The organism is Ancylobacter sp. (genome assembly GCF_965249975.1).
GTDB lineage: Bacteria > Pseudomonadota > Alphaproteobacteria > Rhizobiales > Xanthobacteraceae > Ancylobacter.
This window is the reverse complement of sequence record NZ_CBDFNE010000009.1, coordinates 1-56065: the sequence shown is the minus strand read 5'-3', so window position 1 is coordinate 56065 and position 56065 is coordinate 1. Positions and strand designations below refer to the sequence as shown.

Here is a 56065-nt window from a genome sequence, read left to right as displayed (position 1 = left end):
CGTGCCATGAGCGCTCTCGGCTTTCTCCCCATTCCCTTCGCATCGGCCCTGTTCCTCGTGGGCTTCGCCATATCCATGATGATCGCCTTCAACGTGCTGGGCGAGCGCGGCGGCAAGTCCTGACGCGTCGGGCCCTCTTTCAGCGGGCAGGGGTGTGGCGCCGCGCGGGAATAGGTGAACTGTCACCCGCTCCGCTCTATGATTGGTGAGCCGCTGCGGCGGCTGCGCTGGTGAAAGGGCCCGTCATGCTGAATCTGTCCCGCCTGTCCGAGCTCTCCCGCCGCCTCTTGGCGCCGCTGCTGCTGGTGATGCTGGCCACCGGCCTCGCCGGCTGCGGCGTGAACAACATTCCCACCAATGAGGAAAAGGCGAAGGCAGCGTGGAGCGACGTGCTGAACCAGTATCAGCGCCGCGCTGAGCTGATCCCCAACCTCGTCGAGACGGTGAAGGGCTACGCTCAGCACGAGAGCGAGGTACTGACTCAGGTGACGCAGGCGCGGGCGCAGGCGACCTCGATCAAGGTGGACGCTTCCACCATTACCGATCCCGAACAGTTCAAGCAGTTTCAGCAGGCGCAGGCGCAGCTTTCCGGTGCGCTCGGCCGGCTGATCGCGGTGTCCGAAGCCTATCCCGATCTGAAGGCCAATCAGAACTTCCTCGCCCTGCAGGCGCAGATCGAAGGCACGGAGAACCGCATCGCCGTGGCACGGCGCGATTATATCGAGGCGGTGCGCGTCTATAATACCGAGCTGCGCACCTTCCCCGGCGTGCTGTGGGCGAGCACGCTCTATCGCAGCAGCAAGCCGATGGAGACCTTCACCATCTCGGAAGAGCAGATGAAGGCGCCTCAGGTGAAGTTCAACTGACCATGTGGGTCCTCTTGCCGCGACCTCTGCGCCGTGCCGCCGCGCTTTGGCTGCTGGTGGGGCTGGCTTTCGCCGGCCTCGCACTCGGTACGGGCAGGGCGCGGGCAGAACTGACCTTTCCCGCGCTGTCCGGCCGCGTCGTCGATGCCGCGCAGGTGCTGACCGTCGACGCCCGTGCGGCGCTGGAGGCGAAGCTCGCCGCGCAGGAGGCACGCAGCACCGACCAGTTCGTCGTCGCCACCGTGCCCTCGCTTGAGGGCACATCGGTCGAGGACTACGCCAACCGTTTATTCCGGTTCTGGAAGCTCGGCCAGGCCGACAAGAACAACGGCGTGCTGCTGCTGGTCGCGCCCAATGAGCGGCGGGTGCGCATCGAGACGGGCTACGGGCTGGAAGGCGTGCTGCCCGACGCGGTGGCGAGCACCATCATCCAGACCGCGATTCTCCCCGAATTCCGCCAGGGCAATTTCGCGGGCGGCATCGAAAAGGGAGCGGACGCGGTGATCGAGGTGCTCAATCTCGACCCTGAAGAGGCGAAGGCACGGGCACGCACCGCCGCCGAGCCGGAGATGAGCGCGGAGGACTGGGCGCATCTCGTCTTCATCGTGCTGATGGTCGCCTTCTGGGCCTATGTGTTCTACCGCCAGGCCAAATCCGGCCATCTGCGCACGCGCGGGCGGCGCGGCGCGGGCGCTCTCACTGGCGGCGCCGCCGGCTGGGACTGGTCGCGCCGCAGCGGCGGTGGCGGCTGGTCCGGTGGCAGCGGTGGCGGTGGTTTTTCGGGTGGCGGAGGCTCCTCCGGCGGCGGCGGCGCCTCGGGGAGCTGGTGATGGCGGGCGGTTTGAGCGAGCCGGAACATGCGCGGGTTGCCGCTGCCATCGCCGCTGCAGAGGCGGGGACGGCGGGCGAGATTCGCGTCGTCGTGCTCACCCGGCCACTGGTGAGCCACGGCTTTTACGGGTTGATGTGGGCGGCGCTGCTGGCGCTGGTGCTGCCTTGGCCGCTGGCGCTGTTCACCGCGCTCGACACGCCGATGTTGCTGTCGCTGCAGGCCTGCGCCTTCATCCTCGCCGGCGCGGCGCTGATTTTCACCCCGCTCGGCGCTTTCACCGTACCGCGCTTCGCCCGCGAGGAAGCGGGCCGGGCGGCAGCCATCGACCATTTTCTTACACTCGGCGTGCATCAGACGCGCGGGCGAACCGGGGTGCTGATTCTGGTGGCGCCCGCCGACCATCTGGTCGAGGTCGTCGCTGACGAGGCGATCCACGGCCAGGTGGGGCATGACGCCTGGGAGGGCGTTTGCGCCGCCGTGCTGTCGGGTGCCCGCGAGGGCCGGCTCGGTGACGGGCTGGCCGACGGCGTTGCGGTGGCCGGGCGCATCCTCGCCCTTCATGTGCCATCAGTCCCCGGCGACGCCAATGAACTGCCGGACCGCATGATCGTGCTTTGAGAGCGGCACGTTGAGGCGGCTCAGTCCTGCGCCGCGCCGATCGTGTCCGCCATATGCGCGCCGCGCAGGCCGAGCGGCAAAGGCGGGCCGGTGGTGGTGTCGCGCGCGGTCTGGTGTTCGATCTCGGCGTTGAGCTCCGCGCCCAGCAGCAGTACCGACATAGAAAGCCAGATCCACACCATGAACCCGATCACCGCCCCGAGCGACCCGTAGGTCTGCTCATAGGAGGCGTAGCGGCTCACATACCAGGAGAAGCCGGCCGAGGTGGCGAGCCACAGCACGGCGGCGACGGCGCTGCCAATACTTACCCATCTCCATTGCGGCCGCTCGCGCGAGGGGCCGAAGCGGTAGACGATGGTGATGAGCAGCGCGACGATCACTGCCAGGGCCGGCCAGCGCAGCAGCGCGATCAGCCGCTCCGTTCCCTGGGGAAGATGCAGCACGTTGAGCAGCAGCGGTAGTACGACCACCGTCGCCAGGGCGATCACGACGAACAGCACGGCGCCGACGGTAAAGGTGAGCGTGATCAGCGTCAGGCGGAGGAAAGAGCGCCGCTCTTCCTCCTCATAGACGAGGTTCAGCGCTTCGATCATCGCCTTGGTCGCCGCATTCGCGCTCCACAGCGCCACGCCGAGGCTGAACAGGAAGCGCCAGCCGAGGCTCGCCGTCTCCGTTGCGGTCAGCCTCAGTATCTGGTCGCGCATCACCTCGATGGCGCCGGACGGCAGCACCCAAGCGGCCGCTTCGAGCTGGCCTTGAATGGTCGCCGGATTCAGGAATAGCCCATAGAGCGAGATGATGGCGGCAAGCGCGGGGAAGGTGGCGAGAAGCGCGTAAAAGGTGACGCTGGCCGCAAGGCTCAGCACCCGGTTGGTGAAAAAGGCCTTGCCCGTGCGCAGCACGATGTCGCGCCAGCCCCTCGCCGGAATCTCAGTGGGGCGGGTGGCGGCCCGCCCGCGCCCGGCTTCCGCCCAGGAAGCGGATGAAACGGTGTCGGAGCCCGCGCGTCCGCCTGGACGAAAAGCCATTGCGACGATGGCGCCAATCGCCGCGCCGCTAAGGGCCGCGCTCCACAGCGCGCGTTTGTCCCGGGTGTGCACGCCGCTCATCCCTCCCTGTCCTGCCGGTGGTGACTCGTGGTCACCGTATCCGCGTATGGATCGGGGAGAGAACGCGACGGGGGGGATGCCGTTCCCCGGCTCAGCTTGAAGCGAGATCGCCCCGGCCGATGCCGACATAGGTGAAGCCGCGGCGGATGAGGTCTTCGGGCGGGTAGATATTGCGCAGATCGACCACGATGGGGCTGCGCAGCTGCGCTTTCAGCCGGTCGAGATCGAGCGCGCGGAAGGCGTCCCATTCGGTGACGATGACGAGGGCGTCGGCGCCCTCGGCGCATTCATAGGCGCCGGTGGCGTAATGGATGCCCTCGGGCAGGACCTTGCGCGCCTCCTCCATGCCGGCCGGGTCATAGGCGCGGATCTTCACCCCCCGGTCGATGAGCGACTGCACGATGTTGATCGCCGGGCTGTCGCGCATGTCGTCGGTGTTCGGCTTGAAGGTGAGGCCGAGCACGGCGACGGTGGCGCCGCGCGGCGGCACGCTGAGCGCTTCCAGCACCCGGCGGCCCATGGCCGCCTTGCGGGTCTCGTTCAGCGTGGTGACGGTTTCGATGAGGCGCAGCGGCGTGCCGGCTTCCTGCGCCGTACGAGCGAGCGCCAGCGTGTCCTTCGGGAAGCAGGAGCCGCCATAGCCGGGGCCGGCATGCAGGAATTTCGACCCGATCCGGCGGTCGAGCCCGATGCCGCGCGCCACTTCCTGCACGTCGCCACCGACCTTTTCGCACAGATCCGCCATCTCGTTGATGAAGGTGATCTTCATCGCGAGGAAGGCATTGCTGGCGTATTTGATCAGTTCGGCATTGGCCCGCTCGGTGAAGAGCAGCGGCGCCGCGTTCAACGACAGCGGGCGGTAGAGCGCGGCCATCACTTCCCGCGCCCGCGAATCATCCGTGCCGACGACGATGCGGTCCGGCCGCTTGAAGTCCTCGATCGCCGCGCCTTCGCGCAGGAATTCCGGGTTGGAGACGACGGCGATATCCGCTTCCGGCACCTCCTCGCGGATGATCGCCTCAAGATCGGCGCCGGTGCCGACCGGCACGGTCGATTTGGTGACGACTACGGTGAAGCCCTTGGCCGCCCGGGCGATCTCGCGGGCGGCGGCGTGGACATAGGACAGGTCGGCATGCCCGTCGCCACGGCGCGAGGGTGTGCCCACGGCGATGAACACGACTTCGGCGTCGGCCACGGCGGCGGCAAGATCGGTGGTGAAGTGCAGCCGGCCGCCGGCCACGTTGCGGGCGACGAGGTCGTCGAGGCCGGGCTCGAAGATCGGCATGATGCCGGCTTTCAGCCGCTCGATCTTGGACGTGTCATTGTCGACGCAGGTGACGTCGTGGCCGAAGTCGGAGAAGCAGGTGCCAGAGACCAGGCCGACATAACCTGTGCCGATCATCGCGACGCGCATATGTGTTCTCAATCCGTTTGACGGTGGAGGCTCCTGCCGCCCGTCGCAAGTCTTTCATTCCTTTAGCCAATCGCGCCAGGCATTTCGAGGGTTGCGGCGGCGGTCGGTTTCGGGGGCGGGAGAATGCCAGTCTTGTGCGTCGTCCGAACGACAGAGGCGTGGCGTTGTCCGTGGCTCAGCCCGACCCGTCTCGCCGCGCTCGGCGCGCGGCGATGTGGCCACCGGCATCATCCGTCAGACGTGATGTTCGGTCCCATTTGCGCCGGCGGGGCGAGCGGCTAGTAATGGCGTCCGGCCGCTGCCCAGCGGCTTGCCAGCATGAGTGACGCGCCATGACCGCCACGTCTCCCGCCACCGTCCCTTCCGCCGACGCCCGCCGCGCGGTGCGCAGCCGGCAGCTCACTGCCGGGCTGGTGGTCGCCGCCATCGGCGCCGGAGCGCTGGGCGGGGCGTGGTATTTTCAGCTCGTGGTCGGGCTGGCGCCGTGCCCGCTCTGCCTCGAACAGCGCATTCCCTATTATATCGGCGTTCCGGTGGCGCTCATCGGCGCGCTGTGCGGGGGGCTCGGCAAGGAGGGGCTGGCGCGGGTGGCGCTGGCGCTTGCCGGCATGCTGATGGCGCTCGGCGCGTTTCTCGCCGTCTACCATGCCGGCGTGGAATGGGGCCTGTGGGCCGGCCCGGAAACCTGTTCGGGCGCTGGCCCGGCCGTGGGGGGCGGCAACCTGCTCGGCCAGTTGCAGACAGCGCGGGTGGTGCGCTGCGACGAGGCGCCCTGGCGGCTGCTGGGCCTTTCCCTCGCCGGCTACAACGCCTTCATCGCGGCGTCGCTGCTGGTGGTGGCGATGTGGGGCGCGACGGCCAAGGCGTGAGCCGTCGCGGCTCACGGGTCCAGTTCGGTGTCCCAGTAAAGATAGTCCATCCAGCTGTCGTGCAGGTAGTTCGGCGGAAAGTGGCGGCCGTTCTGGTGCAGGTCGAACACGCTGGGCTGATAGGGCTTCTGGCGCGGCACCATATGGGCGGCCTCCGGCATCAGACTGCCCTTGCGCAGATTGCAGGGCGAGCAGGCGGCGACGACGTTCTCCCAGGTGGTCTGGCCGCCGCGCGAGCGCGGGATGACGTGATCGAAGGTCAGGTCTTCGCGGGAATCGCAGTACTGGCAGGTGAAGCGGTCGCGCAGGAAGACGTTGAAGCGGGTGAAGGCCGGCTGGCGCGAGGGGCGGATGAAGGTCTTGAGCGAGACGACGCTCGGCAGCCGCATCTGGAAGGTCGCGCTGGAGACCTGCCGCTCGTAATATTCGACGATGTTCACTCGGTCGAGAAACACCGCCTTGATGGCGTCCTGCCACGCCCAGACCGAAAGGGGGTAATAGCTCAGAGGCCGGTAATCGGCATTGAGCACGAGGGCAGGCCAGGCACCCGGAGACAAAGTCGCCGTCAACGCTCGCTCCCTGTCAGGAACGTCCGCACGGTCGCTCGAGTCGGCGCCGCGTGACGCACGGCAATAGTCTATAGGGAGCGTGTCAGTCTTGTGAAGCGCCGGCCCGCAATTGGCCGCGTTTGGCCAGCTTCAGGCCAGGACCTCGGTCAGGAAAGTGCCGGCGAGAGAGAGCCCGGTGCCGTCAATGCCGTGGGCGAGGCCATTGGACAGGTGCGCGCGCACCACGACGCCCTGCTGCTGCAGGCTTTCCACCGCGCGCGGCAGCGCCATGGGCGGAATCACCTGGTCGAGGTCGCCATGGATGAGCAGCACGGGAGGGCGGGCGGTGATCTCCTCCGCGAAGGCGGCCGTCGCGCCCTCGGGCGGCAGGACATGAATGCCGGAGAAGCCGACAATGCCGGCGGGCGCGACCTTGCGGCGCAGGCCCACATGCAGCGCCATCATCGTGCCCTGGCTGAAGCCGACCAGCGCGAGGCGTGAGCCGGGCAGGTTCAGCCGCGCCAGCTCGGCGTCGAGAAAGCTGTCGAGCGCCCTCTGCGCACTCTGCACCCCGACCCAGCGCTCGCGATCATTGCGTTCGGTGTAGCCGAACCATTGCCGGCCGACCGGGGCGATGGCCAGCGGTTCCGGGGCATGGGGCGAGATGAAGGCGGTGTTCGGGAGAAGCGGCGCCCAATAGTCGCCGAGGTCGATCAGGTCACGCCCGTCGGCGCCATAACCGTGCAGCAGCACGACCAGCGAGGTGGCGGGGCCGCCGGAGCGGGGCGAAAGGCGGGGACCATCAAGCATCAATTGGTCTCGGCGTCGCCGGCAGTGCTGGAAGCCACGCGCGGCGCGCTGCTGTGGTTCAGCAGCGTGTCGATATTGGCACGCTCCTTCTCGAAGCTGGCGAGAATGCGCCCGTCCAGCGCCCGACCGCGCGGCAGGCGGATGCGCATCGGATCGACGAAACGGCCGTTCACCAGCACTTCGTAATGCAGGTGCGCGCCGGTGGAGAGGCCGGTGGAGCCGATATAGCCGATGAGCTGCCCCTGGCGCACCCGCACCCCTTCGCGGATGCCCTTGGCGAAGCCGGACTGGTGCGAATAGGTCGTGACATAGCCATTGGCGTGCTGGATCTCGATGCGGCGGCCATAGCCGGAGGTCCACGCCGCCTTCTTGATCACGCCATTGCCGGCGGCGTAGATCGGCGTGCCGGTGCGGTCGGACCAATCGACGCCCGAATGCAGGCGGCTATAGCCCAGAATCGGATGGCGGCGCATGCCGAAGCCCGAGCGCAGCTGGCCGCCGGAGAGCGGCTTGCGGACCAGGAACTTCTTCGCGCTCTTGCCCGCGTCGTCATAGAAATCGACCAGCCCGTCATCGGGGGTCTGGTAGCGGTAATAGCGCCGCTCCTCGCCGCCGACGGTGAGGCCCGCATAAAGCACGCCGCCGGCGCCGCCCGCCTCGTCGGGCTCATAGAGCACTTCGAGCGAATCGCCGGCGCGCACGCGGCGCTGGAAATCCACGTCGAAGGAATAGACGCGGATCATGCTCTCGATCACCGGGCGCGGCACCTCGTGGCGCAGTGCCGTCTCCCAGATGCTGTCATAAAGGGTGATGCGCCCGCCGCCGCTGTCCTCGTCGCCATCGTCCGGGCCGAGATCGGCGAGCTGGGTGTCGCTCGCTTCCTGAACGGGGAGGAAAGTGCCGCTGTCGGACAGCGCCACCGTGCCTTGATGACCGCTCTCGCCGAACACCGCCACGCGCAGTGGCATCGCCCCCTCGGTGGCGTTGTCGAGCAGCACCTTGAGCCGCAGGCCCGGGGCCAGCTTGCCCGAAAGCTCACGCGTGCCGAAGGCCCGCGCCGCGCCATTGGCAGCGACATCCGGCACGCCGAGGTCGATGAGGATGGAGGCGACGGTGTCGCCCGGCTTCGCCACCACCGTGCGCTCGGACCAGTCATTGCCGCCTGAGGCATCCTCGGCCGATTTGTCGACCGCCGACATGTTCTCGGGCTGATGCAGCGCGTTCAGCGGATCGGCGGCGCCGGACGGTGCATAGGCCATCATGCCGACGCTCGGGAAGGCCGGTGCGCGAGCGTCGGCCGTGGGCAAGCTGAATTCGGCAGTTTCGCGCACTTTCATCAGCACGTCTTCCATCGGCAGCTCGGCGGCGAAGCGTGTGCTGGGCGGAAGCGCGGCGATGTCGCGCAGAACGATGGTGAGGTCGCCGGTGGGTTCGGCCTGCACCGCATCGGCGTCGTCATTGGTCGATTCGGCGATCAGCTTGGCCGGGTTGAAGCGCGGCACGTCGACCGAGGCGGAGGTGACACTCTGGGCCAGGTTGGTCGCCACCTTGGTGACGGCGCGTACCTTGATGACCTCGCGGTCGCCATCCTTGACGGTGGTGGACAGGCGCAGCGTCTGCTTGGCGCTGAAGCTCTCGGAGAGGATGGACATGCGGTCGCCCTTGCGGGCGACGTTGGAGGGGCGCTCGCCCGCCGCCAGCGTGCCGCGCAGCGCCGAGCGCACCGTCTCCGGCGACTGGGCGAAGCGGTATTCGCCATCGAGCGCGGCATAGACCGCGCCGCCCATCAGCGCCGCACCGCAAATGCCGGTGAGCAGCGTCGCCATCAGCCAGCGGATGGAGATGCGGCGGCGGTTGATCGGCTCTTCGGCATCGCCATCGACGCCGAGCGGGGGCTCGTCGCCGAGATCGAACGCCGCGAGGTTCCCACGCCTCGCGCCTGCCAGTCCGCGCCTCGTCTCCAACAGGCTTCCCCGCCTTCCCTCGTGGCGCGCCGCGCGGTCGAGGACCGGGGTGCGCTCGCATGTTTCCAACGGCGCCCGGCGGCGCTCGTGCAGTCGGCCCGGCACCCCGCTGGGCGCTGGCTCTGTGATCCGGCCCGGCAAGCGGTCGCTTGCGCAAGGACGCGCCGAGAGGTTTTAAAATACCCCTGCGACCGATGGAGGGACGATGCCGCCCATGATCGCGCCCGTCAACCCGGCCCGTCATCGATTCGACGCGGACGCCGAGCGGCGAAGTCCCGATGTAAAGCGGGGCCTCGCGGCAAAAGGATGGCGGGGGGGGGGGGGGGGGGCTACTGGGCGCTGGCGGCCCGGGCGCGCAGCGGGGAGGGTGGCGGCAGCGGCACCTGCGCGAGGCGGGTCGCGGTGGCCGGTGTAGCTGCCTGCCCCGCGCCGGCCTGAACGAATCCACCCTGCCCGAAACCTGCCTGCAAAGGCAGCGGTGCGCCGGGCGCAAGCGGCCTGTGGAGCGCCGGCTTGGCCTCCGCTGCGGCAAAGGCGGTGGCGGCGGACGTGCCGGTGTCACGCGTTTCGGCTTCCGGCACGATGCCCTCCCAGGCGTTGGCGAGCGTCGTCGGCTCACGCAGGCTCGGCCGGGCAGGGGTCGCCGTGCGCGCGGGCGCTGCGGTGCGGATGTTGGAGGTGGCGGCCACGGGCGCTGCGGTGGCGGGCGCGACTGTCGCGATTTCCACTGCCGGGGTGCCGCCGAAACGCTTGAAGAAGCTCCAGATCTCTTCCGGTGCGTCGAGCCCGCTGCGCCGCGGCCCGAGCAGCACGGAGGCGAGCGCGTCCACCGCATCGGTCGACTGCGCGGGCGGCTGGTGGCCGCCGGCGATCTCGTAATAAGCGACGGCGGCGCCGGGCGCGCAATTGTTCCAGCGGGTGATGCGGGCCTGCGGGGTCCTGGAGATGTCCGGCGCGTCGCAGCCGTCGAGCCGGGCGAACAGGGCGGCGGTTGCGTCCGCCGACATCAGCCGGGCGCCGGGGGTGGGGCGGCCGAACATCGGCACGATGGGATCATAAGTGCCGTTCATCAGCAGGATCGGCACCGGCTTCGACGGACGGCAGCTCTCGGTATAGCCGACCGGCACCGTCATCATCATCGTCGCATAGGCCTGGAAGCGGTCGGCATAGTTGCAGGCGACATAGGCGGTGAGGAAGCCGCCATTGGAGAAGCCCATGAGGTAGGCGCGCGAGGGATCGGCGATGCCTTCCGCCACCAACGTGTCCAGCACGTCGAGCACGAAGCGGCCATCGTCGCGCTTGTGCAACAGCGGAATGAAGCCGGCGATCGAACTGCGGCCGTCATTCCACAGGAGGTTCATGCCCTTGGGGTAAGCGACAATGAAGCCCTCGCGGTCGGCGATAGCGTCGAGATCGAGGTAGCGCTGCATCATTCCGGCCGGCTGCAGCGCGCCGTGCAGCGCGATCACCAGCGGCAGCGGGCCGGGACCGGCGTTTGCCGGACGGTGCAGGATGAACTCGCGGGAGAGGCCGCCGGAGACCAGACTGCGTACCGAATCCCTCGGCGCGTCGTCAGCCTGGGCCTCGGCCGGGGAGCAAGCGAACCCGCCAAGGGCGAGGAACATCGCCAGGGCTGCGCCCAGCAGGCATCTGGGTTTCGCAAAAAGCATGGACGGCGCGACCTCGGATCGGCGGGTTCCGCAATACCCCTACAGACGGCGGATTTCCGTCAATTAAAAGGCAAAGATGGTTAACAGCCCGTCAGCGGCAGCTTTCGTGGAGCTTTCCTCCGCGCGCCGTGTTGGCGAAAAGGGGGGTGCGCGAGCCGGCGCGGTTGCGCTAGGGTGCGCGCGCTGCAGCGCAACCTGAAAGAGGGTGCGCGGACGAACGATAGGATTTGCCTTTGGAATGATTGCGAACTGCAATCGTTTCCGCTACGCACACTTCATCTTCCTGAGTGATCTGGGACACCGACATGGCAGGAGCGGCCGAGCGGCCCCTTTCCCCACATCTGCAAATCTACCGCCCGATGCTGACGATGATGATGTCCATCGTGCATCGCATCACCGGTATCGCGTTGTATTTCGGTACGGCGCTGCTGGTGATCTGGCTGCTGGCCGCCGCCAGTTCCGGCCAGGCCTTCAGCACCGTTAACGGGCTTTACGGCAGCTGGCTGGGGCTGCTGGTGCTGGTGGGGTACAGCTGGGCGCTGATCCATCATGCGCTGGGCGGCATCCGCCACTTTGTCTGGGATACGGGCGCGGGCTTCGGCCCCGGGCCGCGCGAATTGTTCGCCAAGCTCACCATCGGCGGCTCGGTCGCGCTGACCGTCATCATGTGGGTGGTCATCTGGCTGGTGAAGGGCTGATCATGAGCGTTTCCCCGGGTTCTTCCATGCGCACGCCGCGCCGGCGGGTCGCCGGCCTCGGCTCGGCGCGCTCCGGCACTGGCCATTTCTGGCTGCAGCGCCTTACCGCGATCGGCAATCTTCTGCTGATCCTGATCGCCCTGCCCATCGTAATAGTGGCAGCAGGTCAGGAGCAGGCGCAGGTGGTGGCCATCATCGGCCATCCGCTGGTCGCCATCGTGCTTCTGCTGCTGCTGTTCTCGATCTGCTTCCACATGCGCATCGGCATGCAGGTGGTGATCGAGGACTATGTCCACACGGAGGGGCTGAAGGTGCTCGCGCTGATCGCCAACACCTTCTTCACCATCGCGGTCGGCAGCGCCGGTGCGTTTGCCGTCCTCAAGATCAGTTTCGGAGGCTGAGACCATGGCCGGGACTTCTTCCGCCAATGGCGCCGCCAACGGGGCGTCGCCGCTCGGTGCGGCTTATCCCATCACTGACCATACCTATGACGTGGTGGTGGTGGGCGCTGGCGGCGCGGGGCTGCGCGCCGTCGTCGGCTGTTCCGAGGCGGGGCTGCGCACCGCCTGCGTCACCAAGGTGTTCCCGACGCGCTCGCACACGGTGGCGGCGCAGGGCGGCATCGCCGCCTCGCTCGGCAATATGGGCGCCGATGACTGGCGCTATCACATGTACGACACCGTGAAGGGGGCGGACTGGCTGGGCGACCAGGACGCCATCGAATATCTCGTGCGTCATGCCCCCGCCGCCGTCTATGAGCTGGAACACTGGGGCGTCCCGTTCTCGCGTACCGAGGAAGGCCGCATCTACCAGCGCCCCTTCGGCGGCATGACGGTGGACTATGGCAAGAGCCCGGCGCAGCGCACCTGCGCCGCCGCCGACCGCACCGGCCACGCCATCCTGCACACGCTGTACGGCGCCGCGCTGAAGCACTCGGCCGAGTTCTTCATCGAGTATTTCGCCCTCGACCTGATCATGGATGAGGATGGCCGGTGCCGCGGCCTCATCGCGCTGAAGATGGACGACGGCACGATCCACCGCTTCCGCGCCCAGACGGTGATCCTCGCCACCGGCGGCTATGGCCGAGCCTATTTCTCCGCCACCTCAGCCCACACCTGCACCGGCGACGGCAATGCCATGGTGCTCCGCGCCGGGCTACCGCTGCAGGACATGGAGTTCGTGCAGTTCCACCCGACCGGCATTTACGGCTCGGGTTGCCTGATCACCGAGGGCGCGCGCGGCGAGGGCGGCTACCTCACCAATGCCGAGGGTGAGCGCTTCATGGAGCGCTACGCCCCCTCGGCCAAGGACCTCGCCTCGCGCGACGTGGTCTCCCGTTCCATGACGATGGAAATCCGCGAGGGGCGCGGCGTCGGCAAGAACAAGGACCACATCTACCTGCACCTCGACCATCTCGACCCGGCGATCCTGCATGAGCGCCTGCCGGGCATTTCCGAGAGCGCGAAGATCTTCGCCGGCGTGGACGTGACCAAGGAACCGATCCCGGTCCTGCCGACCGTGCATTACAACATGGGCGGCATTCCCACGAACTTCCACGGCGAGGTCGTCACCAAGAAGCACGGCAACCCCGATCATGTCGTGCCCGGGCTGATGGCGGTGGGCGAATGCGCCTGCGTCTCCATCCATGGCGCCAACCGGCTCGGCTCCAACTCGCTGACCGATCTCGTGGTGTTCGGCCGCGCGGCGGCGCTGCGCTGCGCCGAACTGCTGACGCCGGGCGACAAGCAGCGTGAGCTGCCTCCCGGCTCCGCCGACCTCGCTCTGGCCCGCCTCGACCATTTCCGCAACGCCCAGGGCGGCACGCCGACCGCTGAACTGCGTCTGTCCATGCAGAAGGTGATGCAGAACAATTGCGCGGTCTACCGCACCGGTGAGGTGCTGGAGGAAGGGCGCAAGCTGATCGCTGGCGTGTTCGCCGGCTCGAGCGACATCCGCGTCACCGACCGCTCGCTGATCTGGAATTCCGATCTCATCGAGACTCTGGAATATGACAATCTGATCGCGCAGGCGAGCGTGACCATGGAAAGCGCCGCCGCCCGCACCGAGAGCCGCGGCGCCCATGCGCGCGAGGATTATCCCGAGCGCGACGACGCCCATTGGATGAAGCACACGCTGGCCTTCATGGATTTCGAGACGCAGTCCGTGCGGCTCGACGACCGGCCGGTGCACACCTACACGCTGTCGAACGACATCCAGTACATCGAGCCGCGCAAGCGGGTGTATTGAGCCGGAGAACGATCGCTCGCCATGGTCCAGCTCACGCTTCCCAAGAACTCGCAGCTTGTCGAAGGCAAGGTGTGGCCGAAGCCGCCCGGCGCCAACCGGCTGACGGAGTACAAGATCTACCGCTGGAACCCGGATGACGGGAAGAATCCAAGCGTCGATACCTATTATGTCGACCGCGACGATTGCGGGCCGATGGTGCTCGACGGGCTGATCTGGATCAAGAACAAGGTCGACCCGACGCTCACCTTCCGCCGCTCCTGCCGCGAGGGCATTTGCGGCTCCTGCTCGATGAATATCGACGGCACCAACACGCTCGCCTGCCTGAAGAGCATGGACGACGTGGACGCCTCGGCGGTCAAGATCTACCCGCTGCCGCACATGCCCGTGGTGAAGGACCTGGTGCCGGACCTCACCCAGTTCTACGCCCAGCACGCCTCGGTCGAGCCCTGGCTGCACACCGAGACTCCGGCGCCGGAAAAGGAATGGCGTCAGGGGCGCGGCGACCGCGAGAAGCTGGACGGGCTGTATGAGTGCATTCTCTGCGCCTGCTGCTCCACTTCCTGCCCGAGCTATTGGTGGAATGGCGACCGCTATCTCGGCCCCGCCGCGCTGCTGCAGGCCTATCGCTGGCTCATCGATTCGCGCGACGAGGCCACCGGCGACCGGCTGGACGACCTCGAAGACCCGTTTCGGCTCTATCGCTGCCACACCATCATGAACTGCGCCAAGGCCTGCCCGAAGGGGCTGAACCCGGCCAAGGCTATCGCCGAAATCAAGAAGATGATGGTGGCGCGCCAGTTCTGAGCTTAACGCCGGGCGGCGGAGCTTCTATCCTCGGCTTCCGGCGCGCCGCTGCGCCGCTGCGCCGGGGGAAGATGACCATGGATGTCTCGACGCTGCTCGCCTTCGCGGCGGCCTTCTTCGTCTTCGCCGGGAGTCCTGGCCCGGACAACATGACCATTGTCGCGCGGACGCTCGCGCATGGCGCGCCCTCTGGGCTTGCCTATGGGGCCGGCACGGTCGCCGGGGTGCTCATTTTTCTCGGTCTCGCTGCCTGCGGCCTCTCTCTGCTGGCGCAGGAAATGGGCTGGCTGATGACGGCGCTGCGCTATGCCGGCGCCGTGTGGCTGGTGTGGATGGGCGTACGGCTATGGACCGCCCCGCCGGTGGTACCGGATTTAGCGCCCATGGCGGCGCGGCGCGGGTTGCTACCGGACTTTGCCACCGGCGTCGCGCTCAATCTCGGCAATCCGAAGATGCCGTTATTCTATGTCGCGCTGCTGCCGAACGTCGTGGGGCCGTCCCTGACGCTTAGCCAACTCGCCAGCCTGTCCGTTGTCATCCTGGCCGTCGAACTCGTGGTGGTTGGCGGCCATGTGCTGCTGGCGGGTCGTGCACGCCGGCTCTTGCGGACGCCCAAGGTGGTGCGCCGCGTCAACCGCACCGCCGGCGGCGTGATGGTGGGTGCGGGCGTCGCGGTGGTGGCGGTCCGCTGACACCGTGTCCCGTCCCGTCTTCCGCTTTGCGCCGAGCCCGAACGGGCAATTGCATCTCGGCCATGCGCGCTCCGCGCTGATCAATGACGCGCTGTCGCGGGCCAGCGGGGGCCGGCTGCTGCTGCGGATCGAGGATATCGACGCCACCCGCTGCCGGCCGGAATTCGAAACCGGCATTTACGAAGACTTCGCCTGGCTCGGGCTGGACTGGGAGCAACCGGTGCGCCGGCAATCCCAACATTTTGCCGACTATCGGTCCGCACTGGCCCGGCTGGAGACGCTGGACCTGATCTATCCCAGCTTCGAGACCCGTGGCGATATCCGGCGTGCGGTAGCGGAGCGGTCGGGCTGGCCGAGCGACCCGGATGGGGCCCCGCTGTTCCCGTTCTCCCGCGCGGCGATGAGTGCGGCGGAGCGCGCACGGCGCGTGGCGGCGGGCGAGCCCTATGCGCTCCGCCTCGACATGGCGCGGGCGGTGGAGACGGCGGTGGCGGTGGCCGGGCCGCTTGGCTGGCAGGAAGTGGAGGCGGCCGGCGGCACGACCCGCCTCGTCGCCGCCGATCCGCTGGCCTGGGGCGACGTCATCCTCGCCCGCAAGGAGGTGCCCACCTCCTATCACCTGGCCGTGGTGGTGGACGATGCGCTGCAGGGCGTGACCCATGTGGTGCGCGGCGCGGACCTCAAGGCGGCAACCTCGGTGCATCGGCTGCTGCAGGTGCTGCTGGGCCTGCCCGCGCCGCTCTACACCCATCATGCGCTGCTGCTCGACGCGGAAGGGCGCAAGCTCTCCAAATCCATCGGCTCGCAGAGCCTGGCCGCGCTGCGGGCGGGGGGAATGTCGCCCGCCGAGGTGCGCCGCACGGCGCTGGAAGGTCTACGGTAGCGCGGTAATTTTTCCGCATGCTTCGCTCGCACGCGAACGAACGGGGTTGAGTTCCCCGGCATAATCGGGAAGCTTTGGCCGCCCGGCGCCGCGACATGGTGGTTGCGGGGGGGGCACAGCGACGCGCGGCCTGCGGGGGCCGCCGTGGGGGACAAGATGACGGGTTCAACCGTGCGTTCGGTCACGTATGACCTTCTGCGTGACCTTGGGCTGACGACCTTCTTCGGCAATCCGGGCTCGACCGAGGAGACCTTCCTCAAGGATTTCCCGGCCGATTTCACCTATCACCTCGCCTTGCAGGAGGCCTCCGCCATCGCCATCGCCGATGGCTATGCGCAGGCGACCGGCAAGCCGGCGATCGTCAATGTCCACACCGCCGCCGGGCTCGGCAATGCGATGGGCAACCTCATCACCGCCGCCCTCAACAAGACGCCGCTCATCGTCACCGCCGGCCAGCAGACGCGCGAAATGCTGCTGATGGAGCCGTGGCTGACCAATGTCGACGCGACGCAGCTGCCGCGCCCCTGGGTGAAGTGGGCCTATGAGCCGGCGCGGCCGGAAGACGTGCCCGCCGCCTTCATGCGCGCCTACGCCACCGCGATGCAGGCGCCGGCCGGGCCGGTGTTTCTCTCGCTGCCGCTCGATGACTGGGACAAGCCGCTGGAAGGCCGCGCGGTGGTGCGCACGGTGAGCCACCGCATCGCGCCCGACCCGGACCGGCTGAAGGAACTCGCCGACATCCTCTCCGGCGCCACCAACCCGGCGCTGATCTTCGGCGCCGCCATCGACCGCGGCGAGGGCTGGGCGGACGCGATCGCGCTGGCCGAGAAGCTCGACGCCACCGTGTTCGCGGCACCGGCGAGCGAGCGCTGCCCCTTCCCGGAGGATCACCCGCTCTATGCCGGCGGGCTGCCCTTCGCCATCGGCCCGCTCAGCGCGAAGCTGAAGGGGCACGATGTCGCCATCGTCATCGGCGCGCCGGTGTTCCGCTATTACCCCTATGTCGCCGGCGACTATTTGCCCGAGGGTCTGCGGCTGCTGCACATCAGCGACGACCCGGCGGAGACGTCGCGGGCGCCGGTCGGCGACAGCCTTGTGGGCGATGCGGTGCTGGCGACGCGCGGGCTGGCCGAGCTGGTGAGCGCGCGTGCGGCCACCGGCGCCGCCCGCGAGAAGCTGGTGCACCGCATGGCGCCGCATCCGGCGACGGAGTCTCCGGCGTCCGGGGGCGATGTACCCACTGCCGCCGAGGTATTCGCGGCGCTGGCCGAAGTGCGGCTGCCGCACACGGTGCTGGTGGAGGAATCGCCTTCCAACCTCGCCGACCTGCACACGCACTGGCCGATCACCGAGCCGGCGACCTTCTTCACTTTCGCCAGCGGCGGGCTCGGCTGGAACCTGCCGGCCTCGGTCGGCATCGCGCTGGGCGAGCGCGACACCGGGCGGAACCGGCCAGTGATGCTGATCGTCGGCGACGGCTCGTTCCAATATTCGCTGCAGGCGCTGTGGACGGCGGCGCAGAGCAAGCTGCCGCTGGTGATCCTGGCGCTGCGCAATGGTGAATATGGCATCCTCAAATCCTTCGCCGTGCTGGAGGAGACGCCCGGCGTGCCGGGGCTGGACATTCCCGGCCTCGACCTCGTCAGCCTCGCCAAGGGCTTTGGCTGCGCCGCCGAGCGGATCAGCGATCTCAGCCTTCTGAAGGAGCGGGTGGCGGCGGCCTTCACCGCCAAGGGACCGACCGTGTTCGAGGTGCCGATCAACCCGTCCATCCCGCCGCTGATTTGACCGGCGAGCAAGGTGGCGGACGGGCGTCCTTGCCCGGTGGCCCGGATCGGGGCTACCGAGGGGGACGCCCTCTGCCGAGATGACCGATGATTCCCTGGACCGTGCTCGCAACCGCCCAAGTGCCCGATGGCGGCGAGCTGCGCCTCAAGCGGCGGGGCGATGAATTCTCCATCATGGCCGGGGCCACCGAGCTGATGAACAGCCGCCTCAGTGGCTCGGAGCAGGCGCTGGCCACGCTTGTCTGCGGTCGCCTCGGGGCGCGTCGGGGGTTGTCGCTACTGATCGGCGGGCTCGGCATGGGCTTCACCCTGCGCGCCGCGCTGGGGGAGGTGGGCCCTGACGCCGAGGTCATCGTGGCGGAACTGGTGCCGGCGGTGATCGACTGGGCGCGGGGGCCGATGGCGCCGCTGTTTGGCGACAGCCTGACCGACCCCCGCGTCACCTTGGCGGAGGGGGACGTGGCCCGGCTCATCGGAGACGGGCGCGCGCGCTATGACGGCATTCTGCTCGATGTCGACAATGGGCCGGGCGGGCTGACGCGGGCGGCCAATGACGGGCTCTACAGCCCCGCAGGCCTCGGCGCGGCATGGGCGGCGCTGCGGCCGGGCGGGGTGCTGGCGGTGTGGTCCTCGGCGCCGGACAGCGGCTTCACCGCTCGCCTGCGCCGGGCCGGCTTCGCGGTGGAGGAGGCGCGGGTGCGCGCTCATGGCAAAAGCGGTGCGCGCCATGTCATCTGGCTGGCGGAGAAGCCGGCCAAGCGTGCGCCCCCCGTGGCGGCCCGTCCGCCGCGCCGCTCCTGACGCCGGCGCGCGGAGGCCATTATGGAGACCTCGCTCTATCTGCCGATCAAGCGCTTTCTCGAACAGCGCGGCTTCACCGTGAAAGGGGAGATCGGCGGCTGCGATCTGGTGGCGCTGTCCGATGACGAGACGCCGGTGGTGGTGATCGGCGAACTGAAGCTCAGCTTCAATCTGGAGCTGGTCCTTCAGGCGGTCGATCGTGCCGGCGCCAGCGACGAGGTGTGGCTGGCGGCGCGGGCCTCCGCGCGCGGCAAGGGTCGCGAGAGCGATGCGCGCTTCCGCAATCTCTGCCGCCGGCTCGGCTTCGGCATGCTTGCCGTGCTGCCCGATGGCGAGGTGACGATCCTCGTTGCCCCGGACGCGCCCATGCCGCGCAAGGACCCGCGCCGCCGCTCGCGTCTGGTCGCCGAGCACCGGCGTCGGCAGGGGGATCCGGCGGTCGGTGGCGGCTCGCGCGTGCCGGTGATGACCGCCTATCGCCAGCAGGCGCTGGCCTGCGCGGCCGCGCTCGCAGCGGGACCGGCGCGCCCGCGCGACCTGCGCCCGCACGCGCCGGATGCCGGCAAGATCCTGCTTTCCAATGTCTATGGCTGGTTCGCTCGTGCCGAGCGCGGCGTCTACGCCCTCACCCCGGCCGGGCATGAGGCGCTGGCACGCTGGCCGCAGCCGCCCCGGGAGGAGGGGGCCGGCTGACGCCGCGTCAAACCCCTGTCACCGCGGCGGGATAGCAACGCGCATCGCCCGAGCCGACAGGAGAGCTCCGTGACCTTCTTCCACGCCTTGCGCGCAACGCTGCGCCCTGCTGCCCGACCGCTTGTCCCGGTGCTGTTCGCGCTCGCGCTGGCCGCGCCGGCGGCGGCCGAGAACGGAAGCGCTGCGATAAGCGATATCGAGATCGGCCCGCGTCCGTTCTATCTCGTCGGCGAAATGAAGGATGGGGCGCTGAAGGACCAGCTGGCGCAGTGCAAGGGCCCGTTCACGGCGAAGAATTTCTCCATCTCCCATCGCGGCGCTCCGCTGCAGTTTCCCGAGCACACGCGCGAAGGCTATCTCGCCGCCGCGCGCATGGGCGCCGGCGTGATCGAGTGCGATGTCGCCTTCACCAAGGACCGCGAATTGGTGTGCCGCCATTCCCAGTGCGACCTGCACACCACGACGGACATCCTGGCCCGGCCCGAACTCGCGGCGAAATGCTCGGAAGGCTTCCAGCCCGCCGACCCCGCCACCGGGCGCAAGGCCAGCGCCAAATGCTGTACCAGCGACCTGACGCTGGCCGAGTTCAAATCGCTGCGGCCGAAGATGGACGGCTTCAATCCGCGAGGCGTCACGCCCCAGGAATATATGGACGGCACGCCGAGCTGGCGCACCGATCTCTATGTGAACCGGGCGACGCTGGTGTCTCACAAGGAGTATATCGCGCTGGTGAAGTCGCTCGGCCTGAAGTTCACCCCAGAGCTGAAGACCCCGGAAGCCGCCATGCCCTTCGAGGGTGACTACACTCAGGAGCACTACGCCCAGCAGATGATCGATGAGTACAAGGCGGCCGGCGTCGACCCGCGCGATGTCTACGCGCAGTCGTTCCGCCTCGACGACGTGCTCTACTGGCTGAAGGCCGAGCCGGCCTTCGGCGCGCAGGCGGTCTATCTCGACGGGCGCGACGAGGAGAGCAAGGGTTTCGACAATATGAAGCCCGAGACCTGGCATCCCTCCATGCAGGAACTGGCGGACAAGGGCGTGAAGATCCTCGCCCCGCCGCTGTGGATGCTGGTGACCCATAAGGACGGCCGGATCGTGCCCTCCGTCTATGCCGAGGAAGCGAAGAAGGCCGGGCTCGGCCTCATCAGCTGGTCGCTGGAGCGTTCCGGCCCGCTCAATACCGGGGGTGGCTATTACTACCAGTCGGTCAAGCCGGTGATCGACCGCGATGGCGACATGCTGACGCTGCTCGACGTGCTGGCCCGCGACATCGGCGTGATCGGCGTGTTCTCCGACTGGCCGGCAACCACCACCTTCTATGCCAACTGCATGAAGCTCAACTGAGGGCGGGCCTCTCAGCTGACACCGAGGATCAGGAACCAGAGCGTTACGGTGAACAGGCTCACCGCCGTCGACAGCGAGACCGCGCTGGCGGAGGCGGCGACGCCGGTTCCGTAACGCTGGGCCAGCAGATAGGCGTTGATGCCGCAGGGCATGGCGGCGAACACGACCGCCACATCCGCCCAGACGGGCGGCATCGGCAGCACGCGGGTCAGCGCATAGACGATGGCTGGGTGCACACCGAGCTTGAGCACGGTGATGAGCACGGCCGGACCGACATCGCCCCGCACGGGATAGCGGTGGAGAGCGAGGCCGAGCGAGACCAGCGCGCAGGGTACGGCGGAGGCGGCGAGCAGATCGAGCGTCTGCTTCAGAACGCCGCCCGGCATATAGCCCGTGAGCTTGGCGATGCCGCCGGCATAGATGCCGAGCAGGATCGGGTTGAGCGCCAGCATGCGGCCAAGCTGGCGCATCGTCTTCAGCGACAGGCCGGCCGCCGCGCCTTCGGCCAGCACGGTGGCCAGTACCATCATGATCGGCAGATGGATGGCGATGAGCAGGAAGAGCGGCACCGCGCCCTCCGGCCCGAAAGCCTGGAGGATGAGCGGCACGCCGACGAATACGGTGTTCGCCTGCCCCGAGGTGAAGCCCTGGATCACCGATTCGAGGTGGCCCCGCCCGAACAGCCGACGTGCCGCCAGCATGCCGAGGGCAAAGACGGTGAAGGCGCCGGTGAAGTAGGCGATCCAGTAGCCCCAGGGCTGACCCTCCGCCGGAAGCTGCGCCTCGGCCAGGGTCTTGAAGATGAGAACCGGCACCGCCAGCCCGAACACATATTCGGACAGGCCCTCGGCGGCGCGCTCGCGCAGATGCCCGGAGACGGAAGCGATGAAGCCGAGCCCGATGAGGCCGAAGACCGGCGCCACGACAAGGGCGATGGCGCCGAGCTGGGCCAGCATCGCTTAGGCCGCGATCTCGCCGGAGGCGCTGGAGACGAGGTGGGAGGTGCGCACCGGCACCATCACATCAATGCGCGCCCACAGCCGCTCGGCGAGCTCCGGCCCGGCGACGAAGGCGATTTCCGCCCGCAGCGTGCCAAGGCGAGCAGGGTCGATCCGGCCATCTTCCGGACCGTCCAGCCGGATGCGGGTGGGCTGCACATCGTGGATGGCGAAAGGCTCCAGCAGGCGGAGCATGAGATTGGGATGAGCGTCCGCCTCGACGACGAGGCGGTGACGGCACAGAGCGGCAGGCATGGGTACGTCCGATGATGACGAGAATTCGGGAGGGCGTGCGTTCAGAAAACCCGGCCGAACCTGTCGGCCGGGCGGCGAATTCGCCGTCCCGCGCAAAACCGCGCTGTCTCGATCGAAGCGATCATCATGGCAGGGAAACTAGGCGCCGCGCGCGCCGCCGTCAATGGCGGGCGCCCTTCCCCGTCTGCGCTCAGGGCGTCGGGGCCGGCACCGCGCCCTCAAGGAGTTGATAGCCCACCGGATCGTCCGGGCACAGGCCGCCGCCGCATTCGAGCACAGTGGAGACGCCATTGCCCAGCGCCAGCAGGGCGATGAGCGCGAAGGCGAAAAGCCCCAGCCCACCGAGTTTGTAGAGGCGCGGGGCCGGCTCGAATTGCCGGTCGAACAGCAGCAGCAGCGCGCATCCGGCAATGATGACGATGAACAGCAGCAGCGCCCAGCTGTAGAAATGCAGGCCGAGAAACGGCGCGCCGAAGGTGCCGGTGCCGGGCACGATGTGCAGCAGCACCTGCCGGGCGGCGACCGCGCCGCCGGCCATGGCGGAGAGAATGGCGAGAGCATAATGGCTCGGGCGCGGGCCGAACTTCAGGTTCAGCGCCAGGCCCACGCCGACGCCGACAAAGCCGGCGCGCTGCAAAATGCAGAGCGGGCAGGGCAGTTCACCGCCGACGAACTGGTCGTAGAACGCGACCAGCAGCACCGCGCCGACGGCGATGAGGCCGAGCGCGTTGAGCAGTCGCGACAGGTCCGGGGTCAGTACGGGGGCTTTCTCGTGAGTCATAGCCGCGTCCTCACAGCACGATGTCGAGCGCGGAGGTGACGTGCAGCTTGAACAGCGTCAGCAGCACCACGATCGACACCAGCCCCGCCGCGAGTGCGAGAGCTCGCTGGCCGGTGGCAGCGAAGCCGAGGGCGACGCAGAACCCAAAAAAGGGAAGGCTCATCATCAGGCTGCACTCCTCGCGCTGGCGCGGCTACCATCGACACACAAGAGCAGGATTATACCGCAAAGTCATGACGCAGCGCGGCAGCCTGCTCCTAGACAAAGCTCTGCGGGTCGATGTCGATATCCACGCGCAAACTGCCGGTGGCGCGTGGCGCGCCCGCCATCCAGGCGCGGACATAGGCAGAGAGGTCGAAGCCGCGTTCACAGCGGGCGAGCAGCCGGTAGCGATGACGGCCGCGAATCAGCGCCAGCGGCGCTTCGGCGGGCCCCAGCACCCGCACCTTGTCGGTGAAGGGCGAACAGGCGGCGAGCGCGCGTGCATGGGCCTGCGCCGCATGCGCGTCCGTACCGGAGACGATCAACGCGCAGAAGCGGGCGAAGGGCGGAAGATGCGCCTCCTCGCGGATGGCGATCTCGCGGTCATAGAAGGCGTCGCGATCTCCGGCCACGAGTGCCTGCATGACGGGGTGCTCGGGCATATAGGTTTGCAGGAACGCCCGCCCTTCCAGCTCGTGGCGGCCGGCGCGGCCGGCGACCTGGTGCAGAAGCTGGAATGTACGCTCGGCCGCGCGGGGATCACCGTGCCCGAGGCCGACATCGGCATCGATGACGCCGACCATGGCGAGGCCGGGGAAGTTGTGCCCCTTGGCGACGAGCTGGGTGCCGATGATGATGTCGACCTCGCCGTCCTCGATCGCCTTCAATTCGGCACGCAGCCGCTCCACCCCGCCGGCGAGATCGCTGGAGAGCACCTGCAGCCGGGCTTCCGGGAACAGCTTGGCCGCTTCCTCATGCAGCCGCTCGACGCCCGGCCCGCAGGGAATGAGCGCATTAGGCTCGTGGCAGTGCGGGCATTCATTGGGCACCGGCATGGCATAGCCGCACTGGTGACACTCCAGCCGGCGGCGGAAGCGGTGCTCGACCAGCCAGGACGAGCAGGAGGGGCATTTGATGCGGTGGCCGCAGGCGCGGCACAAAGTGAGCGGGGCATAGCCACGCCGGTTGAGGAACAGCAGCGCCTGCCCGCCGGCCTCAATGGTGCTCTGCATCTCTCGGGCCAGGCGTGGCGCGATCCACTGGCCGCGTGGTGGCCCCTCGCGGCGCAGGTCGATCGGCTCGAGTCGGGGCACTTTTGTGCCGGCAAAGCGTTCCGGCAGGGCGAGCCTCGCATAGCGCCCGCGCCGTGCGTTCACCTCGGTCTCGATCGAGGGCGTGGCAGAGACGAGAGCGATGGTCGCCGCCTCCAGCCGCGCCCGCACCACGGCCATGTCGCGGGCATGGTAGTGGACGCCATCCTCCTGCTTGTAGGCGCTGTCGTGCTCTTCGTCGACCAGGATCAGGCCGACGTCGCGGAAGGGCAAAAACAGCGCCGAGCGGGCACCGGCCACGACGGAGACCTCGCCGGACGCCACGCCGCGAAACACCCGTCCGCGTCGCTTCGACGACACGGCCGAATGCCACTCGGCCGGGCGCACGCCGAAGCGGCGGGCGAAGCGGTCGAGAAAGGCCTGGGTGAGGGCGATTTCGGGCATCAGGATCAGCGTCTGCCGCCCTTGCCGGATCGCCTGCGCCACCGCCTCGAAATAAGTCTCGGTCTTGCCTGATCCGGTGACGCCGTCGATGAGGAAGGGCTGGAAACTCCCGGATTTGACCGAGTCCACAAGCCGCGCGGCGGCCTCGGCCTGGGCCGGCAGCAGATCCGGAGCGGCATGGTCCGGGTCCGGCGTCTCGGCCGCCGGCTCGGGCGGCAGGACGACGGTTTCGAGCACGCCGTCATCTATCAGGCCGTCCACCACGGAGGGCGAGACGCCGGCTTCTTTCGCTGCCTCGCTTTTCGCGCGCACGAAGCCATCCGCCAGTGCCGCCACCACCTTCTCGCGCGCCGCCGTGCGCCGGGCTGGGCGGTGATCGGTCAGGCGCACGCCGACGCGCTCGCGGCCGATGCCAGCGCTTTCATCATGGCGCAGGGCGAGGCGCAGCACCATGCCGGGCGGGGTGACGGTGTAGTCGGCGATCCATTGTATGAACGCGATCATCCGCGCGTTCAGCGGCTCCACCTCGCAGCGGCGCTGGATCGGCTTGAGCTTGGCGGGGTCGACTGGGGTGTCCTTTTCCGGGCTCGGCCAGACGCAGCCCAGCATGTTCCGCGTTCCGAGCGGCACCACCACGATATCGCCGGGCGCCACCTCCATCCCGTCCGGCACGCGGTAGGAATAGGCGGCGCCGAGTGCGAGCGGCAGCAGCACATCCACCACACGCACCGGCGCGGGGAAGAGGGAAGGGGAATCGGCGGCGTCGGGGCTCGGCATAGGGACTTCATAGCGCCATCCCAGCCGGAGGCGTAGCCGCAGTGTCGGAAGACATCCCGCAACGCCGCGAGTGAGTATCGGCGGTCGGCAGTTCGGGATGACGAATCTTAACCGCCGGCGGATAATAGGAACGCCTGTACGGAGGGCGGCATGGCAAGCACGGACGCACAGAAGGCGGCACGCGCCGAGCGCGCTCTGCTGGCGGGAGCGGCGCCGGATGTGGCGGAGGCGCTGACAGGCTGGCTTGGGCGCCTCGGCCATGAGCGTCGGCTCTCCCCCAAAACCCGCGAGGCCTATGCCCGCGATGTCGCGGCCTTTCTCGGCCTGCTGGCGCGACAGATCGGGCACGGCCCAACACTCGGCGACCTTGACGTCCTGGAGCCGCGCCACGTGCGCGCGGTGATCGCCGCTCGTCGTGCGGAGGGTATCGAGCCCCGCACGCAGATGCGCTTTCTCGCCGCTGCCCGGTCTTTTGCCCGACATCTGGAGCGCGAGGGGCTTGGCAAGGTCGGTGCGCTCACGGCCGTGCGAGGGCCGCGCGTGCCACGCACCCTGCCGCGCCCGCTCGCGCCGAGCGACGCGCGCGCGCTGGCCGACCCCGCCACGCGGGCGGGAGACGTGCGCGAACCCTGGATTCTCGCCCGCGACGCGGCGGTGCTCGCGCTGCTCTACGGCTCGGGTCTTCGTATCTCTGAAGCGCTGGGAATGATGCGCCGGGACATGCCGGAGCCGGGGCGCGGCGACCAGATCGTCGTCCACGGCAAGGGCGGCAAGACGCGTATGGTGCCGGTGCTGCGGCCGGTGATCGAGGCGGTCGACGCCTATGCTCGCGCGTGCCCGTATGAGCTTGAACCGACCGCGCCGCTGTTTCGCGGCGCCAAGGGCGGCCCGCTCTCGCCACGCATCGTGCAATTGGCAGTGGAGCGCATGCGCGGTGCCCTTGGCCTGCCCGACAGCGCCACGCCGCACGCGCTGCGCCATTCCTTCGCGACCCATCTGCTGGGGCGCGGCGGTGATCTGCGCTCGATCCAGGAACTTCTCGGCCACGCCTCGCTTTCCACGACGCAGATCTATGCTGCTGTCGATACCGAGACGCTGATGGCGGCATGGAAAGCGGCGCATCCGCGCGCCACCGCCAAATGAGGGGCCCATGACGCCAATCCAGCCAATGATCGAGCATATGTCGATCGGGGTCAGCGACTATGCGAGCTCGCTCGCCTTTTATGATGCGGTGCTGGCGCCGCTCGGCTTCGTCCGGGTGTCGTCGCATGAGGAAGCTGAGGGGGAATCCGCCTGCTGGGGGCCGGAAGGTGAACTGCCCTCGCCCGAGGGCACGCCCGGCGCCGCGCCGTTCTGGATCCAGCACCGCGCCGACGCCATTACCCCGCCGCCGGGCTTCCACCTCTGCTTCATAGCGCCCACCCGCCGCGCTGTAGAAGCGTTCCACGCTGCCGGGCTGGCTGCGGGTGGACGCGATGCTGGCGAGCCGGGCCTGCGGCCGCATTACGGCGAAGGCTATTTCGCCGCCTTCCTGTTCGATCCGGACGGATGGAAGATCGAGGCCGTGACCTACACGGATGCGTGAGCCGGCTCGTTAAATCACCGAGGGCGGTGTTTGGAAACCGGGGCGGGGCTTTTCACGCTGGGCAAGCTGGGGGACACTTCGGGCCATTGGACCCCGACAGCAGAGGAGACATTCCATGAAGCGTCTCGTGACCGCTCTGTGTGCGCTTGCCCTCACCACGGCCGCGACTGGTGCCGCTTTCGCCGATTGCCCGGCGCATGCGGCCAAGCCGGCGCAGACCGAGGTGAAGGGTTCCTAACCCACCCTCTTCTCCACCTGGACGAAAACGGCCCGGAAGGTGACTTCCGGGCCGATTTTTTTACGCTCTGAGTGGCGAGCCGCGCGCCTCACATGTGAATGGCGCGCTTTTCTACCGCCATGGCCGCTTCCTTCACCGCCTCGGACCGGGTGGGGTGGGCGTGGCAGGTGCGGGCGAGGTCTTCCGACGAGCCGCCGAACTCCATCAGCACGGCGCATTCATGGATCAGCTCGCCGGCTTCCGAGCCGATGATATGCGCGCCGAGCACGCGGTCGGTGGCGGCGTCGGCGAGGATCTTCACGAAGCCGTCCGTCTCGTCATTGGCCTTGGCGCGGCCATTGGCGAGGAAGGGGAACTTGCCGACGGTGTAGGCGATGCCGGCCTGCTTCAGCTCCTCCTCGGTCTTGCCGACGGAGGCGACCTCGGGGAAGGTGTACACCACCGCCGGGATCACGTCGTAATTCACATGGCCGGCCTGCCCGGCGAGCAGCTCCGCCAGCGCCACGCCCTCGTCTTCGGCCTTGTGCGCCAGCATTGGGCCGGCAATGGCGTCGCCAATGGCGAAGATGCCGGGGACATTGGTGCGGTAATAATGGTCGGTGACCACGCGCCCGCGGCCGTCCTTCTCGACGCCGAGCGCCTCCAGCCCCAAGCCTTCCGTATAGGGCACGCGGCCGATGGCGACGAGCACCACATCGGCCTCCAGAGTCTGCTCATCGCCGCCGGCGGCGGGCGCGATCGCGACCTTGAGCGTGTCCCCGGAGCTGTCGACGCCGGTGACCTTGGCGCCCAGCTTGAACGCCACGCCCTGCTTTTCCAGGATGCGCTGGAACGACTTGGCGACCTCATTGTCCATGCCGGGCAGGATGCGGTCGAGATATTCGACCACGGTGACCTGTGCGCCGAGGCGCCGCCACACACTGCCGAGCTCCAGCCCGATCACGCCGGCGCCGACGACGAGTAGCTTGCCCGGCACTTTCTCCAGCGCGATGGCTCCGGTGGAGGAGACGATGCGGGTCTCGTCGATGGCGATGCCGGGGAGCTTAGCCACATCCGAGCCGGTGGCGATGACGATGGCCTTGGTCTCCAGCGTCTGCTGCGAACCGTCCGCCATGGCAACCTCGACCTTGCCCGCCGCCGGAATGCTGGCCGTGCCGTGGAAGGTGTCGATCTTGTTCTTCTTCATCAGGAAGGCGACACCCTTGGTGTTGCCTTCCACCGCCTGGTCCTTGAAGCCGAGCAGCGCTTGGTGATCGAGCTCCGGCGTGCCGACTTTGATACCCATCTTGGCGAAATGGTGCCCGGCCTCCTCGAAGCGGTGCGAGGCGTGCAGCAGCGCCTTGGAGGGAATGCAGCCAATGTTCAGGCAGGTGCCGCCGAAGGTGGCGCGCTTCTCGACCACCGCGACCTTGAGCCCGAGCTGGGCGGCGCGGATGGCGCAGACATAGCCGCCGGGGCCTGTGCCGATGACGACAAGATCGTAGGACATATTGCTACCCGTTGAGGGGAGCGGCCGGACCGGGCCGGCCGCTCGGAAGGAGAAGGCGACGACCGATCACAGATCCAGCACGAGGCGGGTCGGGTCTTCGAGGGCTTCCTTGACGCGCACGAGGAAGGTCACCGCGCCCTTGCCGTCGACGATGCGGTGATCGTAGCTGAGCGCCAGATACATCATCGGCCGGGCGACGATCTGGCCCTTCACCACCACGGGGCGCTCTTCGATGCGGTGCATGCCGAGAATGCCCGACTGCGGCGCGTTGAGGATCGGCGTCGACATCAGCGAGCCGTAAATGCCGCCATTGGTGATGGTGAAGGTGCCGCCCTGCATGTCCTCGATGCCGAGCTTGCCGTCGCGTGCCTTGCGGCCGAGGCCGGCAATGGCCTTCTCGATGCCAGCCACGGAAAGCTGGTCGGCGTCGCGCACCACGGGAACTACAAGACCCTTGTCGGTGCCGACGGCGATGCCGATGTGGTAGTAATTCTTGTAAACGAGGTCGGTGCCGTCGATCTCGGCATTGACCTCGGGCACGTCCTTCAGCGCCTGGATCACCGCCTTGGTGAAGAAGCCCATGAAGCCCAGCTTCACGCCGTGCTTCTTCTCGAACACGTCCTTGTACTGGGCGCGCAGGTTCATCACCGCCGACATGTCGACATCGTTGAAGGTGGTGAGCATCGCCGCCGTGTCCTGCGCGTCCTTCAGACGGCGGGCGATGGTCTGGCGCAGCTTGGTCATCTTCACGCGCTCTTCGCGCGCGGCGTCGTCCGGCGCAGAGGGCGCGCGCGGGGCGGCGGGGGCGCGGGCGGCGGCGGGCGCCGGCGCGGCGGCCAGAGCCGCGAGCATGTCGCCCTTGGTCACGCGCGCATCCTTGCCGGTGCCGGCGAGCATGGCCGGGTTCAGCCCGCTTTCCGCCGCCAGCTTGGCGACGGCCGGGCCGTTGGTACCGGCCGTCGCGGCAGCCGGGGCCTGAGCTTCAGCCTTGGGCGCTTCCACCTTGGGCGCCTCGGCCTTGGGGGCTTCAGCCTTGACGGGCGCCGCGGCGGGCGCTGCCTTGGCCGCGCCCGAGCCCTCGCCGATGGAGCCGAGCAGCGCGCCGACACCGACGGTCTCGCCGTCCTTGGCGATGATCTCCGAGAGTACGCCGGCCGAGGGCGCAGGCACCTCGATCGTGACCTTGTCGGTCTCCAGCTCGACGATCGGCTCGTCGGCGGCGACGGTGTCGCCGGCCTTCTTGAACCACTTGCCGATCGTTGCCTCGGTGACCGATTCGCCCAACGTCGGAACGCGGATCTCGGTGGCCATGCTCGTTCTTCCTCACCGTTTGCCGGCTACGGGGCCGGCACTCCCTCGGGTCTTGCGAATGCGGGTCGTGGGTCGGTTCAGCCCAGAGCGTCCTGCAGGAACGCCTTGAGCTGTGCCAGATGCTTGGACATCAGCCCCGTCGCCGTGGCGGCGGAGGCTGGGCGGCCGGTGTAGCGCGGCCGCGACGAGGCAGAGCCGGCCTGTTCCAGCACCCATTCCAGATAAGGCTGCACAAAGGCCCAGGCGCCCTGGTTCTTCGGCTCCTCCTGGCACCAGACGATTTCGGCCTGCTTGAAGCGGCCGATCTCCTGCGCCAGCGTCTTGAGCGGGAAGGGGAAGAGTTGCTCGACGCGCAGCAGGTAGATGTCGTCGATCCCCCGGCGCTCGCGCTCCTCATAGAGGTCATAATAGACCTTGCCCGAGCACAGCACGACGCGGCGGATCTCGCTGTCGGCCTTCAGCTTCACCGCTTCCGCCGGCAGGGCGGCGGCGAAGTTGCGGTCGGCATCGTCCCACAGCACGCGGTGGAAGGTGGTCTGCGGACCCAGTTCAGCCAGGGTCGAGACGGCGCGCTTGTGGCGCAGTAGGCTCTTCGGCGTCATCAGGATCAGCGGCTTGCGGAAGTCGCGCTTGAGCTGCCGGCGCAGGGCGTGGAAATAATTCGCTGGCGTCGTCAGGTTGGCGACCTGCATGTTGTCCTCGGCGCACATCTGCAGATAGCGCTCCAGGCGGGCGGAGGAATGCTCCGGCCCCTGACCCTCATAGCCATGCGGCAGCAGGCAGACGAGGCCGGACATGCGCAGCCACTTGCGCTCGCCAGACGACAGGAACTGATCGAAGATCACCTGCGCGCCATTGGCGAAGTCGCCGAACTGGGCTTCCCACATGGTGAGAGCATTGGGCTCGGACAGCGAGTAGCCATATTCGAAGCCGAGCACCGCCTCTTCCGAGAGCATCGAGTTGATGACCTCGTAATGGGCCTGGCCCTCCCGCACATGGTTGAACGGGGTATGGCGCTCCTCGGTTTCCTGGTCGATCAGCACCGAATGGCGCTGCGAGAAGGTGCCGCGTTCGCAATCCTGGCCGGAGAGGCGCACCGGGTGCCCTTCGAGCTGGAGCGAGGTGAAGGCGAGCGCCTCCGCCGTCGACCAGTCGATGCCAGCGCCGTCGTCGAGGATCGCCTTGCGGCGGGCATCGAGGAAACGTTGGATGGTGCGGTGGACGTGGAAGCCCTCCGGCACCGTGGTGATCCGGTCGCCGATCATGCGCAGTTCGTCGAGGGCGACGCCGGTGACGCCGCGGCGCGGGTCGTCCTCGGCGGCAGCGGCCTTGAGGCCGGCCCAGCGGCCGTCGAGCCAGTCCGCCTTGTTCGGCTTATAGGCCTGGCCGGCTTCATACTCGATATCGAGCTTCGAGCGCCATTCCGCGCGCATGGCGTCGATCTCGCCCGGCGCGATGACGCCTTCGGCCTCCAGCTTGCGCGAATACAGCTCCAGCGTGGTCGGGTGCTGCTTGATGAGCTTGTACATCAGCGGCTGGGTGAAGGCCGGCTCGTCGCCCTCGTTGTGGCCGAAGCGGCGGTAGCAGAACATGTCCACGACCACCGGCTTGCGGAAGCGCTGGCGGAATTCGGTGGCGATCTTCGCGGCGAAGGTCACGGCTTCGGGATCGTCGCCATTCACATGGAAGATCGGCGCCTCGATGGTCTTCGCGACATCGGACGGGTAGGGCGAGGAGCGCGAGAACCGCGGATAGGTGGTGAAGCCGATCTGGTTGTTGATGATGAAGTGGATCGAGCCGCCGGTGCGGTGTCCCTTCAGTCCCGACAGGCCGAGGCATTCGGCCACCACGCCCTGACCGGCGAAGGCGGCGTCGCCATGCAGCAGCAGCGGCATCACCTGAGTGCGCTCGGCGTCGCGCAGCAGGTCCTGCTTGGCGCGCGCCTTGCCCAGCACCACGGGGTCGACGATTTCGAGATGCGACGGGTTGGCGGTGAGCGACAGGTGCACCTGATTGCCGTCGAACTCGCGGTCCGACGACGCACCAAGATGGTACTTGACGTCGCCCGAACCTTCGACCTCGTCCGGCGCCCAGGAGCCGCCCTTGAACTCGTGGAACAGCGCGCGGTGGGGCTTGCCCATCACCTGCGTCAGCACGTTGAGACGGCCGCGATGGGCCATGCCGAGCACGATCTCCTTCACGCCGAGATTGCCGCCGCGCTTGATGATCTGCTCCAGCGCCGGGATCAGGCTCTCGGCGCCGTCGAGGCCGAAGCGCTTGGTGCCGGTGTAGCGGACATCGAGGAACTTCTCGAAGCCCTCGGCCTCCACCAGCTTGTTGAGGATGGCGCGCTTGCCCTCGCGGGTGAAGGTGATTTCCTTGTCCGGGCCCTCGATGCGCTCCTGGATCCACGCCTTCTCCTCGGGGGAGGAGATGTGCATGAACTCGACGCCGAGCGTCGCGCAGTAGGTCCGCTGGAGAATGGCGACCATCTGGCGGACGGTGGCGAATTCCATGCCCAGCACGTGGTCGATGAAGATCGGCCGGTCGAGATCGGCCTCGCGGAAGCCGTAGGAGGCGGGGTCGAGCTCGGGCGCGGCGCGCACCGGCTCAAGACCCAGCGGATCAAGCTTGGCGTGAAGATGACCGCGCATGCGATAGGCGCGGATCATCATCAGCGCCTTGACGGAGTCGCGGGTGGCCTGCTGCACGTCGGCAGAGGACAGCTCGACACCGGCCTTCTGCGCCTTCTCGGCCGCCTTGGCTTCGACCTTGCGGCCGATCGCCTTCTCCACCTCGATCCACTGACCGTCCATCGCCGAGACGAGTTCGCCATTGGCGTGAATTGGCCAGCCCTCCTTCTTCCAGGAGGCGCCGCGGGCGCTCTTCTCGACATCGGCCGGAGCGTCCTTCAGCCCGGCGAAGAAGGCCTGCCATTCGGCATCCACCGAATTGGGGTCGGCTTCGAAGCGGGCATAGAGGTCCTCGATCCAGGCCGCATTGGCTCCGTAGAGGAAGGAGGTATTGAGGAAGGTCTCGTTCACGTCCGCGCGCGACATCGTCGGCTCCTGGGGGGACCGCGTCGGGTCCGTTGGCAGTACTTTCGTGCCGTAGATCGCCTGCGGGCGTTGCCCGGGGCTGACTGCGGCGCCCTGCGGGGCGGGGCGAAAGTCGTAGGCTCTATATAGCCCTCGTATTCACTTCGGGAATGCCGCAGGAATGCGGCACGGGAATGCGAAAACGCGGACCATCATTCACAAGCAATAACGGCACCGGCACTTGACGCGCCAGCGGCGGGGGCTTCCCGCCGCCTCGAAACGGCCAGATCGCCGTTCACGTCCTCGCGACGGGACTGTCCGTCCCGCCGCAGGCCGCTGGAAAAGTTCACGCGCCGAGGCCGGGCGCGATCTTCTGGCATTCGGCGACGAGTTCCTTCACCGAGGCGATCGACTTGTCGAGCATGGCGCGCTCGTGTGCGTCGAGTTCGATCTCCACGACCAGCTCCACGCCGTTGGCGCCGATGATGACCGGAACGCCGAGATAGAGGTCATCAATCCCGTACTGGCCGGTGAGATAGGCGGCGCAGGGCAGGAGACGCTTCTTGTCACGCAGATAGGAGGTCGCCATCTCGATCGCCGAGGCGGCGGGCGCATAGAAGGCCGAACCGGTCTTCAGCAGATTGACGATCTCGCCGCCGCCCTTGCGGGTGCGGTCGACGATGGCGTCCACCTTGTCCTGGCTGGTCCAGCCCATCTTGACGAGGTCCGGCAGCGGGATGCCGGCGACGCCGGAATAGCGGACCAGCGGCACCATGTCGTCGCCATGGCCGCCAAGCACGAAGGCGGTGACGTCTTCCACCGACACGTTGAACTCGTCGGCGAGGAAATAGCGGAAGCGGGCGGAATCGAGCACGCCGGCCATGCCAACCACCTTGTGGGTGGGAAGGCCAGAGGCCTTCTGCAGCGCCCACACCATGGCGTCGAGCGGGTTGGTGACGCAGATGACGAAGGCGTCCGGCGCGAATTTGGCGATGCCGGCGCCGACCTGCTGCATGACCTTGAGGTTGATGTCGAGAAGGTCGGAGCGGCTCATGCCCGGCTTGCGCGGCACGCCGGCGGTGACGATCACCACATCCGCGCCCTCGATCGCCTCATAGCCATTGGTGCCCACGAGCGTGGCGTCGAAGCCGAGGACCGGGGACGCTTCTGCGATGTCGAGGCTCTTGCCCTGCGGAATACCTTCCGCCACGTCGAACATGACGACGTCGCCGAGTTCCTTGAGGCCTGCAAGAAGGGCGAGAGTACCGCCGATCTGGCCGGCCCCGATCAGTGCAATCTTTGCTCGAGCCATGAGATTTCCTGACTTTCCGAGGGAAGGGTGCGGCGCTACGCCGCGCGGGTTCCGATAGACCTTATCGCCGTGGGGTTCAAGCGAGGATGGCCATCGGGGTAAATACGACGGGTTAAGACTTTCGGACCAAGTAGCTGGTATACGAAATACCTATCGAGGATGAGTCGGCAGAGGGTCTAATGTCGCCGGCTGGCGAGATCTTCCATGAGCTCAATCTGGATTGCCTGAATCTCCGCCAGCCGCTCCCATTGCCGGGTGAGCATGTGGTCGATCTTCTCGTGCAGATGGCGGATTTCCAGCTCGGCCTTCAGATTGATGCGGTAGTCGTTCTCCGAGCGTCGCCGGTCCTTCTCCTCCTGTCGTTTCTGGCTCATCATGATGACGGGCGCTTGAAGGGCAGCGACGCAGGACAGCACAAGGTTCAGGAGAATGAACGGGTAGGGATCGAACATCCCCATCAGCCCGGCGACGTTCAGCGCCATCCAGAAGCAGATGAACCCCAGGAACGCGATGATGAAGGTCCAACTGCCGCCGAAGGAGGCGATCGCGTCGGCCGCGCGCTCGCCGAAGGTGCGTCCGCTTTCGATCTCCTCCTCAATGTTCTCGGTCAGGATGTCGTTGGCGGCCAGGCTGGCGATGACATCGTGGTCCAACTGGCTTAGGTCGCCGCGCTCCGCCATCAGCGTGTCGGCGATATAGGCGGCGCGCTCCTTCGCCAGCGCCTTGCGGGAGATGTAGGCATCAGGGGCGATGTCGGGGTGCAGCGCACGAATGTGGTCGGCGAGGCCCGGCCGCAGCATGTCGAGGCGCAGGCCGTCGCGTGCGGAAATCACATTGCCGGTGAGGGCGCAGGTGTGGTGCGCCGTTTCGTGGGATGTCTTGGGTCGGCGGCTCATGGGCGAGCGTCCGGATCAGGGCAGGGGTGTGCGGCGTAACCCGCAGAGGTTCAGTGCCGTTGGCGTATCAGGTTTCGACCAGGCCGGTGGTGTTGCCGCTCGCCTGCGAGTCACCACGGCCGTGCGGCCGAGCAATGTAGTCCTCAGAGCGCATCTCGTGCAGGCGCGAAACCGTGCGTGCCCACTCAAAGGCTTCCGCCCCCTCGGTACCGAGATAGAGCTGTTCCGGCTCGGCCTCTGCGGAGGCGACGACCTTCACGCCTTTCTCGTAGAATTCGTCGATGAGTGTGATGAAGCGCTTGGCCTCGTTGCGCCGGTCCTGGTCGAGGCGCGGAATGTGGTCGATAACGATGGTGTGATAGGTGCGCGCGAGCCGCAGGTAATCGGACGCGCCGAGCGGGACGCCGCACAGGTTCTCGAATGAAAACCGCGCCGCGCCGCCGCCCGCCCGCGGGACGGTAAGCGTGCGTCCACCCGAGGCCAGGCTGGCGGGAGCGCCGCCGTCGACGCCCGCCACGCGGTGCCAGACCTTGTCCATCTCGCGGTCGACCTCCGCCATGGTCTCGTGTGCGGCCGGCACATACCAGGTGCGTACGCCGCCGAGCTTTTCCATGCGGTAGTCGGTGGGCGATTCGATGCGCACCACTTCCATGTGCTCTTCAATCATGGCGATGAAGGGAAGGAACAGCGCGCGGTTGAGGCCGCCTTCATAGAGGTCGTGCGGGGCGACATTGGAGGTGGCGACGATCACCACGCCAAGGTCGAACAGCTTCTCGAACAACCGGCCGAGGATCATCGCATCGGCAATGTCGGTGACGTGGAACTCGTCAAAGCAGAGCAGCCATGCTTCTTCGTAAAGCGCGGCGGCGACGATGGCGATGGGGTCGCCATCCTTGATGCGGCCCGCCTTCATGTCGGTGCGCACCTGAAAGATGCGTGCATGCACATCGGCCATGAATTCGTGAAAATGCGCGCGGCGCTTACGCTTGCGGACCGCGACGCTCTCATAGAACAGGTCGACGAGCATTGTCTTGCCGCGGCCGACCGCGCCGTGGATGTAGAGGCCGCGCACGCGGGGGATGCTGTCCTCGCGTCGCGCGAACAGCCAGCCGAGCGCTGAGGATTTGCGCGCGAGACGGCGCGAGGCGATGCGCTGCTCCAGCGCCGCGAGTGCGCCCACCACCCGTGCCTGGCCGGCATCTGGAGAGATGTCGCCGGCCGCCATGCGGGCGACATATCGCGCAGCGAGCACGGATCCACCCGCCTCCGCCGCCACCGTTTCCGCCATATCGGGCACCCCGCGATGTTGCGGCGCACGCTTAGCCTCCCGGGACCGTTGCGGCAAGGGTCCCGCTGCGGCAGTGTGAGGCGAGCCAGGTTTAAGCGCCGCTTCCCCGCCTCATGCGCATGGCTGATCTGCGGGAACCAGATGGCGCGTCACAGCATTAACATCATCGCGCCTTGACGCGGTCCCTCTCCCACCGTCACACTCGCGGCTATGTGAAGAGAGCGAGGCCGAGATGGCGCGAGCGATGGGCGATCATGGGATGGCGGCGGCCCTTTGCCTCGCTCTCACGGCATTGTGTGCGGCCACCCCGGCCAAGGCCGGTCCGATCGAGAGCAAGAGCGCGGCGTCCGCCAGCCTGCCATCTTCCGCTATCATCATCGACAAGGACGACCGCCTCTCACGTGACGACTATGCCCGCAGCTTAGGCCTGACGCCGGCCGCCATGGCCTCGCGCTTCGGCGCCACCGGTCTGGTGCGCTGCGGTTCGGCGGTGGGAACTGGCCAACTCGTCGGGGCCAATAATGTGCTGGTGACCGCGGCGCATGTCCTGTTCGCACCCGGCGGCGAACCGCGCGGGCGGGGCGGGGCCTGCACCTTCGAGATCAACACGGCCGGCGGGCGCCAGAAGATCGAGGTCGATGTCGACAAGGTGGTGTGCGGCGCGCGTCAGCCCTACACCCAGCCGGCGGTGAAAGACTGGGCGGTTGTGCCGCTCGCCGCGCCGGCCAAGGGCGTGAAGCCCTATATGCCGGCTACGATGCCGGTGCCGGGCGATATCGTGCTGGCGGCGGCGGCGCGCAGTGGCGGCGTCGAGAGTTATTCGCTGCAGAACTGTCAGGCGCGAAAGGTGACCGCGACCGCACCCGGTGGCCTGCGCGAAGTGGCCATCGACTGCGACGCCGAGGGCGGGGTGTCCGGTGCGGCGATCCTTTCGCCCGAGGGCGCTTTCCTAGGTGTCTATGTCGGCTTTCGCTCGGCCCATCCGGGCAAGGTCGGACCCTTCTCGATGAGCCACTATAATTTCGGCCTGTCGGTCGAAGGCGGCCTGCGCGAGGCAATCGTCGACGTTGCGACGCGGGCGCAGAACCTCAGCGCGAGCCGCTAGCGCTCTGATCTCATCCGGACCTTGGGGTGCGGGTGCTTACCGATGGTCTCGCTGTCGCTTGGGGTGTAGATTGATCGTCTGCTCGCGACGGTCGCCTGCAATGGCGGCCTCGCTCGCGTCGCATGCAAGCCATGCAGATGCAGGAGTTCTCTCTTTGTGCAGCGCGCATATTTGTGTTGCGCCGCAATAAAGAACGCGGCGCCGCCGAGGCCAAGCCGATGACACTGCCCGTAAACGCTCCTTCTTCCGACCCCGCCGCCGAGCCTATGGCTACGCGCGCGACGGCGTCTCATGGCGCTGAGCGCGTGGCCGGCCATATCCGCAAGCTGGTCCCGGCGGAACGCGAGTTGATCCTGGCGCATCTGCTGCGCCTCGACCCGCTGAGCCGTTTCATGCGCTTCGGCGGCGTGGTGTCGGATGGCGCGCTGGCGCGCCATGCCACCCGCGTGGTGTCCGGCGATGCGAGCGCGGTGGGCTATTTCATTGATGGTGAGTTGCGGGCGCTCGCTGAGCTGCATCCGCTCGGCCGGCGCGCAGGCAAGCCGGCGGCTGCGGAGGCCGCGTTCAGCGTGGAGCGGCCGTGGCAGGGCAAGGGCATCGGTTCGGCGCTGATGCGCCATCTGGTTCTGCTGGCGCAGAATCGCGGCATCGAGGAATTGCAGGTGGTGTTCCTCCCCAATAATGGGCCGATGCGGAATCTCGCGGTCCACCATGCCGCCGATCTCCAACTCGATGACGAGGAGATGGTGGGACGCATGCGTGCCCCGCGCGCCACTTTCTTCTCTCGGACCCGCGAGTTCATCGGCGACATCTTCGCCGTATTGTTCTCCGCCGCCGACCTGCAGGAGCGGATGTTGCCGCCGCATCTCCGCGGCAATTGAGGGCGGGTGTGGGCGCCGCCGTTGCAACGCTCGCGTAGCGGCAGCTGCGCGGCCTTGACTTGGCCTTGATCGGGACTGAGACAAGTCGGCCACTGGCTCCAATCGTCCTGGCCCTATGTTTTCCAGCTTTTCTCCCGTCCTCGCTTCTGCCACCGTGCGCCGCATCGCCGCTCCGCGAGCTGGCATGATTGTCCCGCCCGTCGTGCCGCTGTTGGCGCGGCTGATGCTGGGCGCGCTTGTCGCTCTCGTCGTCTTGGTCGGCGCTGGCGCCGTCTTTGCGCAGATCCCGCCCGAACAGCAGCAGGTGCAGGAAAAGCTGGAAGGCCAGCGCGCCATTGTCGACGGCGTGGAAGCGGCGCTTGGGCGTGACGGGCTGCGCTCCATCGATCTCGACGATCTCCGCGCCCGGCTCGACCCGGTGCGGGCGGACCTTGCCACCGGCGTCGCCACGCTCGACCCGCTGCTGGCCAATCTGAACCACCGCGTGAAGGAGATTGGGCCTAAGCCCGCCGACGACGCCCCGGCCGAAAGCGCCTCCATCACCGCCGAGCGCGACGCGCTCTCCGCCCGCGCGGCCGAACTCGACGCCGTGCTCAAACAGGCCAAGCTGTTGAAGGTGCGCGCCGACCAGCTGTCGGATCGCATCACCAGCCGGCGGCGGGCACTGTTCACCGATCAATTGCTTGCACGGTCCCACAGCGTGCTCGATCCCTCGCTCTGGCTGGCGGCGGCAGCGGCGGTGCCGATTGAACTGCGCGGGATCAACTATCTCCTCAGTGATTGGGCGGCCTATGCCAATGCCCGCATGCAGCCGATCGGCCAGATCGCCATTGGCTTGGTCTCGCTGCTTATCGTCGGGCTGATCTTCTTTGCACGCAGCGTGCTGGCGCGCCCTATTCGACGCGCGGAACTCGGGGTGGACGGGGCGCCGATTTCACGGCTGCGGGCGTGCAGCCTGTCGGCGCTGGTCGCCATTCTGCGCATGGCGGCAGGGCCGCTGGCCGCCACCGCCGTTCTGGCCCTGTTGAACGGTTTTGACCTTCTGCCGCCCCGCGTGAATGAAATCGCGCAGGGGCTTCTACTCGCCATCTCCATCGTCGCCATCGGCGTCGGCCTGCTCGACGGGGCGCTGGCGCCGCGCGAGCCGCAGCGCCGCGTCGTACCCCTGTCGAATGAAATCGCGGGCCTGATCTTCCGCTTTGCCCAGATCGGCTTGTGGATTTTGGCGGTCGCGGTGACGCTGGGCGCCTTCCATCGCGCTCTGGTGGTTCCGGTACCGCTTTCGGTCGCGACCAGTGCCGCCATGTCGCTCTGCCTCGTGCTGGTCGCCTCTCGCAGCATGCGGGCGCTGAACGCACTTTCCGGCGATGGCGATGAGGATATCTCCGACGCCAAGGCCGGGGCCGCCAAGGAGACGGCCGCCCCGACGGCGGATGCCGGCGAGGCGCCGTCGACCTCCGTGCTCAACTGGATCAAGTTTCCCTTCTGGATCCTGAACCTCACCGTCGTCGGCGCGCTGGTGATCGGCTATGTGAGCTTCGCGAGCTTCCTGTCGTCGCGGGCGTTGATCGCCGTCGTCATGGCGGGCACGCTCTATCTCGTGGTCGCGCTGATCAACTCGCTGTTCATCGATGCCCTGGCGACCGGCCCGCGCGCCCGCCATGCCGCGAAGCTGATCGGCGTGCGGCCAGCGAGCCTCGAACTTCTCGCCGTGCTGACTGCGGGCCTGCTGAAGGCGGTGGCGATCATCGGTATCGTCATCCTCACGGTTGGGACCTTCGGCACCTCCACCTCCGATCTCGCCGACATTGCGAGCCGTGTCACGCTCGGCTTCACCATCGGCAATTCGACGGTCGCCATCGGCGATATTCTGAGCGCGCTGCTGTTCCTGGCGGTCGGCATCGTCATCGCCCGCGCCATCCAGCGCTGGTTCGCGGTGGCGATCCTGCCGAAGACCGCTTTCGACCAAGGTCTGCAGAATTCCATCGCCACCATCATCGGCTATATCGGCTCCATCACCGTCATCGCGATGGCGATGGGCCAGTTGGGGCTGAACCTTGAGAACATCGCCCTTGTCGCCGGTGCGCTCTCGGTCGGTATCGGCTTTGGCCTCCAGTCCATCGTGTCGAACTTCGTTTCCGGCCTGATCCTGCTTGCCGAACGGCCGATCCGGGTCGGCGATACCATCGCTGTGAAGGGTGAGGAAGGCTATGTGCGGCGCATCAGCGTGCGCGCGACCGAGATCGAGACCTTTGATCGTGCGGCGGTGCTGATCCCCAATTCCGACCTGATCACTGGCATGGTGAAGAACTTCACCCACGCCAACACCACCGGGCGGGTGATCGTCGCCGTCAACGTCGCCTATGATACGGATGCCGACGAGGTGCGCGACATTCTGATCGGATGTGCCTGCGACCACCCCCAGGTGCTGCGCTCGCCGCCGCCGCGGGTGTTCCTGATGGCGTTCGGCGACAGCTATCTCAAATTCGAGCTGCGTTGTGTGGTGGCGAATGTCGACTATGCGCTGACGGTGAAGAGCGATCTGCATTTCGCCGTGCTCGACCGGCTGAAGACGGCGAAGATCGGTATTCCCTACACGCCTTGGAGCATCTATCGCGGCGGGCGGATCGGGGAGGAACCGGCCGCCGGGGATGACGGCGCCTGATCATTCTGGTGACCAGCCCGAGCGTCGGCGTGCGCGTTAGCGATTGGTTTACCGATCCGGGCGGATCAATCGTGCCCGGATTTCCCGTCTCCGCTCCTGCTTGAGAGTGTCGCATGTCCTTGCCGCTGAAGCGCCTCGCCGGCCTCCTGCTGGTGCCCCTCCTGCTGGCGGCCTGCGCCGCCGGCCCCACCACCGTGCCGGTGGACGAGACCTTCTATGCCAATATCGCCAAGGGCGGTGCGCTCGATCCGCAGGCGGCGGCCAATCTGATCAGCGACTATCGGCGCGGGCGCGGCCTGCCGGCGGTGACGATCGACCCGGTGTTGATGACGGTGGCCGAACGGCAGGCCAAGGCGATGGCGGCGGCGGACCAGCTCTCGCACAATATCGGCGGTCGCGGCTTGACCACCCGGCTGAAGGCGGCGGGGTTCAGCGGGCTGAGGGCGGCGGAGAATGTCGGCGCCGGCTATCACACGCTGGCGGAGGCGTTCTCGGGCTGGCGCGACTCGCCCTCCCACAACAAGAACATGCTGCTGCCCGGCGCGACCCGGCTCGGCATTGCCGCCGTGCGGTCGCCGCGCAGCAAATACAGTGTCTACTGGGCGATGGTGATTGCGGTGCCCGACCCGAAGGCGGAGGCCGCCGAGGCGGCGCCAGCTGCCGGATCGCCGGCCGGCGCTACGGCCGCAGCCCCGGCACCCGGTGGCACGCAGGTTCTGCTCAACGGCGCGCCGATTTCCGGCCAGTAGGGCACAGCGCCGAAGCGTGGCCGGCCCTCGCGCTCAGCGCCTGAGCGTAGCCGGCGCGAGCGGATTGTCGGTCATCGCGACGCGGTCGGGCCGGTCGACTGCGGGAAGGCCCATGAAGGCGTCGAACAGCCGACGGATTACCGCCGGCTCGACATCGCGCACGATCATCACCAGCCGCGTGCGGCGGTCGTCGTCCGGCCAGGCGGGAAGCTGGCTCGGCGGGTGCAGCACATGCTGGACGCCATGCAGCACGAGGGGATGATCGGGGTCTTCGGCGAGTTTGACGATGCCCTTGAGCCGCAGCAGCTTCGGCCCGTGCGTGCCGCGCACCAGCTCCAGGAACATGTCGATCGCCGCCGCCGAGACCGGGGCTTCCGTTGCCACCGTGAAGGCGCGGATGCGCTCGTCATGGCGGTTCTCGTCATGGGCATGGACGCGCGAGGCTTCCTCCGCGGCCAGGATCGCCTCATCCGCCAGCCAGCGCGAAACGTCCGGAATCTTCGTCGCGGGATCATAGAGGCCGGCGCCGAACAGGGCCTCCGGTGTCGCCTGACCCTTCGCCGCCGCCAGCACCGGCGCCCCGGGCGCGAGGCGGGCGAGGCGCTGGCGCAGGGCGGCGAGGTCCTGCTCGCGCGCCGGCGTGTCGATGAGGTCGGTCTTGGTGAGCACGATGCGGTCGGAGATCGCCGCTTGCCGCACGGATTCCGGGTGGGCGTCGAGCGTGCCGAGACCGTTCACGGCGTCGACGACGGTGACGACGCCGTCCAGCCGGAAGCGCATCACCAGATAGGGATGCATCATCAGCACATGCAGGATTGGCGCGGGGTCGGCGAGGCCGGTGGTTTCGATCACCACGCGGTGAAACGGCGGGATGGCGCCATTGTCCATCCGCCGCAGCAATTGCTCCAGCCCCTCCGAAAGGTCGCCACGAATGGTGCAGCACAGGCAGCCCGAAGCCAGCAGCACGGTGGCGTCGTCGAAATGCTGCACCAGCAGATGATCGAGCCCGATCTCGCCGAACTCGTTGATCAGCACCGCGGTGTCCGCCATGCCGGGCTGCTGGAGCAGGGCGTTCAGCAGCGTCGTCTTGCCGGCGCCGAGAAAGCCGGTGAGCAGCGTGACCGGAATTGGTTCCGGCGGAAGACGGGTGGCCTCGCTCATGGGCGACATCCTTTTCGGGCGCGCCGCGGTCACGCGAGGTTGGGCGGCGCCAATACTATTGCGGCGGAGGAGGGGCGAGGTCCATCGGCGCCGGCGCGGGCGCCGGCTTCGCGGCGGGTTTCGCCGCCGGCTTGGTCGCCGCCGGCTTGGCCGCGGGCTTGGCGTCGGCGGCCTGCGCCGTTGCGGGCTTCGGCTTGGGCTTGGGTTTCGGCGCGGCGGGGGCCGAGGGATCGGCCGGGTCGATGATCGCCGTCGTCTGCCCCTTCTTCTCGCCCGGCTTCTTCGCGGTCGCGGGCTTTTTCGGGGCCGGCGGCGGCGGATAGGCGGCGGCGAGCGCCTCGGCGCTGGGGAAGGGGCCGACCCACACCTCGACCGGCGGCATGGAAGGCGGCAGCTTCTGCAGAAGGCTGGCGCCGGTCACGTTCTCGCCCAACTGGGCCATGCCGGCAGCGACGAATCCGGTGGGCGCCGGGCCGCTGTCGTCATCGGCTTCCGAGGCGGTGTTCTTGCGCTGCCCGCCGCAGACCTGCGCGCGCATGTCGGCCGGCGGGCCGGATTCATTGCGCAGCGTCTCCACCGAGGGGGCGATGGAGCCGAAAATATTGCCGGATTGCTGGAAGCCGCGTTCCAGCAGCAGCGCCGCCTCTTCCGTGCGGGCCTTGCCCGAGTCGGTGCCGAGAACGACCGCGAGGAGATGACGATTGCCGCGCGTGGCGCTGGCGACGAGATTGAAACCGGAGGCGCAGATGAAGCCGGTCTTCATGCCGTCGGCCCCGGGATAGCGGTCGATCAGCTTGTTGTAGCTGCGGATGACCGCCGGGCCGATCTTGATCGCGGGAATGCGGAACAGGTCGGCGTGTTCCGGGAAATTGAGGAAGATGGCGCGGGCGAGAATGGCGAGGTCGCGCGCGGTGGAGACTTGTCCCGGGTCCGGCAGGCCGTTCGGATTGGCGTAATGGGTGCCGGTCATGCCGAGTTCGGCGGCAGTGGCGTTCATCTCGTCGACGAAGCCGGGCAGGGAGCCGCCAACGCCCTCGGCGAGAACCACGGCCATGTCATTGGCCGACTTTACCAGCATCATCTTCAAGGCGTTGTCGACCGTGACCTGGGTGCCGACCTTGAAGCCCATCTTGGACGGCTTCTGCGCCGCCGCATTCTCCGACACGGTGATCAGCGTTTCCGGCGTCAGCCGGCCTGCCCGCAGCGCCTTGAAGGTAACATAGGCCGTCATCAGCTTGGTGATGGAGGCGGGATACCACGGTTTGGTCGCGTCTTCGGCCAGCAGCACCTTGCCGCTTTCCACGTCAATCACCAGCGAGGGCGTCGCCTGCGCCGCCACCGGGGCCAGCAGCAGCGGCATAAGCAGCAGGAGGGCCAGCAGCGGGGCCGGGCGGCGCAAGGCGCGGTGGGTAAGACGGGGGCGGAACAGGGAAAGGTTCAGCACGCTTCCAGTATCCGTTTCACGATGAGAGCGACGGCGCGCACGGCAGGACGGACCAGCCTGAAAAGGCATTGGTGCCCCTTCAATAACCCGATCGCTGCCGCGGCGCAAAAGGCAAAGCCGGGCGTGCGATCACAGCGGCGCCAGCCGGGCGCGTTTCTGCCGCGAAGCCTTCATGTAATTGGCTCTACAATCCAACCATGAGTGATTCGATACGCCGCCTGCATGCCGCCGTGGTCGCCACGCGAAAGGGGAGCAACCCTTCGCCGCGCACCGCGAAACTGTTGCGCAAGGGGCGGGCGGCGATGGCCAAGAAGGTGGCCGAAGAGGCCGTTGAGGTCGCGCTGGACGGCGTCATCGGCGACCGTGCCGGCACGGTGCGCGAGAGCGCCGACCTGATCTACAATCTTGTCGTGCTGTGGGCCGAACTCGGCATCGAGCCGGAGGACGTGTGGGCGGAAATGCGCCGGCGCGAGAAGCTGCTGGGCATGGCCGAGAAGATTCCCAAGCGCCGGTCAGGATCCGGCAAGGATTCGCCGCTATTCGAAGGCAATGCGGGCACGGGCGGGCCGCTGCTATGGGACCTTGCCGACGGTGCCGGTGCCGTCCCGCTTGCCGACCTTCCGCGCCGGCGGCCCTCGTCGTCCTAGTCTCGCGCTGCGGCGCTTCCTTCTGTCTCTTTCCGTCAGGCCTCCCATGCTGCGCCGTCTTTATCAGTGGGTGATCGACCTCGCCGAGCGCCCCTCTGCGCCCTGGGCGCTGGCCGGGGTTTCCTTCGCCGAAAGCTCGTTCTTTCCGGTGCCGCCGGATGTGATGCTGGTGCCGATGTGCCTGGCTCGACCCGCGCGCGCCTGGTGGTACGCCACCGTGTGCACGCTCGCCTCAGTGGTCGGCGGCCTGTTCGGCTACGCGATCGGCGCGCTGCTCTACGACTCGCTCGGGCTGTTTCTCATCCAGCTCTATGGCTATGGCGCCAAGGTGGACGCCTTCACCGAAGCGTATCAGCGCTACGGCCACTGGATCATCCTCATCAAGGGACTGACCCCGATCCCCTACAAGGTGGTGACCATCACCTCGGGCTTCGCCCATTACAGCCTGTTCTGGTTCGTCGTGCTCTCGGTCGTGACCCGCGGCCTGCGTTTCTTCATGGTGGCGGGCCTGCTTTACTGGATCGGGCCGAGTGCGCGCACCTTCATTGAGGAGCGGCTGGGGCTGGTGACGGCGGCCTTCGCCGTGCTGGTCGTGGGCGGTGTGCTGGCGGCTGTGTATCTGTTCTGAGCGCGTTCAATGCCCTCCGCCGCTGCGGCCAAGGCGCGCTTCCAGCACGGTCTTGGCCAGCAGGGTGACGATGGCGAGCAGGGCCAGCAGCGAGGCGACGGCGAAGGACGCCTGGAACTGGTACTCGTTGTAGAGGATCTCGACCTGCAGCGGGATGGTGTTGGTCTCGCCGCGCACATGGCCGGACACGACGGACACCGCGCCGAACTCGCCCATGGCGCGGGCGTTGCACAGCAGGACGCCGTAGAGCAGGGCCCATTTGATATTGGGCAGGGTGACGCGCGAGAACACCCGCCAGCCGCCGGCGCCAAGGGTGACGGCCGCTTCCTCCTCCGTCGTACCCTGTTCCTGCATCAGCGGAATCAGCTCCCGCGCGACGAAGGGGAAGGTGACGAAAATCGTCGCCAGCGTGATGCCCGGCCAGGAAAAAATGATCTTCCAGCCATTGTCGATCAGCCATGGGCCGAAATAGCCCTGCGCGCCGAACAGCAGCACGAAGACGAGGCCCGCCACGACAGGCGAAACCGAAAAGGGTAGGTCGATCAGGGAGATGAGAAAGCTCTTGCCGCGGAATTCGAACTTGGTGATCGCCCAGGCCATGACGAGGCCCATCACCGTGTTGGCGGTGAGCGAGAGTGCGGTGACGAGCAGAGTGAGGCGGATTGCCGCCAGCGCGTCAGGCTCGACCAGCGCGGCGAGATAGGCGTCCCAGCCCTTGGTGAAGGCCTGGGCGAAGACGGCGATCAGGGGGAGCACGATGAGCAGGCCGACGACGCCGATCGCCAGCCCGATCACCAGAGCCTTGACCAGCGCAGGCTCGTCGCGGACGGGTGAGGTGCTCATGCCAGCCTCCCGGTGCGGCTCTGCGACCAGCGCTGCAAGCCATTGACGACGAACAGCAAAAGGAAGGACGCCACCAGCATGGTCGCCGCAATGGCGGTGGCGTCGGCGTAGCGGAACTCTTCCAGCCTTATGACGATGAGCAGCGGCGCGATCTCCGACACATTGGGCAGGTTGCCGGCGATGAAGATCACCGAGCCATATTCGCCGACCGCGCGGGCGAAGGCGAGGGCGAAGCCGGTGAGGAAGGCCGGCAGCACCGCCGGGGCGATGACGCGGCGGATCGTGGTCCAGCGCCTGGCGCCGAGCGTGGCGGCGGCTTCCTCCAGATCGTGGTCAAGGTCTTCCAGCACCGGCTGGACCGTGCGCACCACAAAGGGCAAGCCTATGAAAATCAACGCGATTAATATGCCGAGCGGCGTGAAGGCGACCTTGATGCCGAAGGGCACGAGCAGGCCGCCGACCCAGCCATTCTCGGCATAGAGCGTGGTCAGCGCGATGCCGGCCACCGCGGTGGGCAGGGCGAAGGGAATGTCGATCAGCGCGTCGAGCACCCGCCGTCCGGGGAAGTCGTAGCGCACCAGCGCCCAGACGATGAGCGCGCCCAGCACGATGTTGATGCTCGCCGCCGCGAGCGAGAGGCCGAAGGAAATCTTCAGCGCATTCAACGTTCTGGGCGCGGTGAGGATGGCGAGGATCCGGTCCGGCGACAGTTCCGCCGTCTTCAGGAACAGCGCCGCCAGCGGGATGAGCACCACCAGCGACAGCCAGAGCAACGTCAGCCCCAGCGTGAGGCCGAAGCCGGGAATGACGCCCTGCGCCCGGCGCGCGGCGGGGGGCGGGGCGGTGCCGACAAGGGTGGTGCGGTCCAGCGTCGTCTCGCTCAAGGCGGTGCTCCGGGAGGGGTGGTCACGGCGAAGGCCGCGCCTTGCGGCACGGCCCGGAGAGGGGTCGAAAGCGGTGGCCGATGAGGCCGATGAGGTGGACAGTGAGGCCGATCGGACCGTTTGAGCCCGATGCGACCGGCCCCGCCGGCCCGCCTCAGTTGGAATAGATCTGGTCGAACACGCCGCCATCAGAGAAGTGGGTCTTCTGCGCCTTGCGCCAGCCGCCGAAGGCCGGGTCGTCAATGGTCACGAGTTCCACCTTGGGGAAGACGTTCGCATAGGCCTTGGCGATCTCGGGATCGCGCGGGCGATAGAAGTTCTCCGCCGCCAGCTTCTGGCCTTCCTTGGAGTAGAGCAGCTTCAGATAGGCCTCGGCCACTTCGCGCGTGCCCTTGCGCTCGACATTCTTGTCGACCACCGCCACCGGCGGTTCGGCGAGGATGGAGAGCGAGGGCACGACGATGTCGAACTTGTCGTCGCCGAATTCCTTCTTCGAGAGGAAGGCCTCGTTCTCCCAGGCGAGCAGCACGTCGCCGACGCCGCGCTCGGTGAAGGTGACGGTGGAGCCGCGCGCGCCGGTGTCGAGCACCGGGACGTGCTTGTAGATCTCGCCGACGAAGGCCTTGGCCTTTTCCGCGTCGCCGCCATTCTGCTTGAGCGCATAGGCCCAGGCGGCGAGGTAGTTCCAGCGCGCCCCGCCCGAGGTCTTCGGGTTGGGGGTGATGACCTGCACGCCCGACTTCACCAGGTCGTTCCAGTCCTTGATGCCCTTCGGGTTGCCCTTGCGCACCAGGAACACGATGGTCGAGGTGTAGGGCGAGGCGTTGTCCGGCAGGCGCTTCTGCCAGTCCTGCGCCAGGAAGCCCTTATCGGCGATGGCGTCGATGTCATAAGCCAGCGCCAGGGTGACGACATCGGCCTCAAGGCCGTCGATCACCGAGCGGGCCTGCTTGCCGGAACCGCCATGCGAGGTCTTGATCTCGACGCTCTTGCCGGTGTCCGCCTTGTAGCGCTCGGCGAACAGCTTGTTGAACTGCGAATAGAGTTCGCGGGTGGGGTCGTAGGACACGTTGAGCAGCGTCACGTCGGCGGCGCGCACCGGCGGGCTGTAGGCGAGCGGCGCCGCCAGAGCGGCCACGAGCGCGGCGACGGCCGCGGGCCTGAAATGAAACGACATGGGCAATCTCCCCCGGCAGCGCGGTGGCGCTGGTGAATGTGATGGGGAGAGGTTTCCACAGCTCCGCACCGGGGTCAACATTAATTCTACCGAATTAATAGGAAATAGTGGAAATTTACGCCGGGTCGATGGGGTTTCCCAAGTGGAGCGTTCGCGGCGGCGAGGCCGGCGGCGGCGCAAAGGTTGCCCAGCCCGCCGCGATGGCCTCTTCGCGGCCTCATGCGCGGGCGTGGCGGGGCACCCAGGCCGGGCGTGGCGGCCGGGGGCAGGAACCGCATGATATCGCGCCTGTCGGGCGACGTGGGAAGGCTGGGTCCCCGGGTCAAGCCCGGGGATGAGGGTCGAAGGCGGCCCGGCCGGCGTCGGGTGGCGCCGGAAGGCTGGGTCCGCGGGGCAGGCCCGGGCACGAGGGAGGATGCGGCGCGCGCTGTGCCGTGGGGATGAGGCGGCAGTGAGGTGGTTCGCGCCGAGCTTCTAGGGAGCATGGGCGGGCAGGGGCGTTCCGGCCGCTGCATCAGGCTGCTGGGCAGCTTCCCCCTTCCCTCATGCCCGGGCTTGACCCGGGCACCCAGGTGCTAGGCGTGGCGGGAGAGCGGATATGGCGGGCGTCGGGTGGCGCGGGAGGGCTGGGTCCCCGGGTCAAGCCCGGGGATGAGGGGGAGGGATGCGGCACGCGCCGAGCGCCGAGCTTTTAGGGAGCATGGGCGGGCAGAGGCGGGTCCGGCCGCTGCATCAGGCTGCCGGGCGGCTTCCCCCTTCCCTCATGCCCGGGCTTGACCCGGGCACCCAGGGGCCGGGCGCCGACGAACTCGGCCTCAGCGGGTGAGAGGTTCCGCGCAGTGTCGGCCGGCGGGGGAAGACTGGGACCCCGGGTCAAGCCCGGGGATGAGGGCGCGAAGGCGGCGCGGGCGAGGTTCGGGGATGAGCGGGTAGCTCGCTCGCACGCCTACGTGCCGGGCACCCGTTCAGGCGCCGACCGTGTTCAGCAGCGTGTGGATGCCGCATTCGGTCTTGCCCTTGCCGCGCCAGCGGCCGGCGCGGGCGTCTTCGCCTGCCGCCGCGCGGCTGGTGCAGGGCATGCAGCCGACCGAGGTGAAGCCCTTGGCCAGCATCGGATGGTCCGGCAGGGCGAAATCGCGCTGCGCGGCTTCCACGGCCGCGCGGTCGAGATTGACGAGCGGGTTGAACTTCAGCCGCGCGCCGTCGCGCTCCACCGCCGGAATCGCGGCACGCAGGCCGCCCTGATAGCGCTTGCGCCCGTTGAGCCAGCCGTCGAAGCCGGACAGCGCCCGCGCGAGCGGTTCCACCTTGCGGATGCGGCAGCAGGCATCGGGATCGGAAAACCACAGGTCGCGGTCGGCGTCGAGCGCCGCCACCCGTGCCGCGTCCGGCTGGATGCTGCGCACATCGGTGAGGCCGAGCTGCGCGGTGAGCGCGTCGCGATAGGAAAGCGTCTCCTCGAACAGGAAGCCGGTATCGAGGAACACCACCGGGATCGAGCGGTCGACCTTGGCGGCATAGGCCAGCAGTACCGCCGATTCCGTGCCGAAGGAGGAGACGAGGCACAGCCGGCCCAGGCCGAGCGTGCGCAGGGCGGTGGCGATGATTTCCTCCGGCCCGGCATCGGCGAGCGCGCAGGCGAGCCCGCCCACCTCGTCCGTGCATGGCGTGGCGGGGGTGAAATCGGCACCGGAACGCTGGAAGGTCATGCGCGCACTCCCGAAACCGTGCGGCCGAGGCGCTGGCGCAGAAGGCTGGGGCGCTGGTCGGTCGCCGGCTGATAGAACACGGTGTAGCGGTGGGTCGCCTCGTCGAAGGCCTCGGCGTCGGCTTCCTTCACCGCGTCGATCTGGTCGAAGCCGGAGCGCTCCATCAGCAGGAACTGGTCGCGCAGCACCTGGCCAATGGCGCGCAGCGGACCCTTCCAGCCCAGCCGCTCGCGCAGCAGGCGGGCCTGGCTATAGGCGCGGCCGTCACGGAAGGTGGGGAAGTTCAGCGCGATGAGGGAGAGCTGGCCGAGATAGGGTTCGATTTCGGCGATCGGCCGGTTGTTCGGCCAGATCACGCCGACCGGCGCCTGCCGGCCCTTCAGCGTCTCCGCCTCTTTCAGGAAGTGGTCGATGCTGATGAGCACCGCCGCGCCTTCGGGCAGCGCGTCTTCGTCGGGCACGCGGACATAGGCGTCGGCGACGATGTCACCCTTTTCAATGAGAGGCATAGACGCGCTCCTTGAAGGGCTCGACGCCGAGGCGGGCGACGGTGTCGATGAACAGTTCCTGCGGGCCGGCGCGCAGCTCCAGATAGGTGTCGACCACATCCTCGATGAGGCCCGGCACCTGCTCATAGGACACGGCCGGCCCCAGCAGCGTGCCGAGCTGGGCGTGCTCGTCGGCCCGCCCGCCCAGCGTGATCTGGTAGAATTCCTGGCCGTTCTTCTCCACGCCGAGAATGCCGATATGGCCGACATGGTGGTGGCCGCAGGCATTGATGCAGCCGGAGATGTTGATGTGCAGCCGGCCGACGCCGCGCGCCCGGTCGAGATCGGCGAAGCGCTTGGCGATTTCCTGCGCCACGGGGATGGCGCGGGCATTGGCCAGCGCGCAGTAATCGAGGCCGGGGCAGGCGATGATGTCGTTGACGAGGTTCACATTCGGCGTGGCGAGGCCGGCGGCGTCGAGCGCGGCCCATAGCGCCGGCAGGTCCTTTTGCGCCACATGCGGCAGGCAGAGATTCTGCTCATGGCCGACGCGGATCTCGCCAAAGCCGTAGCGCTCGGCGAGGTCGGCGACCACGTCCATCTGGTCCGCCGTGGCGTCCCCGGGAGGGGCGCCGACCGGCTTCAGGGAAATGGTGACGATGGAATAGCCCGGCACCTTGTGCGTCTGCACGGAATTGCGGTGCCAGGTGGCGAAGCGGCTGTCCTTCAGCGCCTCGGTGAGTTCGGCCGGCGCGTTCTCCAGCGCCGCGAAGGCGGGATAGATGAAGCGGGCGCGGATGTCGGCGATCATCTCGTCGGAGAGGTGCAGCGCGCCGTCGCGGATCGCCGCCCATTCGGCCTCGACCGCCTTGGAGAACTCTTCGGCGCCAATCTCATGCACCAGGATCTTGATGCGGGCCTTGTAGATGTTATCGCGGCGCCCGTACTGGTTGTACACGCGCATGATGGCTTCGATGTAGCTCAGCAGCTCGCGCGCCGGCAGGAAGGGGCGGATCGACTTGCCCACAAAAGGCGTGCGGCCGAGCCCGCCGCCGACCAGCACCTCGAAGCCGAGTTCGCCGGCGTCGTTGCGGTGCAGGCGCAGGCCGACATCGTGCACCTTGATCGCCGCGCGGTCATGACCGGCGGCGGTGATGGCGATCTTGAACTTGCGCGGGAGGTAGGTGAATTCCGGGTGCAGCGTGGAGTACTGGCGCAGGATTTCCGCCCAGATGCGCGGGTCGTCGCATTCTTCCGGCGTCGCGGCGGCCCACTGGTCGGTGGTGACGTTGCGGATGCAGTTGCCGGAGGTCTGGATGCCGTGGACGCCGACTTCCGCCAGCGAGGCCATGGCTTCCGGCAGTTCTTCCAGCTTGATCCAGTTGAACTGGATGTTCTGCCGCGTGGTGAAATGGCCATAGCCGCGATCATAGGTGCGGGCGACATGGGCCATGCGGCGCAGCTGGTCGGCGCTGAGCGTGCCATAGGGAATGGCGATCCGCAGCATATAGGCATGCAGCTGGAGATAGACGCCGTTCATCAGCCGCAGCGGCTTGAACTCGTCTTCCGACAGCGCGCCCGAGAGGCGGCGGCCGACCTGGTCGCGGAACTCGGCGACACGTTCGGCCAGAAAGGCGCGGTCGAATTCATCATAGGCATACATGAGCGGGGTCGGCCTTGTGCGTCTTCAGTGGGGCAGTTCGAAAGTCGGGCCGGCGACGCGGATGCGCTCGCGCAGATTGCCCGGGCCGATGGTGCCCTGGTCATCCACGGTAACCGGGGCAACATAAGGGCCGACCGCGTCGAGATCGCGCTTGCCGGCTTCCGCCAGCAGGGCGATGGCGGCTTCGGCGGTGGTGACCACGGCCGCATCCGCCAGCGCCACCGACCAGCCGCCGGCCTTGGTACGCCACACCACGGCGCCGTCGGTGAGACGGTTGGCGGTGACGGCGACGGGTCCGTTGACCTTCAGTTTCTGCTGTTGCGGCGCGGCCATGCGCGAAATCCTCATCTCAGTCGGGGTGTTTTTCTATCACACCGATTTAGAACGTACAAAAGAAATAAATGCACAAATCGGACGTGTAATTATCCCCGTGCTCTTTCGACGGCATGCGCCCCCGCGCTGAAGGAAGCGTTAAAGCCCGCGCGTTACGCCCATATGGCGATGGGCAATCCCTCGGAGTCGCGTTCGGGCGGGGAGGGGAAACTCATCGCCTGCCCCCGCGCGATGCGCCCTGCCGTCCAGGCGGCGGCGCAGGCGTCGATGAGATCGTCCTCCCCGACGCGCAGCTCCCGCGCCTTGAGAGGCGAGAGGACTTCCGGCGCGAAACCGGCCGCTTCGAGCAGCCGCCGGCGCAGCTCAAGCCCCGGCGCGGCGGCGATGCCCTTCACTTTCTTGGGAAGGTTAAGCGGCACCTGCCCGTTCATCGCCCAGAAGCTGACCTCCGGGTGACATTCGAAGACCCTCTCCTGCAGAGCCGGGTCCGCGCGCAGCCAGCGGTCGAGTTCGACGATGCGGGGAAAGAGCGCGAAACCCTGCCGCGACACCTTGCGCGGTGGCGTCGAGGTTTCGAGCGCTACAGCGCAGGCGTGGCGGTAGCGCTCTTCTTCCGCGACGGTCTCATCCAAGCTGGCATAGACGGCGGCGCGCGAGGGCATGGAGAACACGCTCGACTGACGCTGGCGCAGTTCTGGCCGCACCAGCCGCTCGGGTGCGCGGCCATTGGTCTCGATCCGTTCGGGCAGCCCGATCGGCATGTCCACGGCGACGATGTGCGGCGCCAGCGGACGCTCGAACAGTTCGGCGATCGCCCGGAGCCGGGTGGCGTGCGCGGAACCGTCCGGTTCGATGATCACCGCGACCCAACCTCCGAGGGTCTTGCCCGGATTCCGGCTGTCAACACCGTCCTTGCAGCCATCTACGCCCGCCACACGCACGTTCCGCCCCTCACTCCCACCTGCATTCAAGAACAAGCATAGTGACAGACAGCGCTCGAAACGAGGTGGAAGCTTCAAGAACGCTTCTTCTGCATTGGCGGGAGGAGGACGGCGCCCCGCACCGGTCCACCCCCTCAGATAATGTTCAGCTCCGCATGCGGCCGGCCGGCCGCGATGCGTTCATAGGAGAACACGTCGAGATCGAGCGAGACGGAGCGGCCCTGCACCAGCCATTCCGCGATGGCGCGGCCGGCGGCGGGGGCCTGCTGCAGGCCGTGGCCGGAAAAGCCGTTCAGGAAGTAGAAATTGCCCACCTCCGGGTGCGGGCCGATCACCGCATTGTGGTCGAGCAGGTTCATCTCGTAATGCCCGGCCCAGGCGCGCACCACCTTCAATTCCTCCATCGCCGGGATGCGGTGGGCGAGGTTCGGCCAGATGTTCTCCTCGAAGATCGACCAGTCGACCTCGAAATCGCCGTCCGCGTCGGGGTCGTTGTCGTCCGCCGGCGGCGCGCCGCAAATCTGGTAGGCGCCTTCGGGCCGGATATAGAAGCCCGAGGGGTCGACCAGCAGCGGCAGCTTTTCGATCGGCGTGCGGCAATGCACGACGAAGACGCAGCGCTTCTTTCCTTCCACCGGCAGCGGGATGCCCGCCATGGCGGCGACGCGCCCGGCGCGCGGCCCGGCGGCATTGACCAGCGCGCCGCAGCCGAATTTTCGCCCGTCCGCCAGCGTGGCGCCGGTGATGCGCGCGCCCTCGCGGGTGAGGCCGACCACCTCGCCGGTGATGAAATGCGCGCCCTGCGCCTTCGCCGCGCCGCGCAGGCAGGCGAGCAGCGCGTGCGCATCGAACCAGCCCTCGCCCGAGCGGCCGAAGGCGCCAGCGGCGAGGTCGTCCACATTCAGCCAGGGGAAGGCAGCCTTGAGCGCGGCGGGGTCGAGCAGCGCGATGTCGGCGCCCTCGGCCATCTGCGTGCGGTGATTGGCTTCAAGGATCGGCAGGCCGGCGGCGCTGGCGAGAATGAGATAGCCGCCCTCATGGAAGGCGAGATCGGTGTCGGGCCCGAAGCGCTCTTTGGCGCTGCGCAAGAACTCCAATCCGAACAGCGACATGCGGATGTTCTCGGGAATCGAGAATTGCTGGCGCAGCGAGGCGGCGGACAGGGTGGTGGAGGAATAGGTGAAGCTGGGATCGCGCTCGATGACGGCGACGCGGCCGGCAAAGCCGGGATCGCGGGTGAGGAAATAGGCGGTGGCGGCCCCCATGATGGCGCCGCCGACGATGAGCACGTCGAAAGTATCGTCCATGGCCTTGACCCATAGGCGGCGCGACCGGGCACCGGCGCCCGATTGGCAGCCCGCCAATCAGCGGGATAGGCTCTTCGCCACCATCTGCCAATGAGCCGAGCGAATCATGTCCACACCCGTCCGTCCGCGCCGCAGCGTGCTGTTCATGCCGGGGGCGAATCCACGTGCGCTGGAAAAGGCGCGCAGCCTGAAGGCGGATGTCCTTGTCATCGATCTCGAGGACGCGGTGGCGCCGGAGGCCAAGGAAGAGGCGCGCGCCCGCGTCGCCGCCACGCTGGCGCAAGGCGGCTTCGCCCCGCGCGAGGTGGTGGTGCGCGCCAATGCCACGGACACGCCCTGGTTCGACGCCGACATGGCGATGATCGCCGCCGCTTCGGCGCGCGGGGAGGGGCCGGACGTGGTGCTGCTGCCCAAGGTGAACGACCCCGAAACCCTGCATGTGGTCGGCCGTCTGCTGGAAGCGCTCGGGGCCGCCGCCTCGCTGCGGGTCTGGGCAATGATCGAGACCCCGATCGCGGTGCTGCGCGCGCCGGACATTGCGCTGGCGGCGAAAAGCCCGGTGACACGGCTCGGCGCGCTGGTGCTGGGCACCAACGACCTTTCCAAGGAGACCGGCGCTCGGCTCGTGCCGGGGCGGGCGCCGATGGCGAGCTGGCTCTCCCATTGCGTGCTGGCGGCGCGCGCCGGCGGGGTGGCGGTGCTGGACGCGGTGTGGAACGATTTTCGCGATCTCGATGGCTTCGCCCGCGAATGCCGCGAGGCCGCGGAGATGGGCTTTGACGGCAAGACGCTGATCCACCCCGACCAGATCGCGCCCTGCAATGCCGCCTTCTCGCCGCCGGAAGCCGAGGTGGCGGCGGCGCGGGCGCTGATCGCGCTGTTCGACCGGCCGGAAAACGCCGGCAAGGGGGTGGTGCAGATGGAGGGGCGGATGGTGGAGCGCATGCATGCCGACATCGCCCGTCGCACCGTGGCACTGGCCGAGGCGATCGCCCGGCGGGACTGACACGGAACGATAACCGGACAGGAAAGCACCGGCCGGCGACCTCCGCGCCGGGCCGCAGACAGGAAACCGACATGAAGCTCTATCGCTACCTCACCGGCCCGGACGACCAGGCCTTCT

General features: G+C 67.8%; 52 protein-coding genes. 24 read left to right on the top strand and 28 right to left on the bottom strand.

The annotated features are described in order from the left end of the window. Positions 1 to 245: 245 nt before the first annotated feature. The 3 genes from ACP2AH_RS09800 to ACP2AH_RS09790 are packed head-to-tail and all read left to right on the top strand — an operon-like array spanning position 246 to position 2316. On the top strand, positions 246 to 866 hold the full coding sequence (locus tag ACP2AH_RS09800; protein WP_425105629.1) for a LemA family protein: 621 nt from the start codon (positions 246 to 248) through the stop codon (positions 864 to 866). Between the two features lie 2 nt (positions 867 to 868). Further along, entirely contained in the window at positions 869 to 1696 is an 828-nt protein-coding gene (locus ACP2AH_RS09795; RefSeq protein ID WP_425105628.1) for a TPM domain-containing protein, read from the top strand. Continuing rightward, positions 1696 to 2316, top strand: a complete 621-nt coding sequence (locus ACP2AH_RS09790; RefSeq protein ID WP_425105627.1) for a TPM domain-containing protein — start codon at positions 1696 to 1698, stop codon at positions 2314 to 2316. Before ACP2AH_RS09795 ends, ACP2AH_RS09790 begins: the two co-directional genes overlap by 1 nt. Positions 2317 to 2336: 20 nt before the next feature. On the opposite strand, the gene ACP2AH_RS09785 is transcribed toward ACP2AH_RS09790, so the two are convergent. Then, a complete protein-coding gene (locus ACP2AH_RS09785; RefSeq protein WP_425105626.1) occupies positions 2337 to 3425 on the bottom strand; it encodes a YihY/virulence factor BrkB family protein in 1089 nt (362 codons plus the stop codon). Between the two features lie 91 nt (positions 3426 to 3516). Then, positions 3517 to 4839 (bottom strand): UDP-glucose dehydrogenase family protein, encoded by a 1323-nt coding sequence (locus ACP2AH_RS09780; RefSeq protein ID WP_425105625.1) that lies wholly within the window; start codon positions 4837 to 4839, stop codon positions 3517 to 3519. A 332-nt stretch (positions 4840 to 5171) separates the two neighbouring features. On the opposite strand from ACP2AH_RS09780, the gene ACP2AH_RS09775 reads away from it, so the two are divergent. Continuing rightward, positions 5172 to 5708: a disulfide bond formation protein B gene (locus ACP2AH_RS09775; protein ID WP_425105624.1), complete on the top strand. Its 537-nt coding sequence runs from the start codon at positions 5172 to 5174 to the stop codon at positions 5706 to 5708. A gap of 11 nt (positions 5709 to 5719) precedes the next feature. Here ACP2AH_RS09775 and ACP2AH_RS09770 read toward each other — a convergent pair whose 3' ends face one another. The 4 genes from ACP2AH_RS09770 to ACP2AH_RS09755 form a co-directional block, all read right to left on the bottom strand. After that, positions 5720 to 6277 carry an HNH endonuclease gene (locus ACP2AH_RS09770; RefSeq protein ID WP_244450312.1) on the bottom strand — a complete coding sequence of 186 codons (558 nt, stop codon included), beginning with the start codon at positions 6275 to 6277 and terminating at the stop codon, positions 5720 to 5722. A 129-nt stretch (positions 6278 to 6406) separates the two neighbouring features. Next, entirely contained in the window at positions 6407 to 7066 is a 660-nt protein-coding gene (locus ACP2AH_RS09765) for an alpha/beta hydrolase (RefSeq protein WP_425105623.1), read from the bottom strand. After that, positions 7066 to 9030, bottom strand: coding sequence for a M23 family metallopeptidase (locus ACP2AH_RS09760; protein WP_425105622.1), 1965 nt, complete (start codon positions 9028 to 9030; stop codon positions 7066 to 7068). The genes ACP2AH_RS09765 and ACP2AH_RS09760 overlap by 1 nt, the downstream gene beginning before the upstream one ends. 329 nt (positions 9031 to 9359) lie before the next feature. Further along, positions 9360 to 10700 (bottom strand): alpha/beta hydrolase family esterase, encoded by a 1341-nt coding sequence (locus tag ACP2AH_RS09755; protein ID WP_425105621.1) that lies wholly within the window; start codon positions 10698 to 10700, stop codon positions 9360 to 9362. A 305-nt stretch (positions 10701 to 11005) separates the two neighbouring features. Between ACP2AH_RS09755 and sdhC the strand changes: the two genes are divergently transcribed. From sdhC to ACP2AH_RS09705, 10 genes are all read left to right on the top strand, one after another. After that, a complete protein-coding gene (gene sdhC / locus ACP2AH_RS09750; RefSeq protein WP_425105620.1) occupies positions 11006 to 11398 on the top strand; it encodes a succinate dehydrogenase, cytochrome b556 subunit in 393 nt (130 codons plus the stop codon). Positions 11399 to 11400: 2 nt separating this feature from the next. Then, a complete protein-coding gene (gene sdhD / locus ACP2AH_RS09745; protein ID WP_425105619.1) occupies positions 11401 to 11799 on the top strand; it encodes a succinate dehydrogenase, hydrophobic membrane anchor protein in 399 nt (132 codons plus the stop codon). A 4-nt stretch (positions 11800 to 11803) separates the two neighbouring features. Continuing rightward, positions 11804 to 13645: a succinate dehydrogenase flavoprotein subunit gene (sdhA, locus tag ACP2AH_RS09740; RefSeq protein WP_425105618.1), complete on the top strand. Its 1842-nt coding sequence runs from the start codon at positions 11804 to 11806 to the stop codon at positions 13643 to 13645. A gap of 21 nt (positions 13646 to 13666) precedes the next feature. After that, positions 13667 to 14449 carry a succinate dehydrogenase iron-sulfur subunit gene (locus ACP2AH_RS09735; RefSeq protein ID WP_244450319.1) on the top strand — a complete coding sequence of 261 codons (783 nt, stop codon included), beginning with the start codon at positions 13667 to 13669 and terminating at the stop codon, positions 14447 to 14449. A gap of 77 nt (positions 14450 to 14526) precedes the next feature. Continuing rightward, entirely contained in the window at positions 14527 to 15141 is a 615-nt protein-coding gene (locus ACP2AH_RS09730) for a LysE family translocator (protein ID WP_425105617.1), read from the top strand. A gap of 4 nt (positions 15142 to 15145) precedes the next feature. Beyond that, on the top strand, positions 15146 to 16024 hold the full coding sequence (gene gluQRS, locus ACP2AH_RS09725) for a tRNA glutamyl-Q(34) synthetase GluQRS (RefSeq protein WP_425105616.1): 879 nt from the start codon (positions 15146 to 15148) through the stop codon (positions 16022 to 16024). A gap of 156 nt (positions 16025 to 16180) precedes the next feature. After that, complete coding sequence (mdlC, locus tag ACP2AH_RS09720) at positions 16181 to 17812, top strand: benzoylformate decarboxylase (RefSeq protein WP_425105615.1); 1632 nt, start codon at positions 16181 to 16183, stop codon at positions 17810 to 17812. Between the two features lie 86 nt (positions 17813 to 17898). Continuing rightward, the gene (locus tag ACP2AH_RS09715; RefSeq protein ID WP_425105614.1) at positions 17899 to 18612 is read left to right on the top strand and encodes a spermidine synthase; all 714 of its coding nucleotides are present in this window, start codon (positions 17899 to 17901) and stop codon (positions 18610 to 18612) included. 21 nt (positions 18613 to 18633) lie between these two features. Then, positions 18634 to 19305: a DUF2161 domain-containing phosphodiesterase gene (locus ACP2AH_RS09710; protein WP_425105613.1), complete on the top strand. Its 672-nt coding sequence runs from the start codon at positions 18634 to 18636 to the stop codon at positions 19303 to 19305. Positions 19306 to 19434: 129 nt separating this feature from the next. Further along, a complete protein-coding gene (locus ACP2AH_RS09705) occupies positions 19435 to 20652 on the top strand; it encodes a glycerophosphodiester phosphodiesterase family protein (RefSeq protein WP_425105684.1) in 1218 nt (405 codons plus the stop codon). Between the two features lie 11 nt (positions 20653 to 20663). Here ACP2AH_RS09705 and ACP2AH_RS09700 read toward each other — a convergent pair whose 3' ends face one another. From ACP2AH_RS09700 to ACP2AH_RS09680, 5 genes are all read right to left on the bottom strand, one after another. Then, the gene (locus ACP2AH_RS09700; protein WP_307021726.1) at positions 20664 to 21608 is read right to left on the bottom strand and encodes an AEC family transporter; all 945 of its coding nucleotides are present in this window, start codon (positions 21606 to 21608) and stop codon (positions 20664 to 20666) included. A 3-nt stretch (positions 21609 to 21611) separates the two neighbouring features. Next, positions 21612 to 21905: a hypothetical protein gene (locus ACP2AH_RS09695; RefSeq protein WP_425105612.1), complete on the bottom strand. Its 294-nt coding sequence runs from the start codon at positions 21903 to 21905 to the stop codon at positions 21612 to 21614. A gap of 190 nt (positions 21906 to 22095) precedes the next feature. Next, the gene (locus ACP2AH_RS09690) at positions 22096 to 22686 is read right to left on the bottom strand and encodes a disulfide bond formation protein B (protein WP_425105611.1); all 591 of its coding nucleotides are present in this window, start codon (positions 22684 to 22686) and stop codon (positions 22096 to 22098) included. Positions 22687 to 22696: 10 nt separating this feature from the next. Further along, positions 22697 to 22849: a DUF5993 family protein gene (locus tag ACP2AH_RS09685; RefSeq protein ID WP_425105610.1), complete on the bottom strand. Its 153-nt coding sequence runs from the start codon at positions 22847 to 22849 to the stop codon at positions 22697 to 22699. 94 nt (positions 22850 to 22943) lie between these two features. Further along, positions 22944 to 25160, bottom strand: coding sequence for a primosomal protein N' (locus ACP2AH_RS09680; protein ID WP_425105609.1), 2217 nt, complete (start codon positions 25158 to 25160; stop codon positions 22944 to 22946). A gap of 150 nt (positions 25161 to 25310) precedes the next feature. On the opposite strand from ACP2AH_RS09680, the gene ACP2AH_RS09675 reads away from it, so the two are divergent. From ACP2AH_RS09675 to ACP2AH_RS09665, 3 genes are all read left to right on the top strand, one after another. Then, complete coding sequence (locus tag ACP2AH_RS09675; protein WP_425105608.1) at positions 25311 to 26303, top strand: tyrosine recombinase XerC; 993 nt, start codon at positions 25311 to 25313, stop codon at positions 26301 to 26303. A 7-nt stretch (positions 26304 to 26310) separates the two neighbouring features. Then, positions 26311 to 26745 (top strand): VOC family protein, encoded by a 435-nt coding sequence (locus tag ACP2AH_RS09670; protein WP_425105607.1) that lies wholly within the window; start codon positions 26311 to 26313, stop codon positions 26743 to 26745. 115 nt (positions 26746 to 26860) lie between these two features. Further along, positions 26861 to 26983: a hypothetical protein gene (locus tag ACP2AH_RS09665; RefSeq protein ID WP_279613799.1), complete on the top strand. Its 123-nt coding sequence runs from the start codon at positions 26861 to 26863 to the stop codon at positions 26981 to 26983. 88 nt (positions 26984 to 27071) lie between these two features. Here ACP2AH_RS09665 and lpdA read toward each other — a convergent pair whose 3' ends face one another. From lpdA to zapE, 6 genes are all read right to left on the bottom strand, one after another. Continuing rightward, positions 27072 to 28472 carry a dihydrolipoyl dehydrogenase gene (gene lpdA, locus ACP2AH_RS09660; RefSeq protein WP_425105606.1) on the bottom strand — a complete coding sequence of 467 codons (1401 nt, stop codon included), beginning with the start codon at positions 28470 to 28472 and terminating at the stop codon, positions 27072 to 27074. 66 nt (positions 28473 to 28538) lie between these two features. Then, positions 28539 to 29783 carry a 2-oxoglutarate dehydrogenase complex dihydrolipoyllysine-residue succinyltransferase gene (gene odhB, locus ACP2AH_RS09655; protein ID WP_425105605.1) on the bottom strand — a complete coding sequence of 415 codons (1245 nt, stop codon included), beginning with the start codon at positions 29781 to 29783 and terminating at the stop codon, positions 28539 to 28541. Between the two features lie 77 nt (positions 29784 to 29860). Next, the gene (locus ACP2AH_RS09650; protein ID WP_425105604.1) at positions 29861 to 32842 is read right to left on the bottom strand and encodes a 2-oxoglutarate dehydrogenase E1 component; all 2982 of its coding nucleotides are present in this window, start codon (positions 32840 to 32842) and stop codon (positions 29861 to 29863) included. A 325-nt stretch (positions 32843 to 33167) separates the two neighbouring features. After that, positions 33168 to 34133 (bottom strand): malate dehydrogenase, encoded by a 966-nt coding sequence (gene mdh / locus ACP2AH_RS09645; RefSeq protein ID WP_425105603.1) that lies wholly within the window; start codon positions 34131 to 34133, stop codon positions 33168 to 33170. Between the two features lie 176 nt (positions 34134 to 34309). After that, positions 34310 to 35029: a DUF1003 domain-containing protein gene (locus tag ACP2AH_RS09640; RefSeq protein ID WP_425105602.1), complete on the bottom strand. Its 720-nt coding sequence runs from the start codon at positions 35027 to 35029 to the stop codon at positions 34310 to 34312. A 67-nt stretch (positions 35030 to 35096) separates the two neighbouring features. Then, positions 35097 to 36317, bottom strand: a complete 1221-nt coding sequence (zapE, locus tag ACP2AH_RS09635) for a cell division protein ZapE (RefSeq protein WP_425105601.1) — start codon at positions 36315 to 36317, stop codon at positions 35097 to 35099. 259 nt (positions 36318 to 36576) lie between these two features. Between zapE and ACP2AH_RS09630 the strand changes: the two genes are divergently transcribed. The 4 genes from ACP2AH_RS09630 (at position 36577) to ACP2AH_RS09615 (ending at position 41717) form a co-directional block, all read left to right on the top strand. Further along, the gene (locus ACP2AH_RS09630; protein ID WP_425105600.1) at positions 36577 to 37422 is read left to right on the top strand and encodes a trypsin-like peptidase domain-containing protein; all 846 of its coding nucleotides are present in this window, start codon (positions 36577 to 36579) and stop codon (positions 37420 to 37422) included. Between the two features lie 305 nt (positions 37423 to 37727). Next, entirely contained in the window at positions 37728 to 38303 is a 576-nt protein-coding gene (locus tag ACP2AH_RS09625; RefSeq protein ID WP_425105599.1) for an N-acetyltransferase family protein, read from the top strand. A gap of 184 nt (positions 38304 to 38487) precedes the next feature. Beyond that, positions 38488 to 40968, top strand: a complete 2481-nt coding sequence (locus ACP2AH_RS09620; protein WP_425105598.1) for a DUF3772 domain-containing protein — start codon at positions 38488 to 38490, stop codon at positions 40966 to 40968. A gap of 113 nt (positions 40969 to 41081) precedes the next feature. Next, positions 41082 to 41717: a CAP domain-containing protein gene (locus ACP2AH_RS09615; RefSeq protein ID WP_425105597.1), complete on the top strand. Its 636-nt coding sequence runs from the start codon at positions 41082 to 41084 to the stop codon at positions 41715 to 41717. A 33-nt stretch (positions 41718 to 41750) separates the two neighbouring features. On the opposite strand, the gene ACP2AH_RS09610 is transcribed toward ACP2AH_RS09615, so the two are convergent. Both ACP2AH_RS09610 and ACP2AH_RS09605 read right to left on the bottom strand, forming a co-directional pair. Continuing rightward, positions 41751 to 42878 (bottom strand): CobW family GTP-binding protein, encoded by a 1128-nt coding sequence (locus ACP2AH_RS09610; RefSeq protein WP_425105596.1) that lies wholly within the window; start codon positions 42876 to 42878, stop codon positions 41751 to 41753. Positions 42879 to 42933: 55 nt separating this feature from the next. Further along, positions 42934 to 44319, bottom strand: coding sequence for a D-alanyl-D-alanine carboxypeptidase family protein (locus ACP2AH_RS09605; RefSeq protein WP_425105683.1), 1386 nt, complete (start codon positions 44317 to 44319; stop codon positions 42934 to 42936). A gap of 200 nt (positions 44320 to 44519) precedes the next feature. On the opposite strand from ACP2AH_RS09605, the gene hisE reads away from it, so the two are divergent. Both hisE and ACP2AH_RS09595 read left to right on the top strand, forming a co-directional pair. Continuing rightward, a complete protein-coding gene (gene hisE / locus ACP2AH_RS09600; protein ID WP_425105595.1) occupies positions 44520 to 44969 on the top strand; it encodes a phosphoribosyl-ATP diphosphatase in 450 nt (149 codons plus the stop codon). A gap of 46 nt (positions 44970 to 45015) precedes the next feature. After that, positions 45016 to 45597 (top strand): YqaA family protein, encoded by a 582-nt coding sequence (locus ACP2AH_RS09595; RefSeq protein WP_421699372.1) that lies wholly within the window; start codon positions 45016 to 45018, stop codon positions 45595 to 45597. A gap of 6 nt (positions 45598 to 45603) precedes the next feature. Here ACP2AH_RS09595 and cysW read toward each other — a convergent pair whose 3' ends face one another. From cysW to ACP2AH_RS09550, 9 genes are all read right to left on the bottom strand, one after another. Continuing rightward, positions 45604 to 46440: a sulfate ABC transporter permease subunit CysW gene (gene cysW, locus ACP2AH_RS09590; protein WP_425105594.1), complete on the bottom strand. Its 837-nt coding sequence runs from the start codon at positions 46438 to 46440 to the stop codon at positions 45604 to 45606. Next, on the bottom strand, positions 46437 to 47246 hold the full coding sequence (gene cysT / locus ACP2AH_RS09585) for a sulfate ABC transporter permease subunit CysT (RefSeq protein ID WP_425105682.1): 810 nt from the start codon (positions 47244 to 47246) through the stop codon (positions 46437 to 46439). The genes cysW and cysT overlap by 4 nt, the downstream gene beginning before the upstream one ends. 232 nt (positions 47247 to 47478) lie before the next feature. Continuing rightward, complete coding sequence (locus ACP2AH_RS09580) at positions 47479 to 48501, bottom strand: sulfate ABC transporter substrate-binding protein (RefSeq protein ID WP_425105593.1); 1023 nt, start codon at positions 48499 to 48501, stop codon at positions 47479 to 47481. Between the two features lie 965 nt (positions 48502 to 49466). Next, positions 49467 to 50210, bottom strand: coding sequence for a phosphoadenylyl-sulfate reductase (locus ACP2AH_RS09575; protein WP_425105592.1), 744 nt, complete (start codon positions 50208 to 50210; stop codon positions 49467 to 49469). Further along, positions 50207 to 50719 carry a DUF934 domain-containing protein gene (locus tag ACP2AH_RS09570; RefSeq protein WP_425105591.1) on the bottom strand — a complete coding sequence of 171 codons (513 nt, stop codon included), beginning with the start codon at positions 50717 to 50719 and terminating at the stop codon, positions 50207 to 50209. Before ACP2AH_RS09570 ends, ACP2AH_RS09575 begins: the two co-directional genes overlap by 4 nt. Beyond that, positions 50706 to 52361, bottom strand: coding sequence for a nitrite/sulfite reductase (locus ACP2AH_RS09565; RefSeq protein WP_425105590.1), 1656 nt, complete (start codon positions 52359 to 52361; stop codon positions 50706 to 50708). Before ACP2AH_RS09565 ends, ACP2AH_RS09570 begins: the two co-directional genes overlap by 14 nt. 24 nt (positions 52362 to 52385) lie before the next feature. Then, entirely contained in the window at positions 52386 to 52694 is a 309-nt protein-coding gene (locus ACP2AH_RS09560; protein WP_425105589.1) for a DUF2849 domain-containing protein, read from the bottom strand. Positions 52695 to 52846: 152 nt separating this feature from the next. Continuing rightward, a complete protein-coding gene (locus ACP2AH_RS09555) occupies positions 52847 to 53629 on the bottom strand; it encodes a DUF429 domain-containing protein (protein WP_425105681.1) in 783 nt (260 codons plus the stop codon). 140 nt (positions 53630 to 53769) lie between these two features. Next, entirely contained in the window at positions 53770 to 54942 is a 1173-nt protein-coding gene (locus ACP2AH_RS09550; RefSeq protein ID WP_425105588.1) for an NAD(P)/FAD-dependent oxidoreductase, read from the bottom strand. Between the two features lie 106 nt (positions 54943 to 55048). Here ACP2AH_RS09550 and ACP2AH_RS09545 point away from each other — a divergent pair, with 106 nt between their 5' ends. After that, a complete protein-coding gene (locus ACP2AH_RS09545; RefSeq protein WP_425105587.1) occupies positions 55049 to 55948 on the top strand; it encodes an HpcH/HpaI aldolase/citrate lyase family protein in 900 nt (299 codons plus the stop codon). The last annotated feature ends 117 nt before the right edge of the window (positions 55949 to 56065 follow it).

Excerpts from the sequence above, each read along its gene's own strand:
- ACP2AH_RS09800 (WP_425105629.1), top strand. The coding sequence starts at position 246 with ATGCTGAATCTGTCCCGCCTGTCCGAGCTCTCCCGCCGCCTCTTGGCG.
- ACP2AH_RS09795 (WP_425105628.1), top strand. The coding sequence starts at position 869 with ATGTGGGTCCTCTTGCCGCGACCTCTGCGCCGTGCCGCCGCGCTTTGG.
- ACP2AH_RS09790 (WP_425105627.1), top strand. The coding sequence starts at position 1,696 with ATGGCGGGCGGTTTGAGCGAGCCGGAACATGCGCGGGTTGCCGCTGCC.
- ACP2AH_RS09785 (WP_425105626.1), bottom strand. The coding sequence starts at position 3,425 with ATGAGCGGCGTGCACACCCGGGACAAACGCGCGCTGTGGAGCGCGGCC.
- ACP2AH_RS09780 (WP_425105625.1), bottom strand. The coding sequence starts at position 4,839 with ATGCGCGTCGCGATGATCGGCACAGGTTATGTCGGCCTGGTCTCTGGC.
- ACP2AH_RS09775 (WP_425105624.1), top strand. The coding sequence starts at position 5,172 with ATGACCGCCACGTCTCCCGCCACCGTCCCTTCCGCCGACGCCCGCCGC.
- ACP2AH_RS09765 (WP_425105623.1), bottom strand. The coding sequence starts at position 7,066 with ATGCTTGATGGTCCCCGCCTTTCGCCCCGCTCCGGCGGCCCCGCCACC.
- ACP2AH_RS09755 (WP_425105621.1), bottom strand. The coding sequence starts at position 10,700 with ATGCTTTTTGCGAAACCCAGATGCCTGCTGGGCGCAGCCCTGGCGATG.
- sdhC (WP_425105620.1), top strand. The coding sequence starts at position 11,006 with ATGGCAGGAGCGGCCGAGCGGCCCCTTTCCCCACATCTGCAAATCTAC.
- sdhD (WP_425105619.1), top strand. The coding sequence starts at position 11,401 with ATGAGCGTTTCCCCGGGTTCTTCCATGCGCACGCCGCGCCGGCGGGTC.
- sdhA (WP_425105618.1), top strand. The coding sequence starts at position 11,804 with ATGGCCGGGACTTCTTCCGCCAATGGCGCCGCCAACGGGGCGTCGCCG.
- ACP2AH_RS09735 (WP_244450319.1), top strand. The coding sequence starts at position 13,667 with ATGGTCCAGCTCACGCTTCCCAAGAACTCGCAGCTTGTCGAAGGCAAG.
- ACP2AH_RS09730 (WP_425105617.1), top strand. The coding sequence starts at position 14,527 with ATGGATGTCTCGACGCTGCTCGCCTTCGCGGCGGCCTTCTTCGTCTTC.
- mdlC (WP_425105615.1), top strand. The coding sequence starts at position 16,181 with ATGACGGGTTCAACCGTGCGTTCGGTCACGTATGACCTTCTGCGTGAC.
- ACP2AH_RS09715 (WP_425105614.1), top strand. The coding sequence starts at position 17,899 with ATGATTCCCTGGACCGTGCTCGCAACCGCCCAAGTGCCCGATGGCGGC.
- ACP2AH_RS09710 (WP_425105613.1), top strand. The coding sequence starts at position 18,634 with ATGGAGACCTCGCTCTATCTGCCGATCAAGCGCTTTCTCGAACAGCGC.
- ACP2AH_RS09700 (WP_307021726.1), bottom strand. The coding sequence starts at position 21,608 with ATGCTGGCCCAGCTCGGCGCCATCGCCCTTGTCGTGGCGCCGGTCTTC.
- ACP2AH_RS09695 (WP_425105612.1), bottom strand. The coding sequence starts at position 21,905 with ATGCCTGCCGCTCTGTGCCGTCACCGCCTCGTCGTCGAGGCGGACGCT.
- ACP2AH_RS09690 (WP_425105611.1), bottom strand. The coding sequence starts at position 22,686 with ATGACTCACGAGAAAGCCCCCGTACTGACCCCGGACCTGTCGCGACTG.
- ACP2AH_RS09685 (WP_425105610.1), bottom strand. The coding sequence starts at position 22,849 with ATGAGCCTTCCCTTTTTTGGGTTCTGCGTCGCCCTCGGCTTCGCTGCC.
- ACP2AH_RS09680 (WP_425105609.1), bottom strand. The coding sequence starts at position 25,160 with ATGCCGAGCCCCGACGCCGCCGATTCCCCTTCCCTCTTCCCCGCGCCG.
- ACP2AH_RS09675 (WP_425105608.1), top strand. The coding sequence starts at position 25,311 with ATGGCAAGCACGGACGCACAGAAGGCGGCACGCGCCGAGCGCGCTCTG.
- ACP2AH_RS09670 (WP_425105607.1), top strand. The coding sequence starts at position 26,311 with ATGACGCCAATCCAGCCAATGATCGAGCATATGTCGATCGGGGTCAGC.
- ACP2AH_RS09665 (WP_279613799.1), top strand. The coding sequence starts at position 26,861 with ATGAAGCGTCTCGTGACCGCTCTGTGTGCGCTTGCCCTCACCACGGCC.
- lpdA (WP_425105606.1), bottom strand. The coding sequence starts at position 28,472 with ATGTCCTACGATCTTGTCGTCATCGGCACAGGCCCCGGCGGCTATGTC.
- odhB (WP_425105605.1), bottom strand. The coding sequence starts at position 29,783 with ATGGCCACCGAGATCCGCGTTCCGACGTTGGGCGAATCGGTCACCGAG.
- ACP2AH_RS09650 (WP_425105604.1), bottom strand. The coding sequence starts at position 32,842 with ATGTCGCGCGCGGACGTGAACGAGACCTTCCTCAATACCTCCTTCCTC.
- mdh (WP_425105603.1), bottom strand. The coding sequence starts at position 34,133 with ATGGCTCGAGCAAAGATTGCACTGATCGGGGCCGGCCAGATCGGCGGT.
- ACP2AH_RS09640 (WP_425105602.1), bottom strand. The coding sequence starts at position 35,029 with ATGAGCCGCCGACCCAAGACATCCCACGAAACGGCGCACCACACCTGC.
- zapE (WP_425105601.1), bottom strand. The coding sequence starts at position 36,317 with ATGGCGGAAACGGTGGCGGCGGAGGCGGGTGGATCCGTGCTCGCTGCG.
- ACP2AH_RS09630 (WP_425105600.1), top strand. The coding sequence starts at position 36,577 with ATGGCGGCGGCCCTTTGCCTCGCTCTCACGGCATTGTGTGCGGCCACC.
- ACP2AH_RS09620 (WP_425105598.1), top strand. The coding sequence starts at position 38,488 with ATGATTGTCCCGCCCGTCGTGCCGCTGTTGGCGCGGCTGATGCTGGGC.
- ACP2AH_RS09615 (WP_425105597.1), top strand. The coding sequence starts at position 41,082 with ATGTCCTTGCCGCTGAAGCGCCTCGCCGGCCTCCTGCTGGTGCCCCTC.
- ACP2AH_RS09610 (WP_425105596.1), bottom strand. The coding sequence starts at position 42,878 with ATGAGCGAGGCCACCCGTCTTCCGCCGGAACCAATTCCGGTCACGCTG.
- hisE (WP_425105595.1), top strand. The coding sequence starts at position 44,520 with ATGAGTGATTCGATACGCCGCCTGCATGCCGCCGTGGTCGCCACGCGA.
- ACP2AH_RS09595 (WP_421699372.1), top strand. The coding sequence starts at position 45,016 with ATGCTGCGCCGTCTTTATCAGTGGGTGATCGACCTCGCCGAGCGCCCC.
- cysW (WP_425105594.1), bottom strand. The coding sequence starts at position 46,440 with ATGAGCACCTCACCCGTCCGCGACGAGCCTGCGCTGGTCAAGGCTCTG.
- ACP2AH_RS09580 (WP_425105593.1), bottom strand. The coding sequence starts at position 48,501 with ATGTCGTTTCATTTCAGGCCCGCGGCCGTCGCCGCGCTCGTGGCCGCT.
- ACP2AH_RS09575 (WP_425105592.1), bottom strand. The coding sequence starts at position 50,210 with ATGACCTTCCAGCGTTCCGGTGCCGATTTCACCCCCGCCACGCCATGC.
- ACP2AH_RS09570 (WP_425105591.1), bottom strand. The coding sequence starts at position 50,719 with ATGCCTCTCATTGAAAAGGGTGACATCGTCGCCGACGCCTATGTCCGC.
- ACP2AH_RS09565 (WP_425105590.1), bottom strand. The coding sequence starts at position 52,361 with ATGTATGCCTATGATGAATTCGACCGCGCCTTTCTGGCCGAACGTGTC.
- ACP2AH_RS09560 (WP_425105589.1), bottom strand. The coding sequence starts at position 52,694 with ATGGCCGCGCCGCAACAGCAGAAACTGAAGGTCAACGGACCCGTCGCC.
- ACP2AH_RS09550 (WP_425105588.1), bottom strand. The coding sequence starts at position 54,942 with ATGGACGATACTTTCGACGTGCTCATCGTCGGCGGCGCCATCATGGGG.
- ACP2AH_RS09545 (WP_425105587.1), top strand. The coding sequence starts at position 55,049 with ATGTCCACACCCGTCCGTCCGCGCCGCAGCGTGCTGTTCATGCCGGGG.